General features: G+C 62.5%; 39 protein-coding genes. 29 read left to right on the top strand and 10 right to left on the bottom strand.

Features of this window, described 5'->3' with window-relative positions; translation table 11 throughout:
* The 7 genes from G473_RS0123655 to G473_RS28625 form a co-directional block, all read left to right on the top strand.
* Positions 1 to 5,463: cadherin domain-containing protein (locus tag G473_RS0123655; RefSeq protein WP_029015136.1), on the top strand; the 5,463-nt coding region annotated here is incomplete at its 5' end.
* Positions 5,464 to 5,559: 96 nt separating this feature from the next.
* Complete coding sequence (locus G473_RS0123650; protein ID WP_029015135.1) at positions 5,560 to 6,729, top strand: glycosyltransferase family 4 protein; 1,170 nt, start codon at positions 5,560 to 5,562, stop codon at positions 6,727 to 6,729.
* Between the two features lie 49 nt (positions 6,730 to 6,778).
* The gene (gene rfaD, locus G473_RS0123645) at positions 6,779 to 7,762 is read left to right on the top strand and encodes an ADP-glyceromanno-heptose 6-epimerase (protein ID WP_029015134.1); all 984 of its coding nucleotides are present in this window, start codon (positions 6,779 to 6,781) and stop codon (positions 7,760 to 7,762) included.
* Positions 7,763 to 7,766: 4 nt separating this feature from the next.
* Positions 7,767 to 9,569, top strand: a complete 1,803-nt coding sequence (locus tag G473_RS0123640; protein WP_029015133.1) for a tetratricopeptide repeat-containing glycosyltransferase family protein — start codon at positions 7,767 to 7,769, stop codon at positions 9,567 to 9,569.
* Between the two features lie 24 nt (positions 9,570 to 9,593).
* Positions 9,594 to 11,477: an O-linked N-acetylglucosamine transferase, SPINDLY family protein gene (locus G473_RS28630; RefSeq protein WP_245580319.1), complete on the top strand. Its 1,884-nt coding sequence runs from the start codon at positions 9,594 to 9,596 to the stop codon at positions 11,475 to 11,477.
* Positions 11,478 to 11,701: 224 nt separating this feature from the next.
* A complete protein-coding gene (locus G473_RS0123630; protein WP_029015132.1) occupies positions 11,702 to 13,837 on the top strand; it encodes a peptidase domain-containing ABC transporter in 2,136 nt (711 codons plus the stop codon).
* A complete protein-coding gene (locus G473_RS28625) occupies positions 13,834 to 15,255 on the top strand; it encodes an HlyD family type I secretion periplasmic adaptor subunit (protein ID WP_051330664.1) in 1,422 nt (473 codons plus the stop codon). Before G473_RS0123630 ends, G473_RS28625 begins: the two co-directional genes overlap by 4 nt.
* Before the next feature lie 117 nt (positions 15,256 to 15,372).
* Here the strand turns inward: G473_RS28625 and G473_RS0123620 are convergent, their stop codons facing one another.
* Positions 15,373 to 16,476, bottom strand: coding sequence for a phosphatidylinositol-specific phospholipase C1-like protein (locus G473_RS0123620; RefSeq protein ID WP_051330663.1), 1,104 nt, complete (start codon positions 16,474 to 16,476; stop codon positions 15,373 to 15,375).
* A 153-nt stretch (positions 16,477 to 16,629) separates the two neighbouring features.
* Here G473_RS0123620 and G473_RS29670 point away from each other — a divergent pair, with 153 nt between their 5' ends.
* The 4 genes from G473_RS29670 to G473_RS30560 are packed head-to-tail and all read left to right on the top strand — an operon-like array spanning position 16,630 to position 19,901.
* Positions 16,630 to 18,009, top strand: a complete 1,380-nt coding sequence (locus G473_RS29670; protein ID WP_051330662.1) for an RHS repeat domain-containing protein — start codon at positions 16,630 to 16,632, stop codon at positions 18,007 to 18,009.
* Complete coding sequence (locus G473_RS30565; protein ID WP_154667561.1) at positions 18,006 to 18,218, top strand: hypothetical protein; 213 nt, start codon at positions 18,006 to 18,008, stop codon at positions 18,216 to 18,218. The genes G473_RS29670 and G473_RS30565 overlap by 4 nt, the downstream gene beginning before the upstream one ends.
* 6 nt (positions 18,219 to 18,224) lie before the next feature.
* Complete coding sequence (locus G473_RS0123610) at positions 18,225 to 19,628, top strand: RHS repeat-associated core domain-containing protein (RefSeq protein WP_483814920.1); 1,404 nt, start codon at positions 18,225 to 18,227, stop codon at positions 19,626 to 19,628.
* 36 nt (positions 19,629 to 19,664) lie between these two features.
* Positions 19,665 to 19,901, top strand: a complete 237-nt coding sequence (locus tag G473_RS30560) for a hypothetical protein (protein ID WP_154667559.1) — start codon at positions 19,665 to 19,667, stop codon at positions 19,899 to 19,901.
* Between the two features lie 51 nt (positions 19,902 to 19,952).
* On the opposite strand, the gene G473_RS0123600 is transcribed toward G473_RS30560, so the two are convergent.
* Positions 19,953 to 20,774: an IS5 family transposase gene (locus G473_RS0123600; RefSeq protein ID WP_029015129.1), complete on the bottom strand. Its 822-nt coding sequence runs from the start codon at positions 20,772 to 20,774 to the stop codon at positions 19,953 to 19,955.
* A gap of 796 nt (positions 20,775 to 21,570) precedes the next feature.
* Positions 21,571 to 22,572 carry a type II secretion system F family protein gene (locus G473_RS0123595; protein ID WP_029015128.1) on the bottom strand — a complete coding sequence of 334 codons (1,002 nt, stop codon included), beginning with the start codon at positions 22,570 to 22,572 and terminating at the stop codon, positions 21,571 to 21,573.
* Positions 22,573 to 22,751: 179 nt separating this feature from the next.
* Here G473_RS0123595 and G473_RS0123590 point away from each other — a divergent pair, with 179 nt between their 5' ends.
* The 13 genes from G473_RS0123590 (at position 22,752) to G473_RS30555 (ending at position 34,506) form a co-directional block, all read left to right on the top strand.
* On the top strand, positions 22,752 to 23,414 hold the full coding sequence (locus G473_RS0123590; protein ID WP_029015127.1) for a flagellar hook assembly protein FlgD: 663 nt from the start codon (positions 22,752 to 22,754) through the stop codon (positions 23,412 to 23,414).
* Between the two features lie 32 nt (positions 23,415 to 23,446).
* Positions 23,447 to 24,721, top strand: a complete 1,275-nt coding sequence (flgE, locus tag G473_RS0123585) for a flagellar hook protein FlgE (protein WP_029015126.1) — start codon at positions 23,447 to 23,449, stop codon at positions 24,719 to 24,721.
* A gap of 5 nt (positions 24,722 to 24,726) precedes the next feature.
* A complete protein-coding gene (locus G473_RS0123580) occupies positions 24,727 to 25,014 on the top strand; it encodes a hypothetical protein (protein ID WP_029015125.1) in 288 nt (95 codons plus the stop codon).
* Between the two features lie 4 nt (positions 25,015 to 25,018).
* Positions 25,019 to 25,522, top strand: a complete 504-nt coding sequence (locus tag G473_RS0123575) for a hypothetical protein (protein WP_029015124.1) — start codon at positions 25,019 to 25,021, stop codon at positions 25,520 to 25,522.
* A gap of 12 nt (positions 25,523 to 25,534) precedes the next feature.
* Complete coding sequence (gene flgK, locus G473_RS0123570) at positions 25,535 to 27,280, top strand: flagellar hook-associated protein FlgK (RefSeq protein ID WP_029015123.1); 1,746 nt, start codon at positions 25,535 to 25,537, stop codon at positions 27,278 to 27,280.
* A 10-nt stretch (positions 27,281 to 27,290) separates the two neighbouring features.
* Positions 27,291 to 28,181 carry a flagellin gene (locus G473_RS28615; RefSeq protein WP_051330660.1) on the top strand — a complete coding sequence of 297 codons (891 nt, stop codon included), beginning with the start codon at positions 27,291 to 27,293 and terminating at the stop codon, positions 28,179 to 28,181.
* Positions 28,182 to 28,309: 128 nt separating this feature from the next.
* Positions 28,310 to 29,155 carry a flagellin gene (locus G473_RS0123560; protein WP_342665676.1) on the top strand — a complete coding sequence of 282 codons (846 nt, stop codon included), beginning with the start codon at positions 28,310 to 28,312 and terminating at the stop codon, positions 29,153 to 29,155.
* A 71-nt stretch (positions 29,156 to 29,226) separates the two neighbouring features.
* Positions 29,227 to 30,897, top strand: coding sequence for a flagellar filament capping protein FliD (gene fliD, locus G473_RS0123555; protein ID WP_035709237.1), 1,671 nt, complete (start codon positions 29,227 to 29,229; stop codon positions 30,895 to 30,897).
* A gap of 55 nt (positions 30,898 to 30,952) precedes the next feature.
* Positions 30,953 to 31,402, top strand: coding sequence for a hypothetical protein (locus G473_RS30690; RefSeq protein WP_029015120.1), 450 nt, complete (start codon positions 30,953 to 30,955; stop codon positions 31,400 to 31,402).
* Positions 31,395 to 32,057, top strand: coding sequence for a sigma-70 family RNA polymerase sigma factor (locus tag G473_RS28610; protein WP_051330659.1), 663 nt, complete (start codon positions 31,395 to 31,397; stop codon positions 32,055 to 32,057). Before G473_RS30690 ends, G473_RS28610 begins: the two co-directional genes overlap by 8 nt.
* The gene (locus G473_RS0123540) at positions 32,047 to 32,301 is read left to right on the top strand and encodes a hypothetical protein (protein ID WP_035709234.1); all 255 of its coding nucleotides are present in this window, start codon (positions 32,047 to 32,049) and stop codon (positions 32,299 to 32,301) included. Before G473_RS28610 ends, G473_RS0123540 begins: the two co-directional genes overlap by 11 nt.
* A 398-nt stretch (positions 32,302 to 32,699) precedes the next feature.
* Positions 32,700 to 34,379, top strand: a complete 1,680-nt coding sequence (locus tag G473_RS28605; protein ID WP_154667558.1) for a tetratricopeptide repeat protein — start codon at positions 32,700 to 32,702, stop codon at positions 34,377 to 34,379.
* Positions 34,351 to 34,506, top strand: a complete 156-nt coding sequence (locus tag G473_RS30555; RefSeq protein WP_154667557.1) for a hypothetical protein — start codon at positions 34,351 to 34,353, stop codon at positions 34,504 to 34,506. The genes G473_RS28605 and G473_RS30555 overlap by 29 nt, the downstream gene beginning before the upstream one ends.
* Positions 34,507 to 34,715: 209 nt before the next feature.
* Here the strand turns inward: G473_RS30555 and cmr6 are convergent, their stop codons facing one another.
* The 6 genes from cmr6 to cmr1 are packed head-to-tail and all read right to left on the bottom strand — an operon-like array spanning position 34,716 to position 41,773.
* The gene (gene cmr6 / locus G473_RS28600) at positions 34,716 to 35,849 is read right to left on the bottom strand and encodes a type III-B CRISPR module RAMP protein Cmr6 (RefSeq protein ID WP_051330658.1); all 1,134 of its coding nucleotides are present in this window, start codon (positions 35,847 to 35,849) and stop codon (positions 34,716 to 34,718) included.
* Positions 35,846 to 36,313: a type III-B CRISPR module-associated protein Cmr5 gene (gene cmr5, locus G473_RS28595; protein ID WP_051330657.1), complete on the bottom strand. Its 468-nt coding sequence runs from the start codon at positions 36,311 to 36,313 to the stop codon at positions 35,846 to 35,848. Before cmr5 ends, cmr6 begins: the two co-directional genes overlap by 4 nt.
* A gap of 3 nt (positions 36,314 to 36,316) precedes the next feature.
* Positions 36,317 to 37,219 (bottom strand): type III-B CRISPR module RAMP protein Cmr4, encoded by a 903-nt coding sequence (gene cmr4, locus G473_RS0123515; protein WP_029015117.1) that lies wholly within the window; start codon positions 37,217 to 37,219, stop codon positions 36,317 to 36,319.
* Between the two features lie 8 nt (positions 37,220 to 37,227).
* A complete protein-coding gene (locus G473_RS0123510) occupies positions 37,228 to 38,364 on the bottom strand; it encodes a type III-B CRISPR module-associated Cmr3 family protein (RefSeq protein ID WP_035709232.1) in 1,137 nt (378 codons plus the stop codon).
* A complete protein-coding gene (cas10, locus tag G473_RS0123505; protein ID WP_029015115.1) occupies positions 38,364 to 40,463 on the bottom strand; it encodes a type III-B CRISPR-associated protein Cas10/Cmr2 in 2,100 nt (699 codons plus the stop codon). The genes G473_RS0123510 and cas10 overlap by 1 nt, the downstream gene beginning before the upstream one ends.
* Positions 40,460 to 41,773, bottom strand: coding sequence for a type III-B CRISPR module RAMP protein Cmr1 (gene cmr1, locus G473_RS0123500; RefSeq protein ID WP_029015114.1), 1,314 nt, complete (start codon positions 41,771 to 41,773; stop codon positions 40,460 to 40,462). The genes cas10 and cmr1 overlap by 4 nt, the downstream gene beginning before the upstream one ends.
* A gap of 254 nt (positions 41,774 to 42,027) precedes the next feature.
* On the opposite strand from cmr1, the gene G473_RS30550 reads away from it, so the two are divergent.
* From G473_RS30550 to csb2, 5 genes are all read left to right on the top strand, one after another.
* The gene (locus G473_RS30550; protein WP_154667556.1) at positions 42,028 to 42,984 is read left to right on the top strand and encodes a hypothetical protein; all 957 of its coding nucleotides are present in this window, start codon (positions 42,028 to 42,030) and stop codon (positions 42,982 to 42,984) included.
* A 111-nt stretch (positions 42,985 to 43,095) separates the two neighbouring features.
* Positions 43,096 to 45,684, top strand: a complete 2,589-nt coding sequence (gene cas3g, locus G473_RS0123490; protein WP_161631033.1) for a type I-G CRISPR-associated helicase/endonuclease Cas3g — start codon at positions 43,096 to 43,098, stop codon at positions 45,682 to 45,684.
* The gene (cas8g2, locus tag G473_RS0123485; RefSeq protein WP_035709229.1) at positions 45,684 to 46,562 is read left to right on the top strand and encodes a type I-G CRISPR-associated protein Cas8g2; all 879 of its coding nucleotides are present in this window, start codon (positions 45,684 to 45,686) and stop codon (positions 46,560 to 46,562) included. The genes cas3g and cas8g2 overlap by 1 nt, the downstream gene beginning before the upstream one ends.
* Positions 46,559 to 47,644 (top strand): type I-G CRISPR-associated RAMP protein Csb1/Cas7g, encoded by a 1,086-nt coding sequence (gene cas7g / locus G473_RS0123480; RefSeq protein ID WP_029015110.1) that lies wholly within the window; start codon positions 46,559 to 46,561, stop codon positions 47,642 to 47,644. Before cas8g2 ends, cas7g begins: the two co-directional genes overlap by 4 nt.
* Before the next feature lie 29 nt (positions 47,645 to 47,673).
* Positions 47,674 to 49,929, top strand: a complete 2,256-nt coding sequence (gene csb2, locus G473_RS29665) for a type I-G CRISPR-associated protein Csb2 (protein ID WP_051330656.1) — start codon at positions 47,674 to 47,676, stop codon at positions 49,927 to 49,929.
* Positions 49,930 to 50,130: 201 nt separating this feature from the next.
* On the opposite strand, the gene G473_RS0123470 is transcribed toward csb2, so the two are convergent.
* Positions 50,131 to 50,613, bottom strand: coding sequence for a hypothetical protein (locus tag G473_RS0123470; RefSeq protein ID WP_154667555.1), 483 nt, complete (start codon positions 50,611 to 50,613; stop codon positions 50,131 to 50,133).
* Positions 50,614 to 51,191: the final 578 nt, after the last annotated feature.

Below are 51,191 nucleotides of genomic sequence, written 5' to 3'. Positions count from 1 at the left end.
GGCCGCTTCGCCATTGACGCCACCACCGGTGTCGTCACCGTCGCCGACGGCACCAAGCTGGATTATGAAACCGCCACCAGCCACACCATCACGGTACAGGCCAGTGACGGGACGGCCACCAGCAGCCAGACCTTCACCATCAACGTCGCCAATGTCGGACCAACCGTTCCGGTGGATAACGACGCCGCTGCCAACAGCGTTGTGGAAGGCGCGGCCAATGGTACGGCGGTCGGCATCACGGCCAGCGCCACGGATGTGAATGGCGGTACCATCACCTATAGCCTGACCGACAATGCCGGCGGACGTTTTGCCATCGATGCCACAACCGGCGTCGTCACCGTCGCGGACAGCACCAAGCTGGATTACGAGACCGCCACCAGCCACACCATCACGGTACAGGCAAGCGACGGTACCGCCAACAGCAGCCAGACCTTTACCATCAATGTCACCAATGCCGGGCCCGCCGCGCCGGTGGATAGCGACATTGCTGCGAATAATGTGGTCGAAGGGGCCAGCACCGGCACCCTGATCGGCATCACGGCCAATGCCACGGATGTGAATGGCGGCACCCTTACCTATACCCTGACCGATGATGCCGGCGGACGCTTTGCCATTGACGCCACCACCGGTGTCGTCTCCGTCGCCGACGGCAGCAAGCTGGATTACGAGACCGCCACCAGCCACACCATCACAGTGCAGGCAAGCGACGGCACTGCCACCAGCAGCCAGAGTTTCACCGTCAACGTCACCAATGCGCCTCCCAGCCAGCCCACTGACAGCGATGTGACGGACAACAGCGTGGCCGAGGGGGCAGCGAACGGCACGGCGGTCGGTATCACCGCCAGCGCGACCGATCCCAGCGGCGGCACTGTCACCTACAGCCTGACGGATGATGCCGGTGGCCGCTTCGCCATCGACGCCACAACCGGTGTTGTCACCGTTGCAGACGGCTCCAAGCTGGATTTTGAGACCGCCACCAGCCACACCATCACGGTGCAGGCAAGCGACGGCACCGCAACCAGCAGCCAGAATTTCAACATCAATGTCGCCAATGTTGCCCCGACACGGCCGATTGATAGCAATACCGCCGCCAACAGCGTCGCGGAGGGGGCGGCCGATGGCACCCCGGTTGGCATCACGGCCATCTCAGTCGACCCCAGCGGCGGCACCGTCACCTATAGCCTGACCAACGATGCCGGCGGCCGCTTTGCCATCGACGCCACCACTGGTGTCGTCACTGTCGCAGACGGCAGCAAGCTGGATTACGAGACCGCTACCAGCCACACCATCACGGTGCAGGCCACGGACGGCAACGCCATCAGCACCCAGAATTTCACCATAAACGTCACCAATGTCGCGCCGACCACGCCAACCGACAGCAACAACGCCACCAACAGCGTTGTGGAAGGCGCGGACAATGGTACGGCAGTGGGCATCACCGCCAACGCCACCGATATCAATGGCGGCGCCATCACCTACAGCCTGACCGATAATGCCGGCGGGCGCTTCGCGATCAACGCCACGACCGGTGTCGTCACCGTGGCTGATGGCAGCAAGCTGGATTATGAAACCGCCACCAGCCACACCATCACGGTGCAGGCCAGCGACGGGACGGCCACCAGCAGCCAGACCTTTACCATCAATGTCACCAATGCCGCGCCGACCCAGCCGGGTGACAGCAACAGCGCGCCCAACAGTGTCGCTGAGGGGGCCGCCAACGGCACCCTGGTTGGCATCACCGCCACCGCCCAGGATCCCGGCGGCAGCACTGTCACCTATAGCCTGACCGATAATGCCGGCGGACGGTTTGCGATTGACGCCGCCACGGGCGTTGTCACCGTCGCCGACGGCAGCAAGCTGGATTTTGAGACCGCCACCAGCCACACCATCACGGTGCAGGCAAGCGACGGCACCGCAACCAGCAGCCAGACCTTCACCATCAACGTCACAAACGTGGCGCCGACCACGCCGACCGACAGCAACGCCGCCAGCAACAGCGTGGCCGAAGGGGCGGCCAACGGTACGGCAGTCGGTATCACTGCCAGCGCCACGGATGTGAATGGCGGCACCGTCACCTACAGCCTGACGGACAGTGCCGGTGGCCGCTTTGCCATTGACGCCACCACGGGTGTTGTCACCGTCGCCGATGGCAGCAAGCTGGATTATGAAACCGCCCCCAGCCACACCATCACGGTGCAGGCAAGCGACGGTACTGCCATCAGCACCCAGAATTTCACCATCAACGTCACCAATGTCGCGCCGACCACGCCAACCGACAGCAACAACGCCACCAACAGCGTTGTGGAAGGCGCGGCCAATGGCACGGCGGTGGGCATCACCGCCACTGCCACCGATATCAATGGCGGCGCCATCACCTACAGCCTGACGGACAATGCCGGTGGCCGCTTTGCCATCGACGCCACCACCGGTGTCGTCACCGTCGCCGACGGTACCAAGCTGGATTACGAGACCGCCACCAGCCACACCATCACGGTACAGGCCAGTGACGGGACGGCCACCAGCAGCCAGACCTTCACCATCAACGTCACCAACGTGGCGCCGACCACGCCGGCGGATGCCAACAACGCCACCAATACCGTCCAGTTGGACGCAGCAGCCGGTACCGGCATCGGCATCACGGCCAATGCCACCGACGTGAACGGCACGCCCGTCACCTATAGTCTGTTGGCGGATGCTGGTGGGCTGGTGGTCATTGATGCCAATAGCGGCGTCGTCTCCATCCGGAATGGCGTTGACTGGTCCCAGGTCGGCACGGGCGCCAAGACCATCACGGTCCAGGCCAGCGACGGCCATGGCGGGCTGAGCCAGCAGGATTTCAGCTTCACCGTTCGCGCCCAGACCGGCACGCCGTCCACCCCGACGCTGGCCGCCGGCAGTGATACCGGCCTGTCGAACAGTGACGGCATCACCCGGCCGGGAACGCTGCAACTGACCGGTACGGCAGAAGCGGGCGCCACGGTAACCCTGTTCGTCAATGGCAATGCCAGTGGCCTGACGACGGTTGCCGGTGTGGACGGAACCTATGGCTTCAACTTCGACGCAAGCGCGCTGACCGGCACTGTGAACTTCAGTGCCACCGCCGTCGGCACCTCCGGCATTGTCAGCGAGGTCAGCGGCCCCCGCACCATCACCCTGGATGGCACGGCGCCGACGGTCAGCGGCGTGACGCTGGTCGGCACCCCTGATGCAGAGGCGACCAGCCTGACCTGGCGGATCAGCTTCTCCGAGGCTGTTGACGGCGTCACCGCCGGCGCCTTTAGCCTGGTGACCACCGGGACAGCCGGTGGCAGCATCGGTGGTGTCACCGTCATTGACAGCCGGACCATCGAGGTAACCGCCACCGGCCTGACCGGCAATGGCACGGTTACCCTGAATGTCGGCGGGACGGGCATTACCGATATTGCGGGCAATATTGTTACGACGCCGTCAGCCGGCACGCCCTTCGCCGTCGGCAAGGCTGGGGTCGTGGCCGGCAGCGTGACCCGCGATGTCACCTATCTGGAAGATTCCGGCACAGTCTCCCTTGCCGGCACCGTCCTGGCATCGGCCCCCGCCGGTGCCACCCTGACCGCAACCCTGACCCTGGCCAACCCGGCGCTTGGCCGGATCGTCGGGGTCGGCGGCACCTATGATGCCGCAACGGGCGTCTGGCGAGCCACCGGCACCCTGGCGCAGATCAACGCGGCCCTGGCGGCGGTCGGCTTCCTGGCAATTGCCAATAATGACCTGTCGACCAGCGTCAGCCTGCTCGTCACCGACAATGTCGCCGGCAATCTGCAGGTGAACAGCACATTCAACCTGACCGTCACGCCGGTGAATGACGCACCGGTGGTGGGTTCCGTGATCGGTAATCAGGTCGCTTCCCAGGGCAATGCCTTTGCCCTGACGGTGCCGTCATCGGCCTTCACCGATGTTGATACCGGTGATGTGCTGACCCTGTCGGCAACGCTGGCGAACGGCGCCGCCCTGCCCTCCTGGCTGCGCTTCGACCCCGCCACCGGCCAGTTCAGCGGCACGCCCGGCCTTTCGGATACGGGTGTGGTGAACATCACCGTCACGGCAAGGGACCGGGCCGGGGCCAGCGTGGGCCAGACCTTCGCGCTGACCATCGAGGATGTGCTGCGCCTGCCGGCGGCGGGCAGCACGCTCAGCGTTGATCGCTATACGACGATCATCGGCGATGTCGGCACTGACGTGATCACCTTTGCCCATATCGGCGGTGCCACGCTGGCCGTCAGCGGGCTGGAAACCCTGATCGGCAGCAATGGGCGCGATGTCGTCACCGGCATCGGCGCGCAGGGCATGACCATGACGGTGTCGATGCTGGAAAGCCTGACCGGCACACCCGGCACCGATGTGATCTATCTGGGTGGTGCCAGCAACACCATCTGGCTGCAGGGGATCGAAACCCTGGTCGGCAACAGCGCCCGGGACTATGTCCAACTGGGCGATGGCGGCAACAATGTCACCGTGTCCGCGCTGGAAACGCTGATCGGCGGGGCCGGGCTGGACCGTGTGACGCTGGCGGGTGGGGCCACCATCTCTGTTGAAGGGATCGAAAGCCTGATCGGCGGGGCCGGCACCGATTTCGTCTTTACCGGATCGGCAGGCGGTACGCTGACGGCCCAGGGCATCGACGTGCTGGTCGGTGGCAGCGGGCGGGATGTGATCCGTCTGGGCGATGGTGGCAACAGCCTGCTGGTGCGCGGCGTGGAAACCCTCCAGGGCGGCGCCGGCAATGATATTGTCACCATCGGCAATTCCGGCGCCACGATGAGCGTTTCCGGCGTCGAGACGCTGGTCGGCGGCGCGTCCAAGGAGGTGATCAGCCTGGGCAACCAGGGCAACACCATGCAGGTCAGCAACATTGAGACGCTGACCGGCGGCACGGGCGCGGATGATATTACCGTCACCGGCAACAAGGGCATCCGCTTCGAGGGCGGGGCCGGGGCCGACCGGATCACCCTTGGCACCGCCAGTGCCGCTGACCAGATCGTCTATCGCGATCCGGGTGATGGTGGCGCGGCCGGATCCAATACCGGTTTTGACAGCATCATCAATTTCCAGACCGCGACCGACACGCTGTCCCTGATCGGCAACCTGCGTTCCATGCTGGACCGCAACAGCGATGGTGTCGTCCAGGGCGCAGATCGGGGCACCGGCCAGATCAATCTCGCCACCGACGAGGTGGTGCGCCTGACAACGGCTATCGACAGTCTGGCCGATGCCAGCCTGGCTTCCATACGGGCCGCCATCGGCACGGTACAGAACCAGCAGGTTGGCAGCAGCGTATTGGTGCTGGCCGGCGACCGTGCCGACAATACCGGCGTCTATATGGTGACCAAGACCAGCAACAGCCCGGATATCGCCGCCAGCGAAATCCGACTGCTGGGCGTGGTTTCCAACGCCCGGCTGAATACCGGCAACATCACCTTCGGGTGATCGTCACCGACATTGCCGACCAAGACCGACCGGTGCCATGGTGCCGGTCGGTCACCGGCATATCATGTCGGGGATATCGGTATCGGGAGTTCCGGTTTGGCGCAAAACCTGGCTTTGACGTGGCAACTGACGGAGATGCACGGCTGGGGGCTGGTGGGCGTCCACACCGCCCTGTGCCTTGTGGACAGGAAGCAGCCGCCGCTGCTGCTGGCCAAGCCTGCCTTCATCACCATGCGTCCCTCCACGCAGGAAAAGCTGCGTGACCTGAGCCATGGTTATGAGCAGATCAGTGCCGTATCGGCCAAACATGGCGGGCGGGCGCTGCGGCTGCATGATTGCGTGGCGCTTCATGCGCTGGGCAACGGCTTTCACCATGGCCCCCCGTCCGACCTGTACCAGGGGGAAGGCAATATCGGCGTCATCGCGTTCGAGGATACGCTGTTCAACGCGGAAACCTTGAAGCGCGCCCGCCATTATGACCGGATCATCGTGCATTCCACCTATAATCACGACCTGCTGGTGGCCCAGGGCTTCACCGATGTGCGGGTAGCGTTCCAGGGCGTCGATCCGACAGAAATGCCGCTGCTGCCGCGCACGGGCCGGTTCGGCGACCGGTTCGTGGTATTTTCCGGCGGCAAGATTGAATATCGCAAGGCCCAAGATCTGGTGCTGGCCGCCTTCCGCATCTTCCAGGCCCGGCACCCGGATGCGCTGCTGGTGACCGCGTGGCACAATGCCTGGCCGCATACTTCCGCCGATATTGCCGAATCCCCGCTGATCAATCAGGCACCGGTCATTGACGCAGAGACAGGCAGGCTGCGCATCAGCGAATGGGCGGCAGCCCATGGGGTGCCGCCGGATGCCTTTATTGATCTGGGCTTCATCACCCGGCCACAGATTGCCCCCATCCTGGCGGAATGCCATGCCGCCATTTTCCCTAACCGGTGTGAGGGGGCGACCAATCTTGTGGCGATGGAGGCGATGGCCTGCGGCGTCCCGGTGATCCTGTCCGACAATACCGGCCATCGCGACCTGATCCGTGACGATCATTGCCTGGCCCTGCGCCAGCAGACACCGGTGACGGACAAGGCGGAGCGTCGCCGGGGCTGGTCCGATTCATCGGTGGATGAAATGGTTGCCCATCTGGAAAGCCTGTATGAAGATCGCAAGGCCGCGCGCGCCATGGCCGACCGGGCCAAGATCTTCATCCGGATCGACCGGAACTGGCGGAACTTCGCCGAAAGCTTCATCGAGGCCGCCCAATGAGCATGCGCGCCACCCGCTACTGGAAGGCCACCGGCCCATGATCCCTGCCCTGACCATCATCACCGGCGGGGCCGGTTTCATCGGCTCCAACATCGCTGCCGCCCTGGCCGCACGCGGGGAGGAGGTGGTGATCTGCGACCGGCTGGGCCATGACGATAAATGGCGCAATCTGGCCAAGCATCTGATCGCCGGCTTCGTCACCCCGCAAGACCTGCCGCGCTATCTGGCGGATAATGCCGCCCAGGTGAAGGCCATCCTGCATATGGGGGCCATTTCCGCCACCACGGAAACCGATGTTGACCTGATCGTCGATACCAACATCAAGCTTTCCACCCTGTTATGGAACTGGTGCGCCCATCGCGGCGTGCCCTTCCTCTATGCCTCGTCGGCGGCCACCTATGGCGATGGGGCGCAGGGCTTTTCCGATGATAATGATCCTGCCGCCCTGGCGCGCCTGCGCCCGCTGAACGCCTATGGCTGGTCGAAGCTGGCCTTCGACCGCCATGTCATCGACCAGATCAGCCGGGGCCGGCGCCACCCGCCGCAATGGGCGGGCTTGAGATTCTTCAACGCCTATGGCCCCAACGAATATCATAAGGGCGAGATGATGAGCGTGGTGGCCAAGAACCACGCCATCGCGGCAGCCGGTGGCCGGGTGCGGCTGTTCCGGTCATACCACCCCGACTATGCCGATGGCGGTCAGGTGCGCGATTTCGTCCATGTCCGCGATGCCGTGAATGTCCTGCTCTGGCTGCTGGATCATCCAGGCGTCAGCGGCATTTTCAATGTCGGTTCCGGGCAGGCCCGTTCATTCAACGACCTGATGACCGCCCTTTACCGCGCCGTCGGGCGGGAACCGGCGATTGATTATATCGAGATGCCGGAAAGCCTGCGCCCCCGATACCAGTATTTCACCCAGGCTGACCTGGGCCGCCTGCGGGCTGCCGGCTATTGCGCCCCCATGACCGGGCTGGAAGAAGGGGTTGCCGATTATGTGCAGCACTTCCTGTCCCAGCCCGATCCCTACCGGTAAGCAGATGGACGCCTACGCCCAAGCCATTGCCCATCACCGGGCCGGCCGTGCAGAGGCGGCGCTGGCCGCCGCCCGGCTGGCTGTGGCCGCCGCCACCAGCGACCCCATGGCGCATAATCTGCTGGGCGTGTGCCTGATTGGCGCGCAGCAAACCGCCGAGGGGCTTCAGGTTTTGCGAGGCGCGGTGCAGCGCTGGCCGGACGATGAAGGGCTGGTCGCCAATCTGGCCATCGGTCTGCACAATGCCGGCGACCAGAAGGCTGCGTGGCAGTATCTGCGCCATCTGGCGGTGCTGAACCCGGCCAGCGCCGCGGCCTTTGACCGGCTGGGGGCCTTGTCGCTGACCTGGCGGGGCGACCGCGACGGGGCTGCCCGGCTGGCCGACCGCGCCACCCGGCTGGCCCCACAGGATGCCGCCATCCGCATCAACCAGTCCCTGGCCTGGGCACCGCAAGATCTGGCAAGGACAATCCGCGTGCTGGATGTTGCCATCGCTTTGAGGCCGGAAGACCCCTACCCCTATGTGCAGCGGGCGGGCGCGCTGCTGCGCCGGGGGCAGGTCTATGCCGCCCTGCACCCGCTGCGCCGCGCCCTGCGGCTGAACCCGGCGCATGAGGATGCCGGCAGGCACGCCCAACGCTGCCAGCGTTATCATGCGGCAAGCCAGTCCGCCGCCGCGCATGGCCCCGGCCCCGGTGACGGGCTGCTGCTGCGCGGCCCCTTTTCCACCGCCAGCGGCTATGCCCATATGGGCCGCCGCTATATCCAGACCCTGCGCAAGCAGGGCGTGCCGATGCAGGTGGTGGGGGTCTTCGGCCATGAAACCTGGGGGGAGGAGCCGCTGGAAGCCCCGGTCGGGGCCAAGGCCGCCATCAACATCATGGTGCCGCTGGCGATGGAGCCGATCCCCAGCCTTGCCACCATCCTCTATTCCATGTTCGAAGGGCCGCGCATCTCCAGAAGCTGGGCACGGCAGAGCCAGACGGCCGATCTTGTCATCGTGCCCACCGAATCCTCCCGCATTGCCTGGGCATCGCAGGGCTTTCCGGAAGATCGCCTCCGGGTCTGTCCGCTGGGGGTGGATGCGGAACCCGCCGCCGCCAACGCCCCTGCCCTCACCCTGGTTACCGGCACGGGCCGCCGGGTGGACAGCTACCGCCACCGTTTCCTCAACGTGTCGGATGCCATCCCGCGCAAGAACCTGGACGGGGTGCTGCGCGTCTGGCTGCGGACGACGGACAAGGACGATGATGCCGTGCTGATCCTGAAGCCCGGCAAGGGCGGCAGCGAGAATGCGCGCCGCCACCTGCAAACCATCGTGCGCCAGACCCAGGCCCATGTCGGCCGCAGCTTTGCCGAGGCCGCCCCCATCGTGCTGGTGGATCAGCCCTTGAGCGAGGCGGAAATGACCGGGCTGTTCCGCACCGCCAATTATTACTGGAGCCTGTCGCATGGCGAGGGCTGGGATCTGCCACTGTCCAAGGCCGGCGCCATGGGTCTGGGGCTGATCGCGCCGGCCCATAGTTCCTATCTGGATTATCTGGATGCCCGTTTTGCCCGGATGATCCCCTGCACCACCGGCCCGGCCCACCTGCCCTATAGCGCGGAACCGTGGGAGATTTTCTACGGTCTGGACTGGTGGGAACCGGATGAAGATGCCGCCGCCGCCATCCTGTCCGATATCATCCAGGGCCGGGATACAGCGCTGCCGGATGCCTCATCACACCTGCTGGGCAACTTCACTTGGGATCAGGCTGCGCATAAGCTGCGCCATATCCTGGCGGATGCCGGGCTGCTGCGCCCGTGACCGGCGATGAAACAGGATGAGAGAGTGACCGACCTTTTCGCCGCCGCACTGGACCAGCACAGAGCAGGCAACCTGCCCCAGGCGGAAAACCTGTATCGGGCGCTGCTGGCGGAACAGCCCAATCACGCCTTTGCCAATAATAATCTGGCCATCCTGCTGCGCGCACAGCGGCGGTGGGAAGAGGCGGTTGCCTGCTACCGCCGGGCCCTGGCCAACAACCCGGAAGATGCCCAGGTCTATAACAACCTGACCTGCGTGCTCTCCGACATGGGGCAGGAAGCGCAGGCCGCCAGGGTCGGGATGCTGGCCGTCAGCCTGCGCCCGGATTATGCGGAGGCCTGGTTCAATCTCGGCAACATCTTTCGGGCCTTGGGGGATGGCGACGCGGCCAAACGGGCCTATCACCGCGCCATCCGCCTGAAGCCGGACAGGGGGGAAGCCTACAGCAATCTGGGCGATGTGCATAAATCAGCCACGGAACTGACCCAGGCGGCGGAATGCTATCGCACCGCCCTGCGCTTGCAGCCGAACCTGCCGCAGCCCTATGTCAATCTGGGCGAAGTGCTGAAGGAACAGGGCCGGGTGACGGAGGCTATCACCCTGCTGCAACAGGGGCTGGAACGGCATCCGCATCTGCCGGTGCTGCATTCCAACCTGCTGTTCGCCCTGCATTATTCGCCCCATGTCCCGCCAGAGGTGATTTTCCGCGCCCACCGGCAATGGGGGGAACGCCATGCCGCCCCCCTGGCCCCGGCGGTGCCGCCGTCCTTCACCAATGACCGCAGCCCGGACCGGCGGCTGCGCATCGGCTATGTCTCGCCGGATTTCTGCGGCCATGCCGTCTCCTGCTTCCTGGAACCGCTGTTGCGCGGCCATGATCGCAGCGCGGTGGAGATTTTCTGCTATCCCATCTCCCGCCGCAGCGATGAGACCACCGCCCGGTTCCAGTCCATCACCGGCCATTGGGTGCCGCTGACCGGGTTGACGGACGAGGAGGCAGCGGCGCGCATCCGTGCCGATGCCATTGATATCCTGGTCGATGTCGCTGGCCACACCTGCGACTGCCGCCCGCTGATCTTCGCCCGCCGGGCGGCGCCGGTGCAGGTTTCCTGGCTGGGCTATCCCGATGGCACGGGCATGGCGGCGATGGATTACCGGCTGACCGATGCCATCGCCGACCCGCCCGGCGTAACCGACCGCTGGCATGTGGAAAAGCTGGTGCGGCTGGAAAACGGCTTTCTCTGTTTCCGCCCCGCCCGGAACACAGATGTCAGCCCGGACCTGCCGGCCCGGAGAAACGGCCATGTCACCTTCGGATCGTTCAACAACAACGCCAAGATAACGGCGGAGGTGGTGGCCGTCTGGGCCGCACTGCTGCAGCGCGTGCCGGATACGCGGCTGGTGCTGAAAAGCCGTGCTTTCGGCGACCCCGCCACCCATGCCCGCTACATCGCGCTTTTCGCCGGCCACGGCATCACCGCCGACCGGATTGACCTGCGTCCCCACATCGCGGACCAGGGCGACCATCTGCGCGCCTATGACGGGATCGACATCGCCCTGGACCCCTTCCCCTATAATGGTACGACGACCAGTTGCGAGGCTTTATGGATGGGGGTGCCGGTGGTGACCCTGCAGGGCAGCCACCATGTCGCCCGCGTCACCGCCAGCATCCTGCATCATTGCGGGCTGGATGAACTGGTGGCCGTGGATACCGACAGCTATATCGGCATCGCCGCCACGCTGGCGGCCAGTATCGACCGGCTGGCGGCCTTGCGCCGGGACCTTCGGCAGCGGATGCAGGACAGTCCCCTGTGCGCCCCCTATGCCTTTGCCGCAACGGTCGAGAAAACATACCAACGGATGTGGCGTGACTGGTGCCAGACATCTTCCGCCGGAGAGGCGGGATGACGTGGTGGAAACAGACCCCAAGATCGCCAAAATCAAAAATTTTTACGGAATCTTGGTGAAATGGGGCTTATGGATGATATGGCCTTCTTACCCGCAGACGTGGGACAGCACGAATATCGGCCCAACCCGTGCTTGCCAGCGCGGGATAAAAGCTCGTGAAAAAGCGTAAGGTCCGATAATTTATCGCCCAATACTCGTTCCCTCATTTGAGAATAGGCGCCTCATTGTCCCCGCATCTGACAGCTTTGCGCTGCCTTTTTCTGATCGCGATGCACCATGGTATCCAATTGGCACCGGAAGAGTTGCCGACGGATGGTGCTGACGATACCAAAGGCTCCGTCCTGCGCGCCATGCGCACCGTCGGCCTGAAGGGCCGGATCATCGATAATTGCGACTGGGAAAAGGCCGGTGCGCTGGGGACCGCCTACCCGGCGCTGGCCATCCGCAAGGATGGATCGTGGGTGGTGCTGGCCCAGGTGGTGACCACCGCGGAGGGGGAACGCCGCGCCGCCGTGCTGGACCCGGCGACCGAGCAGGACGGCATCAAGCTGCTGACACAGGAGCAGTTTCTGGAGGAATGGAGCGGCACGCTGGTCCTGTGCAAACGGGCCTATGCGCTGACCGATGAGAACCAGCCCTTCGGCTTCCGCTGGTTCATGCCCGAGATCGTGCGCCATGCCTCCCTGTTCCGGGGGGTGGCGGTGGCGGCGCTGATGGCCAACCTTATCGGCCTGTGCATCCCGCTGCTGTTCCAGGTGTTGATCGACAAGGTGGTAGCACACCAAAGCTATCAGACCCTGTTCGCCGTGGTGCTGATCTTCGTGGTGCTGACGCTGTTTGATGGTTTCTTCGGCTATGTCCGGCAGAACCTGATGCTGCTGGCATCGAACAAGATTGATGCGCGGCTGACCTCGCGCACCTTCCGGCATCTGCTGGGCCTGCCGCTCTCCTTCTTCGAAACCGGTACGGCGGGCGTGCTGGTCCGGCACCTGCAGCAGACAGAAAAGCTGCGCCATTTCCTGACCGGCCGGCTGTTCCAGGTGTTTCTGGATGCGGCGACCCTGCCGATCCTGCTGATCCTGCTGATTTTTTATTCCGGCACGCTGACCGCCGTGGTGCTGGGCTTCTCGGCTGTGATCGCCTGCGTCATCGCGGCCATGGTGCCGAAATACCGTTCCGAGTTGAACCGGCTATATGAGACCGAAGGCGCCCGGCAGGCCCATCTGGTGGAAACCATCCATGGCATGCGGGCGGTGAAGTCGCTGGTGCTGGAACCGATCCGCCAGCGCGCCTGGGATGGCAAGGTGGCCCAGGCTGTTCACCAGCACGGGGCCGTGGGCCGCGTCAGCGCGCTGGGCACGGTCATGACCGGCGGGCTGGAAAAGCTGATGCAGATCAGCGTGCTGGCCATCGGCGCGGTGGAAGTTTTCAACGGCCATCTCAGCCTGGGCGCCTTGATCGCCTTCAACATGCTGTCCAACCGGGTGACCGGGCCGCTGGTGCAGATCGTTGCCCTGATCAACGAATATCAGGAAGCGGCCCTGTCGGTGAAGATGCTGGGCACCGTGATGAACACGCCGCAGGAACGCACCGGCCGCACCCGCTCCGCCCGCCCGATGATTACGGGGAAGATGGCGTTCGACGGGGTGACCTTCCGGTACAGCGCCGGTGCGAACCCGGCCTTGCAGCGCCTTTCCTTCACCGTGGAAGAAGGACAGGTGATCGGCGTCGTGGGCCGGTCCGGCTCCGGCAAGACAACGATCACCCGGCTGATCCAGTCCATCCATACGCCGCAGGACGGGATCATCCAGTTGAACGGGGTCGATGTACGCCATATCGACCTCAACCATCTGCGCCGGTCCATCGGCGTGGTGCTGCAGGACAATCTGCTGTTCCGCGGCACCATCCGGGACAATATCGCCGCCGCCCGCCCCGATGCGCCCTTGCCGGAGATCCTGGAAGCGGCACGCATGGCCGGTGCGGATGAGTTCATCAACCGGCTGCCCATGTCCTATGACACGTTCGTGGAAGAAAATGCCGCCAACTTCTCCGGCGGCCAGCGCCAGCGCATCGCCATCGCCCGTGCGCTGCTGACACGACCGCGGCTGCTGATCTTTGACGAGGCGACCAGCGCGCTGGACCCGGATAGCGAAGCCATCGTGCAGCAGAATCTGGCGACTATCGCCCGGGGCCGCACCATGATCATCGTGTCCCACCGCCTCTCCTCCCTGGTGACGGCAGACAAGATATTGGTGCTGGAGCAAGGCGAAATGGTGGATTTCGCCCCGCATGCCGTACTGCTTGAGCGGTGCGATATCTATCGCCATCTGTGGCAAACCCAGACGCAGCATATCCAATGAACGGTTTCTTGAAGAAAGTGCCGGACATGATCCGGCGGCGCATGCCCAAGCCTGCGACCCCAGCCGTGATCCCGGAGGCGCTGCCCTTCCAGGAAGATCTGGAAGAGATCATCGCCACGCCGCCGCCGCGCCTGCTGGGCGCGCCGCACCTGATGGTGGCGGCACTTTTCCTGGTGATCCTGGTGATTTCAGCCCTGGTGGATGTCGATGTCATTGTCGCCGGCAACGGGCGGCTGGTGCCGGACAGCCCCACCATCGTATTGCAGCCGCTGGACCGGTCGGTGATCCGGGAAATCAGCGTGCGGCCGGGCGACAAGGTCAAGCGGGGGCAGGTGCTGGCACGGCTGGACGCAACCTTCTCCCTGGCCGACCGCGCCAGCCTGAGCGCCCAGCAAAGCGCCCTGTTCGCCCAGTTGCGCCGGCTGGAGCAGGAGGCGGCAGGCAAGCCGCTGACCCAGGATATGGAGCAGGCCACCGACGGCGACCTGGCATTGCAGGCCAGTCTCTACCGCCAGCGCCGGGCGCAATATGCGTCCAGCCTGGCAGCGCTGGATGGCGAGATTGCCAGCCTGCAGGCGGGCTTGCGCACGGCGGAGGATAATCGCGCCTCGCTGAGCGAGCAGTTGGCCGTGGCAAAGGATGTGGAGCGGCTGCGCGAGGAACTGTTCCACGGTCAGACCGGTTCACGGCTCCAGCTTCTGGACGCCCGCTCCACCCGGCTGGAGGTGGAACGCAACCAGCAGAACACGATCAATAAACTATCCGAGCTGCGGTCCAGTCTGGTGGCCAAGCAGGCCGAACGCCAATCCTTCATCGATCAATGGCAGCGCCAGTTGCTGGAAGAACTGGTGAAAGCCCGCAGCGAGGCGGTGCAGGTCGATGAGGCGCTGACCAAGGCTGTGCGCATCAATGATCTAGTGGAACTGATCGCCCCCCAGGATGGCGTGGTGCTGGAAGTGGCCAAGCGGTCTACCGGATCGGTGGTGCGCGAGGCGGAAGCGCTGATCACCATGGTGCCCAGCAACGTGCCGCTGATCGCCGAGATCACCGTGCGTTCCGCCGATGTCGGCTATACCAAGCCAGGGGACGAAGTGGCCGTGAAGGTGGACGCCTTCCCGTTCCAGCGCCATGGCATGGTGGAAGGACGCCTGCTGTCGGTCAGCGAGGAATCTTTCGCCGTCAATGCCGCGCCGGAGCAGACCGACGCCGAACGCGCGCCCCGGCTGGCCGATGCCGGCGCGGTGCATCGTGGCCGTATCGAATTGCTGCCCACCCCGTTGAAGAACCTGCCGGATGATGTGGGGTTGACCCCCGGCATGACGGTGCGGGCGGAAATCAAGGTCGGCAAGCGCAGTGTCCTGTCCTACTTCCTCTACCCCATCACCCGCGGGCTGAGCGAGGCGATCCGGGAGCCTTGATCCGTGCAGGTCCGACCAACGGTCATGCAACGGGCCGTTGGTCGGGTATGGTCTGAAGCCGGGCTGGCGATCACCAGCCTCCAGTCAGCCAAGGGTTAAACCCTCGACTGACTGGTATTACTCAACCGGCCGCCCGCCACAGGCACCCGGCGCGCTGACGGGATTGCACAGGGCCACGGCCCCGCCGGGCAAGCGCACCTGATAATCGGTGAAGCGCGGATCGGGCCAGATATAGTCGGTGGAAACATACTGTGCGCCGCCGGCCAGGGCGGCATCGCGGGGGCCGGTATCGTTGTTGCGCGCTTCCACCGTATCGGCATCGGCGCGGGTGCGGACGACAAGGCCAGCAGCCACAGCCGCACGGATACGGGCGGCATCCGCCAGCGGATCATTCAGGGTGATATAGGCCGCAGCGGGTGAGTTCTCATCCGTATTGATGAACATGACCCGGCCTTCCAGCGACCGGCGCGCACCGCGATAAAGCGCCACCACCTGCGGTCCCTCATCCAGGGCGAACCAGATTTTCCCCCTCGCCTTGGCAAGGGTGGGCCAGTTGCCAGCGCGCACCGCATCGCGCAGGGTGGGATAGGCGCCCTGCACATCATCAGGCGTGATCAGCTTTTCCGGCGGCAACACGCTGCGGATTTCCCGATCCACATTATCGAACGCCGCCGCATCAAAAGGCAGCGCCCCCGTGCCGCCGGGCACTGGCGAGGCATCCTGCTTGGCGTTGATCATGATCAGCAGCGGCACATGGTCGGGATGGTCATCCGACCAGCGGCGGATTTCCGCCATACAGGCGGTGAAAGGCTGGCACAGGCTATAGGGATCAATATCGGGGATATGGAAAACCTTCAGCCCCGGCGCGCGCATCGGCCCGGCAAAGCCTTCCGGCAAGGCCCGCCCGACCAGGGCCGGCCCTTTGGGGGCGGCAAAACGCCCCCCTTCCGGATCATGATAAAAATCCAGCTCCACTTGCCGCACCCCGGCATTCAACTGCTCGGTCAGGCTGCGATGGCCATAATCAATGGACGCCGCCCCTTTGGGATTGCGGCTGGCGATCAGCGCCAGTTCCTGCGGGGAAAGGGCCTGCTTATAGCTGTTATGGGTGCCGATGGTGACGATCTGGTTCAGGCGCAGATGACTGTCCAGCCCGTCAGCCGCGAAGCTGGGGGGGGCCAGCAGCCCGCACAAGGCCAGGAAACAAAGGAAAGGGCGCATTACGTCACGTATCCGGATCCAACGGGGGGAGCCGGCATAAGACATGATTTATGTGACACTTGCGTGATGGAGTGTCAGGGGCTGATGTGTTTTCCAGTCCCCCTCGCGGGTGAAGGGGTTGGCCGGCGCACGGGGATAAACCGTGCCAATGGCGTGACCAGCGACTATTCCTATAATCAGATGAACCAGCTCAGCGGGTTCAGCCACAATCCCGCCGGCACGGAATATGACCAGACGGTCACTTTTGAGTATAACCGTGCCGGCCAGATCGTGAAGCGGTCCGCGGCGAACGAGCGCTATACACGGCCCATGCTGCAAGGCCATCTGATACAGAATTATCAGATGGATGCCCAGAACCGGATCGCGCAGATGGTGACCTTGCGCGCCTATAGCGCGCCCTCGGTGCCCTTCCTGAATTTCACGACCAGCTTCCAGTATGATGCCAATGGCAATATGACCCATGATGGCACCACCAGCTTTGCCTACGATAATGACAACCAACTGGTCAGCGCCAATGGCGCGAGCCTGAGCTATGATGCGGTGGGCCGGCTGTATGAGGTGAGCAAGAGCGGCGTGACCACGCGGTTCCTCTATGATGGCAACAGGCTGATCGGCGAGCTCAACACCAATAACGGCTATCTGCGGCGCTATGTGCATGGGACAGGGGTGGATGAGCCGCTGGTCTGGCTGGAAGGCGACAGTGTGTGGGACCGGCGCTGGCTGCTGACCGATGAACGCGGCTCGGTGATCGCCGCCACAAACCAGGCCGGCACTGTCACCGCCATCAACACCTATGACGAATATGGCAAACCCGGCAGTGGCAACCAGGGACGCTTCCAATATACCGGCCAGGTCTGGCTGGCCGAGGTCGGGCTGTATCATTACAAGGCCAGGGTCTATTCTCCCACCCTGGGACGCTTCCTTCAGCCAGACCCCATCGGTTATGCCGACGGCATGAACCTCTATGCTTATGTCGGCGGGGATCCGATTAATGCTCGTGACCCGACGGGGTTGGCGTACACTTTCAATTGTTGGACCAAAACCAACGGAACGACAGAATATTACGACGTTGAGGCGGAGGATATGCCTCATAGTAATTGTAGCCTTGTTACCGTAACGCATGGGAACGGTGGAGGAGGGGATCCATTTGGCTATCACGATCCGCTGGGCGATGATATTCAAGAATTTATGGAAAATTTATTTAATGAATTGCCGCAAAAGGACGGTTGCGCTTATCGCAACTCATCCGGACAGTGCGTCTATGTGCGAAATGACAAGGGGACACTCGACCTCGATCCAGAGTACTCTGCCCGAGCCTGCGAGGCTTACAAAGCTATGATGCAATCTAACAAAGAGGTATCGCGTTATACAGGGGCGGCTGGTCAAGCAAATGGCGCGCGTGGAATTCTTCAGAAAGGGGCAAACTGGGATTTCCTGAAAACACCACTTGCCTTTGATGTTGTGATGTATTCTTTAGGCATAACGACTTACCTATTAGGTCAATCTGAACCACCTCCGGGATGTGCTAAATGAAAATAGAAACCATCAAAAATATTCGTATTTTTCTTAATGTTCTGCTTGTCATATCTGTAGTTACCGGATTTGGGCTTTTTTTATTGTCTTTTTCGCCGGAAATGACCCCGAAACAAAGCTCATCATTAGCCTCTTTAGGAGGAATAGTTCCATCGACCGCCCTACTGATCGAAAGATTTTTTTTCTTTGTATTCAAAAAGAAGGAATAAGGTCATATTAATCCCGCCGGCACGGAATATGACCAGACGGTCACTTTTGAGTATAACCGTGCCGGCCAGATCGTGAAGCGATCTGCGGCGAACGAGCGCTATACAAGGCCCATGCCGCAGGGCCATCTGGTGCAAACCTATCAGATGGACACCCAGAACCGGATCGCGCAGATGGTGACATTGCGCGCCTATAGCGCGCCCTCGGTGCCTTTCCTGAATTTCACGACCAGCTTCCAGTATGATGCCAATGGCAATATGACCCATGATGGCACCACCAGCTTTGCCTACGATAATGACAACCAACTGATCAGCGCCAATGGCGCGAGCCTGAGCTATGATGCGGTGGGCCGGCTGTATGAGGTGAGCAAGAGCGGCGTGACCACGCGGTTCATCTATGATGGCAACAGGCTGATCGGCGAGCTCAACACCAATAACGGCTATCTGCGGCGCTATGTGCATGGGACAGGGGTGGATGAGCCGCTGGTCTGGCTGGAAGGCGATAGTGTATGGGACCGGCGCTGGCTGCTGACCGATGAACGCGGCTCGGTGATCGCCGAGGCAGATCGCCTGGGCAATGTCGTCGCCATCAACACCTATGACGAATATGGCAAACCCGGCAGCGGAAACCGCGGCCGGTTCCAATATACCGGCCAGGTCTGGCTCGCTGAGGTCGGACTGTACTATTACAAGGCCAGGGTCTATTCTCCCACCCTGGGACGCTTCCTCCAGCCCGACCCTATCGGTTATGCTGACGGCATGAACCTCTATGCTTATGTTGGGGGCGATCCGATCGGGAGGACGGATCCGACGGGGATGGTCGAAACCATTCCGGAAATTGTTGTTGTTGGCACCAGGATTTCATTCGGTTTCTCTATCGACTTTTCCTCTTGGGGATCACCAGGTAGAAGTTTAGGTGGGCCACCACGGCACAGGCAGCCTGTATCATACGAGCCCCCTGGACCAGATAAAACACCGGCGGGGCCGGAAAATAATGAAGGGCCGTGTCCGAAGCCGCCTGCGAACAGGCCCATTGGTCAACATGGGGTAGCGGGTGTTGCGCTTTCCGACCCTTTAGGTATGATTATAGCCGCTAATTTGCGAGGCCGAATTCACAATGCAACTCGCCAACGGTATGGCAGGAGCGGCACCGACGATGAATCGGATGCTTATCGGCATTTCTACGGCGCGTTCGCTTTAGGTCGACTGCTCGGTCCCTCGCGCGCGCTGGCGATCCTCAATGCAAATGAAGTACAGAACGGAGGGGGCAATACCAGTTCAATCAATATGGATACCTACAATAATTGGCTGGGTGTGACCATGTCTCAGAACGGTCGCTTCACAGGCCAATCTGTTGCAATCGCGGCCGAATATGCAATAGAAAATAGTTGCTTGCAGGTGGCTCCCCAATAATATAGATATGGTTTTTTGGAATTGGAGGTGAATTTTATGATAAAAATTCATGTAAAAATTGGTGTAATTTGTGGATTAACATCAATTCCATTATTAATCGTATTCGTTCTTGATCTGATTGTTGGCAATTGTTTTTTTGAAGAAGGTTGTGGAGAATACGAAAATTTTATGCTATTTTTAGTTTTTATTGGAACTTGCTTATTGGCGGCATGTGTTGGATGGCTAGCATCTCGTTTGGCTCGATTTGCTCTAGAAATTTACAATAAAAGTTGATCTCTTTCTTTGTCAGCCTTATAGTCTGATTCGAAATTAATCTGAACTGTATCAACGCCTTGCGATCCGTCGGACGAAGAGTTGTACGGATGCGATGAAGCACCATGCGGTTGCAGAAGCGATGGTCTGCTCGAAGTCCTTGGCCAGGCGTCTGTTTCGGTTGAGCCAAGCCAGGGTACGCTCCACGACCCAGCGTCGCGGCAAGACTTCGAAGCCTTGGGCTGTGTCGGATCGCTTGATGATGTCGATGGTCCATTTTCCGATGCGGCGCAGCGCGTCTTTGAGCTTGTCCCCAGCATAGCCGCCATCGGCGAAGACGTGCCGCAGCCACGGGAAGGGTTTAACGATTTCGGCCAGCACCAGCGGTGCCCCGTCGCGGTCCTGGATGTCGGCGGTGTGGATGAGGGCATGGACGAGATTGCCTTGGGTGTCGGTGAGGATATGGCGCTTGCGTCCTTTGATCTTCTTGCCGGCGTCATATCCCCTCGGACCGCCGGATTCCGTGGTTTTGACGCTCTGGCTGTCGATCACACCGGCGGTTGGGCTCGCCTCACGCCCTTGTTGCTCGCGCATCGCCATCGGCAGGACATGGTTGACCGTGAGCCACAGACCATTGTCGCGCCACAAGTAGAACCAGCGCCGCACCGTCGAGACCGGCGGGAAACAAGGCGGCAGCATCCGCCACGGCAGGCCGCCCCGAAGCAGATAAAGGATCGCCTCCATGATCCGGCGCAGCGGCCATTTCCGCGGGCGGCCGACAGAGGACGCAGCAGGCAGCAGCGGTTCCAACAAAGACCATTCCGCATCGGTCAAATCACTTGGCAAAGCCAGGCCGTTGCGGGCATGAAGGGCGCGGGTGGTATCAGTCCACATCGGGGATGCACGGTTGTTTTTGGCGAAACCCCTGAATCACCGATAGGGAACGCTGTCAAGCTAACCCGCTGATACCACTCAACTTAATTTCGGATCAGGCTCTTAGTCATGAGCTAGTCGGAACCAGCATGGATGATTCTGCCCTTAACCGGACACAAGCGGCATGGGCTCCTGGGGGTTTTGGCTATTCGGGCAATGTTAATATAAATCTAAGTGGCGGCGTAGCAGGTCAGCTATACGAGAGTGATTGTCCATGACGCGCAAGACAGTAGCAAAAATTCACATTGTGCTAGCCCAAGCCTCTAGCCTCATGTATTTTGGAGAGTTTCTGATACTCGGATCTTTTTGGATGTTCCCCATCAGTTTCCTGCTGATAATGTCTTTGGGGATTTACCGGTGTGCCCATTGTGGCACGCCGATATGGGATAAACGAATAGTCGGGACTTGGCTTCCAATATATCCATCCATTGTAGATCAGTGCAAAGTATGTTCAAAACCTTTCATAGATCGATGACTTTCCCACAAAATTCTGTGCTGTCCTCATGCTGTTCTGCCTCTTTAACTTACCTCATTATTAAATTGGACACCTCCGGTACCCCTGTGTGATGTCGTGGCCGGAGTGGAATTCGTGTATCGCGGGACCGTGGTCCACCCGGCACACAATCCAGGAAACAGGCCAGTTCAACACCCCCGCGCGGCAACACCCGGCCTTGGACTATAAAGTCCTGCCCCTGTTCAGAGATGCCATCTCACGGCAAGAAAACACCTCGAACATTTTCCCAACAAAGTCCACCCCTCACACCGCAATATCATTGATACTCATAATCCCCGAGATCAGCGCCGCGAAGATCACACCGATCAGCCCGCCCAGCACCAATGTCAAGCCCGGCACCAGCAGGGCCAGGAACCGTTCCAGGGCCGTGGTGCGCTCCCGTTCCAGCAGCAGGGCCAGATCCGACAGGGCACGGGGCAAGGCCGCCGTCTGTTCCGCCAAGGCCATCAGCCGGATCAGACGCTGGGGGAACAGGGGTTCTGCCGCCAGGGACCGGCTCAAGGTCACGCCCCCGCGCATACGGTCACGGGTGCGGGTGGCGGCCTGGGCCAGGGCGCTGTTGGACAGGCAGGCACCCGCCGTGCCCAACGCATCGGCAAGCGGAACCCCGCCCGTCAACAGGGCCGCCAGCGTGCGGGTATAGATCGCGACCTCCGCATCCCGGATCAACCGCCCCACCGGCCCCGTCCGGCGCAAAAGCAAGCCATCCATGGCCAGCCTCATCTCGGGCCGGCGGCGTAAACGGATCATGCCCAGGCCGGACAGCGCCGGCAGCAGCAAAAGCACGGCCCCATAATCGCCAAGAAACCGCCCGACGGCCAGAACCGCCGCCGTGCTGGCCGGCAATTTCGCTTTGCTCCCCTCAAACAGGCTTTCAAACTGGGGGATGACATAGCCGGTCAGCAGGGCCAGGGCCGCAACCGTCAGGACCGTGACCAATGCCGGATAGATCAAGGCAGAGACGAGCTTCTGCCGGAATTTTGCCCGCCCCTCCTCCAGCGCCGCCAGATGCGCGAGGCTGGCGGCAAGGCCCCCGCCCTGCTCCCCGGCGGCCACCATGCCCTGACATTCCGGCGGGAACAGCGGGCCTTGCGCAGCCATGGCGCGGGCCAGCCCCTCCCCTGCCCGCACACGGCGACGCAATTCTTCCACCAGGGCGCGCGACGGTGCCCGCTCCATCTGCTCCGCCGCCGTCAGCACAGGCGGGCGGAACAGGGTCCCGACCCAGGGGAAAAATTTGCCCACCCAGTCGGAATTTTTTGCCGGGAAATTATTTCCTAGTATTGGCAACAATGGAAAAGGGACTGCCCCTATAAAATTCCAGTATTCGAAAATATTACGAAAAAAAACGCGCCCGACTTTTTCAGGGCCGCCGTTGAACCTTGTGAGAGCGGTTATTCCGCATGCCTCCTGGGAGACGGTCGATGAGCATTTCCTCAGTCAGCAGCACGAGCAGCGCGGTCAGCACAAGCAGCAGCAGCAGTTCCAGCTCAAGCTCGGTCCTTGGCGATTTCAACAGCATGCTGACCTTGCTGCTGAAACAGTTGGAAACCCAGGACCCGACAAGTCCGATGGACACATCGACCTATACGTCCCAGCTCGTTTCCATGTCGCAGCTGGAGCAGCAGTCGAAAACCAATGATCTGCTGACGGAAATGCAGGGAAGCCTTTCCGGACTGATGAGCAGCAACGTCGCCTATGGCTATCTTGGCCAGACGGTGGAGGTGGAGGGTGACACGGCCCCCCTGCAAAACGGGACCGCCAGTTGGAAATACGACCTGCCATCGGGTGCTGACGACGTGACGGTCACCATCACCGACGCCAATGGCAACAAGGTCTATAGCGGCGAGGCCCCTGCCGATGCCGGGACCAACAGCTTCACCTGGGATGGCACCCTGGCGGATGGCAGCAAGGCGACCAGCGGCGCCTTCACCCTGTCGGTCACGGCCAGCAGTGACAATGTCAGCAGCAAGGTCGACCCGCGCGCCATCGGCAAGGTCACCAGCGTCGATAGTTCCAGCGGGACGGTTGCCCTCTCCCTCGGCACCGTCACGGCATCGATGAACGATGTCGTCAACCTCGCCTGACCCGATCAGCGTCCGCACGAAGGAACAGCATCATGAGCATCACCAGTGCGCTCAGCATCGCCACGTCGGGCCTGCAGGCCCAATCCGCGGCTTTCAGTTCAATCTCCTCCAACATCGCCAATGTCAGCACCGTCGGCTACAAGGCCAGTGCGACCAGCTTTGAAGCCCTGTTGTCCGACAGCAGCGGCCGCAGCACCGGCATTGGCGGCGTCACCGGCACCAACAGCCAGAATATCTCCGCCCATGGCGACATCGAAACGACAGGCGTTTCCACCGAGCTTGCCATTGATGGCAGCGGCTTTTTCGCGGTTACCGCCTCCAGCGACAGTACGCAGGTCTATTACACGCGCGACGGCTCATTCCATACCGACGATGAAGGTTATCTGGTCAATGATGCCGGCTACAATCTGAGCGGCTGGGCCCTGGACGAGAATGGCAATATCGCCGCCGCCAACCGCACCAGCACCCAGAGCCTGGCACCGATCAATCTCGCCGATATTTCCGGTACGCCGCAGCCGACCTCGGCCATCGACATGACGGCCACGTTGCCGGCCGATGCCGCAATCGGTGATGCGTTCGTCACCGATGCCGAAATCTATGACAGCCTGGGCACGGCGCACAGCGTGCCATTGACCTGGACCAAAACGGCGGAGAATGAATGGTCGGTACAGGCTGGCAATCCGGCATCGACCGCCGATACCAGTGTGACGACCGGGACCAGCGACGGCACGACCATCGCCATTACTTTCAACACGGATGGCAGCCTCGCCTCCATCAACCCGTCTCCGGCCCAGATCGGCTTTTCCGGCTGGACCAGTGGGGCCGCCGACAGCACCATCACCCTGGATCTGGGCACTGTCGACCGGTCCGATGGTCTGCGCCAGATCAGCACCACCGACGGCAATCCCAAAGTATCCGGCTATAAAGCCGATCAGGATGGCTGGTCGGCCGGGACCTTGAAGGATGTGACCATTAATGCCGATGGCACGGTGATGGCCAATTTCGACAATGGCCAGTCCCGCGCGGTCTACAAGATCCCCATCGTCACCTTCACCAATCCCGAGGGGCTGGACAGTGTGTCAGGCACTGTCTACAGCGCCACCGCCTATTCCGGGCAGTACCAGTTGAAGGAGGCGGGCAGCGACGGGGCCGGCGGTATCCGGGCGGAATCGCTGGAACATTCCACAGCCGATACGGCGACGGAAATGACCCGCATGATCTATGCCCAGCAGGCCTATTCCGCCGCGGCCAAGGTGGTGACGGCCGCCCAGGAGATGATGGACACCATCATCCAGGCCAAGCGGTGACCGCAATGGATGGGCTTTTCACCCAGGACCACCAGAAGCGCTATCTGGCCATGCTGGAGGCCGAGCAGCAGCGACTGGCGCGCCGGGTCGAGATGCTGCTGTCGGCCAATGTGGCGCCCGACGATCCGCTGCGTCTGGCCCTGCTGGACGACCTGCAGTGCCATATCGACCGGCTGAATACCGAACTGGCCATGGTCGGCGGCACCATGACCCGCCAGCGCGGGCGTCAGAAGGCCGTCGGCCGCTACCTGCAGGCCAACAGCTATGGCAACCAGCGCAGCTTCAAAGGATGATGCGATGATCGGCAAGATGCTGTTGCCCTTCGGTCGACAGACCCCTGTGCCCGCACAGGAAGAAGGGACCGCCCCCGTCCCCCCACCCGCCCCTGCCGGGCGCCCCGCAAGCCCGCTGGATCTGGTTCAGCAGTCCATGGCGCGGCTGGCCGCCCAGGTGGCCGCCGGCCCACACCAGCCTGACAGGCTGCGGACCATGGCGACCGCCCTGCGTGACCTGCGCGATGGTGTCTCGGTGCTGAATGTCCAACTGGCGCAGGCAAAGGCGCGGGGCGACAGCGAGGCCGTCGCCAGCTGGCAGCCGGTGGTGGCGGCGGCCCTGGCCCAGGCCCAGCAGGTGCTGCCGCTGTTGAAGGAGGAGTTGACGGCCCGGCGCGGGCGGCTGGGTGCCCTGGTCGCCGTGACGCGGCAGCGCGCCCAGGTCGAACAGGGATACAAGCCCCTGCGCGGCCACCGTGTCGGTCTGGTTGAACGTCAGGTGCGCCATTGTGTGCATCTGGTGGTCTGAGGGAGGAAACCCATGTCGACGCTGCGCACCGCCGGCCTGATCGCCCAGTCGGGCCTGACCGCCTCCCAGGCCGCCCTGACGGTCACGGCGGCCAATGTCGCCAATGCCGACACGGAAAATTACACCCGCAAGACAGCCACGCGGGAAACGGCGGCCGTCAATGGCAGCCAAAGCGCGCTTTCGGTCAATGTCACGGGTCTGTCGCGCGATGTCGATACCTTCCTGACCCGCCAGATCGTGTCAGCCACCAGCGCTTCAAGTCAGGCCACTGTCATGGCCGACTATCAGGCGCAGATCGAAGCTGTCCATGGCGGCGTTTCCAGCAACAATGACAGTGGCAGCATCGCCAGCGCCATCACAGCCGCCGGCACGGCCCTGGCCGGTCTGGCCGCCGCCGCCGGTGACAGCACCAGCGCCCGGACAAGCGTGGATGCGCTGACCGATATTGCGCAGAGCCTTCAGGACGCATCGGCCGGACTGCAATCCATCCGGCAAAGCGCCGACCAGCAACTGGCTGATACGGTGGAAGCCGCCAACAGCGCCATCCAGACCATCGCTGATCTGAATGACAGCATCGTCACCGCCAAGGCCGCCGGCCGGTCCACAGCCGATCTGGAGGATCAGCGCGACGAAGCCCTGAAATCCCTGGCTGGCGTGATGGATGTCAGTTACAGCCTGGATGGCGATGGCCGGATGCAGGTCTTTACCGGGTCGGGTGCCGCCCTGGTCACCACCCGCCCCCACCTTCTGTCCTTCACCGCCGCCAGCAGCATTGATGCCGACACCCTTTACAGTGAGGGCGATCTGTCGGGCGTCACGCTCAATGGTCGCGACATATCGGACAGCATCTCGTCAGGCTCCCTGCGTGCATTGCTGGATATCCGCGACGGCGTGACCGTGGACGAACAGGCGCGTCTGGACACCCTCGCCGCGTCGCTGATCGACACATTGAACAGCATCGCCAACCAGGGCACCTCTTATCCTGTGGCGACGACCCTGACCGGCACCACCAAGCTTGCCGCCACCGATGCGCTGACCGGCAGCGGCAGTTTTACCCTGGTGTCGGTCGGCAGCGATGACAAGGTGACCGCCAGCCTGAACATTGACCTGTCCACGCTGACCAGCGTTCAGGACCTGCTGGATACCATCAATGCCGATGGCACCTTCACAGCCAGCCTGACCAGCGATGGCATGCTGCGCCTGACCGCCGCCGACGGGTCCGGCATCGCCATCGACCAGGGCGACAGCGCCCTCACCCCCGATGGCGACGGAATCTCGGCCTTTATCGGCCTGAACGACATCCTGACCGGCACCGGGGCCGACGATATCCGCCTGAAACCGGCACTGGCCGATGATCCCGACCTGATGCCGACCGGCGCGCTGGCCAGCACAATTATCGGCAGCCGCGCCGTCTCGTCGGGCGATACCAGCACCGCCGCCGCCCTGGCCGATGCCTTTACCAACAGCCGCAAATTCCCCAGCGCCGGCGGCCTTTCCAGCCGCAGCGCCAGTTTTTCGGCCTATGCCGGCGATCTGGCCGCCACGGCGGCCCGCAGCGCCAGCAATGCCGCGACCAAGGCCGCCACGGCCACCGCCACCACCACCGATCTGCAATCCGCCTTTGCCAGCCAATCCGGGGTCAATCTTGATGAGGAAACGGCCACCATCCAGTCGCTGGAGACTGCCTATCAGGCAGCGGCGCGCGTCATGTCGGCGCTCCAGACAATGTATGACGAACTTATCAGTATGGTCCGATAGGAGGAAACCCATGCGCATTTCCACCTATGGCCAGCATCAGACGCTGGTCCAGAACATGACCAGCCTGCGGGGCCGGGTTGCCGAAGCCCAGATCCAGCAGGCCTCCGGTCTTACCAGCTCCAGCCTTTCCGGCCTGGAAGGACAGGCCAAGACCCTGCTGAACCTGGAAGGCGAACTGACGCGCAGCGCCGGCTATATCGCCAATGGCGATGCTGCCATCGCCCGGTTGAGCAGCTCCTACGCCGCCATGCAGAGCGTCAATGCCCTCGCCACCCAGGTGCGCAGCCTGACCACCAGCTACACCAATGCCACCGATCTGACCGGCTTGCAGGCCCAGGCAAAGGGATTGCTGGAGGATCTGGCCGCGACGCTGAACCAGCCCTATGCCGGCCAATACCTGTTCGCCGGCACGGCGACCAACACCAAACCCGTCGACCTTGCCCAGCTTGCGCCGGCCACCGTGCCCGCCACGGCGGACACATCCTATTATCAGGGCGATGGGGGCAGCTTGTCGGCCAAGATCGCCGACAGCCAGACGGTCTCCTATGGCGTCCGCGCCGATGATCCTTCCATCGAGGCGCTGGTCCGCGCGCTGAACATCCTGGCCACGGCCAATCCTCTGGATCAGGCCGCCCTGACGCAGGCCGGCACCCTGGGCGAACAGGCGGCCAGCGGCACGGCCACCATCCTGGAAACCCTGTCCAGCCAGAGCAGCCGCATCCAGGATGTGGTGGATGGTCAGACCGACGTTCAGCTTTATGCCGAAAGCTGGATCAGCGACATCCGGGAGGTCGATGTCGTTGCCGTGCAGACACAGCTTTCGATGCTGGAAACCTCGCTGGAAGCCACGATGCAGACCATTGCGACGTTCCAGCGGCTCAATCTGGCCGATTATCTGTAGGCGGACACGGCTTCAAAAAAACCGCGCCCGAGAATCACCAAAGCGCCGTTGAACCATTTGAGGGGAGGTAGGCCTTCCGGATTGGCCGGTCCGGCTCCCGTTCCCCCGCCCACTCCAGATGGAGGTATATGATGTCGTCGATTGTCACCAACACCGCTGCCAATTCGGCCTTGCGCTATCTCAGCAACAACAGCGCCGCGCAAAGCAGTTCGGTTTCCAAGCTGTCCAGCGGGTCGCGCATCACCAGCGCTGCCGATGATGCCTCGGGCCTGGCCGTGGGCACCAAGATCAAGTCGGACGTAACCGCCTTGAAACAGGCGGCCACCAATGCCTCCAACGGATCGTCAATCCTGCAGGCGGCCGATGGCGGCATGGCCCGTATCGGCGACATCCTGCAGCGCATGAAATCGCTGGCGACCCAGTCTATGTCCGGTACGGTCGGCGACAATGAACGCGCCTATATCGACGCAGAATATCAGCAGTTGATCGAGGAAATTGACAGCATCGCCACGGGCACCCGCTTCAATGACGATAGCCTTCTGACCAATAATGGTGCCGCCGCTGATGCCACGGACTGGCAGGGTGGCGTCACCTTCATCGTCGGTTCCAGCGTGTCCGACACCATCACCGTCACCGTCACCGCCGTGGATTCCACGGCACTGGCGCTGAACGCCACCGATGTCGGAACCGAAGCGACGGCCACAGCGGCGATCACTGCGCTGGATACGGCCATCTCGGACGTGTCAAAGGCGCGGGCCAATGTCGGCGCGCAGATTTCCCGCTTCGACTATCACGGACAGATGATCGAGACCTCTATCGAAAATCAGGAAGCCATCCAATCGTCCATCATGGATGTCGATATCGCATCGGAACAAACAAAACTCTCCAATGCTGAGGTTCTGACACAGGCGGCCATCGCCGCCCTCGGCAAGGCCAACGAAATGCCCTCGCAACTCCTCTCCCTGCTCCGCTGATGCCCGCAGGCCGCCGGGAAGGCCCCGCCCCCTGGCCTTCCCGGCGTCACTGAACATGAAGGCTGCCCGCTATGGCCATCTCCTCCACCACGTCGACCAGCAGCACGACCGCGACCAGCAGCACTGCGTCCAGCGTCACGGGCATTGATTATGATGCGCTGGTGCAGACGGTGGTTGCGGCCAAGACGCTGCCCGCCGACCGCATTGATGTGCAGGTGACCAAGAACGAGGCCATGATCCAGGCCTATCAGGAGATGCAGTCGCTGACGGCAACGCTGACCGATGCTGCCAACGCCTTGCGCATGCCGGAAGGCTATAGCAGCAGCAGCGATGATCTGTTTGACCAGCGGACCGCCTATGTCACCGGTTCCAGCACCGCGTCCTCCCTGCTGGGGGTCAGTGTTGCCAATGGCACCGATCTGGGCAGCCATTCTGTTGAAATCCTGCAACTGGCGACGGCGCAGAAGATCGCGTCCGGCAATCAGGCATCGGCCAGCACAGCTTTGGGCCTGTCCGGCAGCTTCACCATTGCCGCCGGCAGCGGCACGGCGCAGACCATCAACCTGACCGCCACCAGCACCCTGACCCAACTGGCAGCCGCCATCAATGACACCAGTGCTGCCAGCGGCGTTTCCGCCAGTGTGCTGAAGGTTTCCGACGCTGAATACCGGCTGGTGCTGACCGCCAAGGAGACTGGGCAATCAATCAGCCTGGCCGGCGATGATGACGGTATCCTGACCAGCCTGGGCCTGACCGACAGCGACGGGGCCATCGCCAATGAACTGGTCGCCGCCCGGTCGGCGATCCTGAATGTCGATGGGGTGCAGGTCACCCGCACCGACAACAGCATCACCGATATCTGGAACGGGGTGACGCTGGACCTGTATGGCGCGTCGGCAGGGACAACCCTGACGGTGGAGATCGACAGCGATCTTTCCGCCATCAAGACCGGCATTGTGGCGTTTGCCGACGCCTATAACGCCTTGCGCGATTTCGTGCTGAGCCAGCAATCCACCAGCAGCACCGATGAAAATGGCGACACGACGCAATCGGCGCTGTTTGCCGACAGTTTGATGCGACAGATCGCAACCTCGCTGGCCACGTCGCTGAACCATCAGGATGGCACCAACTCGCTGGCCACGCTCGGCATCACGCTGGACCGCAACAACAAGATGGTCATCGACGAAGACACGCTGGACAATGCCCTGCTCTCCAACCTGGATGCCATCAAGTCGCTGCTTGGCTTTTCCATGGAAAGCAGCTCGACCAGCATGATGCTGTTGCGCCGGCCAACAACGCTGGCAGCGAATGACTTTACCCTCGACATCACCGTCGATGCGACCGGCGCCATGACCAGTGTCGCGGTGGACGGCGACAGCAGCAAATTCACCATCAACGGCACCCGTATAACCGGCGCCGAAGGCACAGAATTTGCTGGGTTGGTCTTTGTGTATACTGGCAGTTCCGCCTCGGTCGATATCAAGTTGACCAGCGGCATTGCCGATCAGATCTACCAGACGGGGACGCTGGCATCCGACAGCGCCACCGGATCCTTGCAAAGCAAGATCGACGATCTGGTAGACTATAACAGCGACCTGGAAAGCCGGGCCGCCGACATCCGCACCAAGGCGGAAGCGTATGGAGAAAATCTCCGCGAATATTATGCCCGGCTTGAGGCAAAGGCCCAGACCGCGAAACTTCTGCTGAAACAGCTCGAAGCGGCAAGCAACACGGACGACTGACCCGCCTCGCCCCTTTCCGGGCAAACCAATTTCACTGATCTGATGGGGTATCGGGATGCCGAGCAATCCCTACTCAAAGGCGACCGGCGCCTATCGCAGCGCCAATCTGACCTTGCCGCCTGTACGCGGAATCGCCGCCCTGCTGGAACGCTGTCAGCAGCACGCCGCCGCCGCCAGTCGCCATGCGGGCGAGGGTTCATTTGAACCCTATGCGCGCGAGATTGGTGCCGCGATCAGCATTCTGACCGGCCTGTCGCTCTATGTCGGTGCCTATCTGCCGGCACCGGATGCGCAAAGGTGGCAACAGATGCTGTCCGGCCTGATCATGGCCTTGGGCCGATCGGCTGCCGGTCGGGATGTGGCACTGCGCGTCCGGGCCAGTCATGACCGGATCGCGTCGCTGCGTCTGCTCTGGATCAAGCTGGCCGGATTTGACCGGCAGGAGCCGCCGCCCCTGTATCCGGTCATCCGCCGCCCCTTGCCGGCGGGGGACAGGCATGGATGACCTCTCCCCTGCACCGCGCCGGGGGGCAAAGCCGACCGCGCCTGCGGCGCCGCGGCAGCCATTATCCGCGCCGGGTGCGGCCGATCTGGCGCAGGCCAGCGACGAAGACCTGATGCTGCGCGTCCAGCAGGAGGATGTGGCCGCCTACCGCGAAATCGTGCGCCGCTATCTGAAACGCATCTATGCCGTGGCAAGGCGCATCCTGCCGCATGATTGCGATGCCGAGGATATTGTGCAGGATGCGTTCCTGCGTGTCTGGAGTCATCGTGACAGTTGGGCACCGGGGGCGGCGCGATTCACCACTTGGTTGCATCGCATCGTCATCAACCGCGCCATCGACTATCGCCGCCGGCCCATCGACAGCGGGCTGGAAGAAGTTGCTGAACCGGCCGATGACCGGCAGGGCTTCGATCAGGCCATTTTTCAAAAACAACTTTATGCTGCTTTGGAATCGGCCCGTACGCGACTGCCTACTAGCCAGCAGGTAGCACTGGCTTTATATTATAATCAGGGGCTGACAGCGGCTGAAGTCGGTGCCGTCATGGGGCTGACGCAAAGTGCTGCCGAAGGGCTGTTGAAGCGGGCGCGCCAACAGCTCCGTCATGTGTTCGCCCGGTCAGCCATTCGTGCGCGAGATGCTTTTGATGACCCTTGATGAGATGTGCGGAGAGTTCGAGGGGCTGCTCTGTCGCTATGGCGGCGGCCTGAAAGACTGGCCGGAGGATATCCGGCCAGTGCTGCTCCGCTACCTAAGGCAGTCCTATGACGCCCGCCGCCGCTTGGTGGAGATGCGGCGCATGGAGGAGATGCTATGCAATGATCCGCCTGATTTGGCCCTGCCCGCCGGGCTGGAGGATCGGATCATCGGCGCCATGCTGAAGCTGAAGGCGCAGGGGTAGCAGCCACAGGTCGCACTCATGGCGATGGGGAACCGCCCGGCCCATTTTGCGGCCGGCAGGCAGACGGCTGCCCGCGCGGCGGCAGCCGGGGCGCTTGATGGTGGCGCCCAGCACTTGAAGGAAACGAGACCTGCCTGGATCGGTCACAATCCAGGCAGATTGGCATAACAGGGCCATTTCATCGCTCCACCATACCCCCTGCATCCGTCGCCCTGGACGTGTCCGGATGCCTGTTGTTGTTTGTTGCACGTACGAATGCTTACGGCCCTGTCGCAAAAAAATGCGCTGCTGCTGAAGGCGGTGATGGGGCTGGCGTATCGCCGCTCAACATCGACCGGAAACGGCGGCTTCCCGCGTTCAAGGGGGGTCTGCTTATCACCCTGACAGAGGGTTGCCCCATGAAGCATCGGCCGCTTCCGCGCCGACAGGCACCATTGCCCGCCCGGATCACCCCGCACCAGCAGGCCGATCAATTAACGCGGGAAGGACGATTGGCCGATGCCTGGAAAATCTGCCAGGCCGGCATCGCGGCAGCACCTGCCGATGCCGGCTGGCTGCCCCGGCTGGCACTGATCCTGCTGAAAAGCGGGCGCGTGGAGGAAGCGGAAACTGTTTATGCCGACGCCGTGGACCGGTTGCCGCCGGATGCCACCTTGCTGAACGGCTGGGGCATTTGCCTGAAATTGCTAGGGCATTTGCAGGCGGCAGAGCGGGCCTTCCGCTGGGGGCTTCAATTCGCGCCGGCAGATGCGGCCCTGCGCGCCAATCTGGCGGCTGTCTTACGGGCGCTGGAACGGCTGGATGAAGCCGAAACCGAACTGATCCTGGCGTTGGAGCAAAACCCCCGGCAGGTCAACGCCCATGTCAATCTCGCCGCCGTCCGTCTGGCGCGGCATGATTTTCCAGGTGCGGTGACGGCCAGCCGGCAGGCCCTGGCCCTGCAGCCCGACCAGCCGGATGCGCTCTACAGCCTGACCGGTGCCTTACAAGCACAGGGCCATATGGCTGAGGCGGCGCGGCTGATTGATGACAGCCTGACCCGCCGCCCCACGCCCCGCATGCTGTTCTGCAAATCCATGCTGGACCTGACACAAGGGGCATTATTGTCCGGCTGGGCCGCGTATGAGGCGCGTTTCCAGGCGGAACCGGCACGGTTTCCCGCGCTCCCACCCCTCCCCCGCTGGCAGGGCGAGCCCCTGGCGGGTCGGCAATTGCTGATCTGGCGCGAACAGGGCCTGGGGGACGAGCTGATGTTCGCCTCCTGCTACGCCGATGCCATCGCCCTGGCAAAGGGTGATGCGCTCTTGGCCCCCCCCTCCCCCTCCCCTTCCCCGTCCCCTTCCCGGTCGCCGGTACGCATCCAGTGTGATCCCCGGCTGACCAGCCTGTTCAGCCGGGCCTTTCCCGATGCGCAGGTTGGCGACACAAGGCCAGCGCCAGGGGAAGACGGCATCGTGCAGGTGGCAGCCGGCTCCCTGCCCGGCCTGCTGCGGCCAGGGATTGACCGGTTCGGGGCAACCGGCGGCTTCCTGTCCGCGCGTGCTGATCTGAAGGCAGTGTGGGGCCAGCGTGTCGCAGCACTTGGCCCTGGCCTGAAGGTGGGGCTGTGCTGGCGCAGCGGCCTGCGCCTGGAAGGCCGCCGTCACCTTTACACCGATCTTGTGGACTGGAAGCCGCTGCTCACCCTGCCGGGCCTGCATATCGTGCCCCTGCAATATGATGATGTCGCCGAGGAGAGTGCGGAGGCAGAGGATATGTTCGGCATTCGCCTGCATCGCTGGTCCGATCTGGACCTGAAAGATGATCTGGAATCCGTGGCGGCCCTGCTGGACACGCTCGACCTGGTCATAACTGTGCCAACCGCCATCGGCGAATTCGCTGCCGCCCTGGGCGTTGCGGTCTGGCGACTTTCTCCCCGGATTGATTTCACCTGTCTGGGCAGTCCGGTTCGCCCCTGGTTCGCCAGCATGCGCCCCTTTCCGGAGCCGGTATCCGGTGACCGGCGGGACACCATCCAGGCCATGGCCCGAACCCTGGACAGGCTGCGGCATGATCCGGCGCACGGCATCCTGGAATAATACGGAACTGTGGGCTGCCGATCAGGTGTTCCCGGCTCGGTCAGTGGAAGGGCAGATCGGCCCCTTCGCCAAATTCATCGCGAAGCGGGTGAAGCGGCGACGGGAGATGAACCTTGATGAGAGGTGAGAGATGCCGCTCGAATTTCAACACACTGAATATTTTGCTGGCAGACGGCGGCATGCGGCGTGGACTAACGCTGTCTGGCGAAACAACGCGTCTGGATCAGATTTTGTAGATTAAAAGGGAAGCTGGTGCCTATGCCAAGTGCCTGGCATAGGCACTGACATCCAACATGGGGACCGTTGCCATAAAGAGTTTTGTCAGGGACCAGTTGGTCATTTGAAATTTACCTCTTCGATCCGTACCCGCTCAATGTCGCCGCTGTCGATGAACTTCACGACATAATGGCTGCCTTCGCGGCGCAGGATTTCAACGGCTTCGCCATCAACCGTTCCGTGGCGGGGCAGGGCAGTGGTGGTTGCGGCCTGACCGGCAGTGGCTGGCTTGCCGCTGGGGCGTACACCCCTGGGCAGGCTGATATCGGGATCAGTCGGGCCGGGCGCACCCACCGCGCGGAAGCGGCCATAACCACTGGAGGTCTTGGCCCCGGCACCCAGGTCGTGCAGGGCATCGGTCAGCCATTGTTGACACCGGGCCAGGGTCGCTTCCCAACCCCCTTTCGGGACAGGCCCCGTTCCAGGCAGCAGGATGAATTGAAACCGAATATCGGACTCCACGGCCAGCAGGGGCACCGGCACCGGGCTGTGCCAGTCGGCGGGTGCATCGTCCAGGTTTTGCACCCGCTTTGCGTCCGGCTCTACCTGATTCCAGGGGCCGGTATGCGGGGTGATGATCTCGGCGGCAAGTAACACCGGTTCCACCGGCAGTGCATCCAGCACCTGCAAGGCGCCGACATGCAGTTTTTCATCCGAGGGCGGGCCAAACAGGGTGTCAATCAGGTCGGGGGTGGCATCCGCCGCTTGCCGGGCCCAACTGCGCAGCACGCCCTTCACACCGCTGCCCGCCAGGAAAGGCACGCCCAGGGTGGGGTGCCAGGCGATGCCATTTTCCACGGGATGCGGGCGGCCCGTGCCAGTCAACAGCCGGGTTTCCAGAATGAATTCCAGGCACAGCCCACCCTGGGCCCTGGCCAAGGCCTCCCGCCGTTTCGCGGTTTCGACCAAAAGATCGGGATCACCCGCGCGGACGGCGGGCTCTGTACGATCCGGCACACCATCGGCCCGACGTGGAAAGATCACGCTGTCGACCCATTGCAGCTTTGGGTTTTCCTCCGTCTTGCTGATGGCGCTGATGTCGCCAAAGCCAGAGTCCCAACGGTCACAGAATTTATCGTACCAGAGACCGGTGTTGCCGGCCCAGATGGGTCTGTCTTTGTTCCCGGTAGGCGTGAAATGCTGTGCCGCCGTTGCCATGGCACCTTGGTAAAGCGGGGCCTGCCGTGCGCTCATGGCCGGTCCCCCGCATCATCTGCCAACAGGGCTCCGGCGAATTTCTTCAACCAACCCAAGTAAAGCAGCGCCTCGGCCTGGGCGCGCAGATATTCTGGTTGGTTGGCACCATAGAGCTGCGTCAACAGGCGGGTGTTATCGCCCTTTGCAGAACGGAACACCGCCTCCGGATCGTCCCCACACAACCAATCCTGCAGGTGCAGGAAAATCTGCCGGTGTGCATGAGGTTTAACTCCCCCTTGCCCCTTGGCCGAGTCCTTGCCGCCTTGGGCCAATTCACTTGCCAGCATTTGGCCCAGCCCATTCATGACGATCGCGGCTGGAGCAGACTTGATATAGCTGGCATACGCTGAGTGGCTCTTCTTCCTTTCCTCGTCATCGCGGTACTTGGCATCACGATACGCCGTCACCGCGCCCAAGGCATGTTTCGCGCGACGTTGCGCCAGATCGGGACCATTGGTCATGGTTCACCCCTCCCCGCGCAACGGCTTTGCCAGGAACCAGCCCTGGCCCACGGTTTCATTGCCACCCATTTGCAGATAGCGGCGTTTCCCGACCATCTCGTGAAGTCCATCCACCGCCGATTTGGCATCTGAACCAGGCTTGTTCACACGCGGGACAAGCATCGTGTAAAACAGGCTGTCGGGCGGCAATGTCTCCTCATACCACAGGTTCTTGGAGGTTTTACGGTCGGGGTCCAGGTTGTTGCGGGCCTGAACATTCAAGGCGTAGCGGGCGAACCACGCGAAATCATCATCACCGACCACGGCAATCTGCCCGGCCAGCCGGGCGCGGGCCCCCTCATCATCGATCAGGGTGCCGATGGCCGCTACCAGCTCGGCAGAAACCGCGCCTGCGACCTCAAAGCTGCGTTCTTCCAGGAACAGCTTTTCCCCCGTTGCCCCGCGCGTCAGCACAGGCGGGGTATCCTTGCCCAACGGCAATGCGGGCACCGAAAGCCCCTCGGTGGGCAACCCAGCCCGTTGCAAATCACGGCGCAGCCGTTCGATCAGATGCGGACATGTGAGCCAGCGATAGGCCCCAGTCAGACTGCGCACCGGCAGCAGCAGCAGGCGACCGTCAGACACCAGGATGTTACCGGCATTTTCCGGTTTGCCGAACCAGTCGTCGACTTTCTTTTGGTGCTTCTTCTTTACTTCTTCGGCTTCTTTGTCATCTTCCGGTTCTTTGTCCTTCTGCAACTGCTGGCGGACATAATCGCGCAAGGCCCCCTTGACCGAACTGCCGGGGATCACGGGATAGGATGTGGTTTTTTCCCGCTGTACGGGCAGATCGACCGTACCGTCATCCTGGCCGCTGCCGGGATGGATGGGGGTTTCGGCCAACAGGCCCAGCACCAATGCCGACATTTACAGCCTCATTCACCAGAAAATTGAAACGTACCCAGGGCGTAATGCCCGAACCCATGCGCGTTATCCGCCGCATCACCCAGGAACGACGGCAATTTTTCTCGCACGTCCGGCGGCATGCGCAGGAACCAGCAACTGCCCGCCGGCAGAAATGCCCGCAATGGCACCGGCCCCCGATTTGGGCCGGGCCGACTATCCCAACCGCCAATGGGCAGAACATCACCCAAACAGGCCGACAGGATTTCGGCCTTGCCGTCGAACAGTGGGCCGGGCTTCAGCCATTCTGTGTCCACCCGTGCCGGTGACAACAGGGTGATGCTGACCAGTTGATTGCCTTCACTATCGTGGTTGATTTTTCCCAGTTCTGGAACCTTTGGAGCCTCTCCAGCCGGTTCCAGATGGGCAAAGCGATGCTCCCCACCCAAGGGCACGATGGAAGCAGGCTTTTTCCAGCGATCAGGCAGGTCGGAAACCGCGATCCCCAGACCAACATTGTCGCGCAAGCGCACATGCGTGGGGGCATATAGCCGCCCCCGCACCGCCGTGCGGCTTTCCGCCGACATTTCCAGGCCGATGCGCGGTTCCTTCTCCCACAACTGCGAAGAATGAACGACGTGGGTTTTGGCGAAATCATCGCCAAGCTGCTCGCCCGCCAGAACCTTGGCCAAACCATCTGCCGTCAGCCACCAATCGTGGGCGGGCCGCGCATCCTTTGCATTCTCCCAGCCCTTGGGCGGCAGCATTGGATGCAGTAGCCCAAGGTCGGTTAAGGCCGGTGTGCGGTGCGGGCTGAGAGTTGCGAATGCCAAACCGTTGCTGGCTTTACGCACCAACAGATTACGGGGAGCCGGGTACAGCGGTTGCCATTTTTCCCCCACCTGTCGCATCAATAGGAGTGCCCCGAACCGCACTGTCCCCTTTGACAGGTCCTGACCATCCCCCAGAATGTCCTTTGGCCACCCCTCACTCCCCTCCCAGCCATTGCCCATGGCGAGGGCCACTCGCAGGGCACCGGTCAGGGTGGTGGGGTGTGGGGGGAACAGGCTGGCCGCTGCCGCCAGACCATCATCGGCCTGTTCATAAGGGCGGCCATCGCGGAAAAACAGGCTGTCCTGCGGCTGCACCACATAAAAACCGTTGGCCATCATGGCTTCATCCCCGGCAATCCGTACCACCCGCCATTATCGGCCAGGAATTTGGCAATCAGCGCCGCATCCAACCGGAAGGCCCCATCTTTCGTTCGGCACAGGGCGGCCAACTGTTCCATCTCGGCCCTGGCCCGCTCCCGATCCGCCTTATCCTTGCCCCGCATCCGTTCCGCCAGCAGTAGGGAAATCAGGTCATCCCCCCCCAGCCGCCCATCTGTCCCATCACGGAACAGGTCGGCTAACCGGCTTTGCAGATTATGGATCAGGGAGGAGGAGCGCTCATCATCCTGCGCAAAGGCCACCGTCAGGTCGGTCAGCATGGGCACAACGGGATTACAGTCGCGGCACCATTTCGTCACGAACCGCGCCGCTTCCCCCGAACTTTTCAACAGGGCCAGCGCCAAGCTGTTGCGGCCATGATTGGCCTTGGCCTCGACCTCCAGCAATTCCTTGGACAGGTCCAGCACCGTGCCCAGGGGCGTGGTGTAATGGGCGAAGACCATACCGGCGGACAGAGTTGGTTCTTGGCAGTCCTGGCTGCGCATATGTTTCACAAAAACCCGGCGCAGCTCTTCCGCTGCCAGCAACGCCCGATGCAGGGGCAGCAGGGCCAGCACATCATCGCCACCGACATAAATGGGCAGGCCATAATGCTGTGACAGGATATCGCCCGCATCGGCGGTGAACAGGGTCAGCGCTGCGCTAACCTGCTTACCCCTGCCCGCTTGCAGCTCTTTCCCGATATTGTCGCCATCCATCCGCAGCAGGGCATAGAAGGGAGAGGCCTTGACCATCTTGCGCTGACGCCGCCCGCCATCCGGGGCCGTAGCCTTCTGAAGTTTGGCCAGTTCTTCTTGCAAAGCTTTGACAGCCTCACGCTCCTGCTCCGGTATTGGCCTGCTACCAGCCGGATCACGATCCCGATTGGCCTGTATTTCGGCCCTACGGCGGGCAATGCCGTCCTCGAAAAACAAGGTACCGTCCAGGTCAAGAAACTCGTCAATATCTTGAGGGCGCAAATTACGTTGGCGATTGTCGCTTTCCGATTTGATCAGCAGCCTGACGATCTCTTGCCCGTCCGCTTTATTGTATTCTTCCTGCAAGTCCAGGTCAGGAATAGGAAACTCGCTTCGTGCCGAGATAGGACCTTTGGCCATCTCCTTCACAAAATGCAGATAGTCATCCAAAGCCGCCTTCCCGCCCGGCAGATGCTCCTTGCTTTTCAACAGCCAGGGCCGGGCCGCCATGTGGGCGGTGGACGGATATTTGCGCAGCCACTTGCGAGCGGTTCCTTCATTTATCCGCTCACCCTCAACAGGTATCCAGCCAATGATGTCTTGTAAGGTTTTCAACGGCAACAGCGGAAACAGGCGTTTGACCAGGGCGATGGCGCACAAACGCTCGCTGCGGCCGAGTTCCAGCGAGCCGTTTGCTTGGTCCTTTTTGTAGATTACATGGCTGATGCTGGCCCGCACATCATCCCAGAAAGCATCCTGTTCCTTGCCGCCACCCTTCGCCCGCACATACCCGGACAATTCCTGATAATCGCCCATGATGCTGCAATGGTCGCCGCCTTCATCCGCCCGGCCAGCCTTTGGAAACCGCCAGCTTCCCCGCCCGGCAAACACAGCACCGTCACCCACTGACCAGCTAACCTGCCAGAAATGATTGATCTGCCGATCCCAGATAACGCGGGTATTCTCTCCACTACCAACGCCTTCTAGAAACGTCTTCCAGACAGCATCCGCCAGTGCTTTCCACGCCTTGGCCACGGTATCTGATACGTCATTGCCAACCTGCCCACCATCCCGGCCCTGGACGTCGACACTGAAATGGTTGGGCAGGGTGGCGACGGTCGGGCCCGCCGCCAGTGACCCGTCGGCGGTCTTATCGGTCAGGGCGGCCCACATCGCGTCCCCCGCCAACGAGGGCGATTCAATTTTCTCCTCATCGCCCGCAGCCGCCACCACCATAGCCTTACCGGACAACCAGGACAGCAGAAACGACCCCGCCCACAGGTCGCGCGTGCGCCGGGCCTGACGGATAAAGGTCTGAACCGGGCCGATTTTAACGTGAAGAATGGTGGCGTCCGTCATGACCAGACCTTGGTTTTGTTCGGGAAATAGGGCGCGCGGTTACGGCTGTCGGGTTGTTTGAATCCATCCAGCAGCCGATGCAAGACACCCCAATCGGCACTGTATCGGCGGGTATCCTTGCGGGCATTCTGTTTCACCGCAACATCCCCCTGCCCCTCCTTTTCCCCCGGCAGGAACCGGGCGGGCAGCAACAACGCCACCCCGATAGCCCAATCACTGGCCAACCGATGCGCATGCAGGAACAAGGGGCTGGCGCGGCGGTCACTGCGGTCCGCCGGTGGGGAGATGCCAAAATTCTGACCATAATTCTGCGGAAGACCAAAAACCGCGCGTTCGGGCACAAAGTTGCGATAGGTGTTGCCAAACGGGTCCTTTGACCAATCATGGTCTTTCTGGAAATTCTTCTCGCTGTCTCGGTTATTCACCTTGCCCTTATGTCCCCAGGCCCGATAACGCTGCATGCCCTGGCCCAACTCATCCAGGGCGGCAATGGCCTCAACCGCATCCGTCACCAGCACTTCAACCCTGCTATCGCGGCCAAGGGCGGTGAAGGGGGGCAAAGGGTCTGTCGCGGCGGACGACGCCTTCAGCAGCTTCTGAACCTCACTGACATAGGTCTCCACCGTGTCGGGCCGGGTGAAGGTTGCGCCATAGCCCTCCAGCGCGTGCAGAGCGATACTGCCCCAGCCGCGCCGCGCCCGGCTGCCCAATCCACCAACCAGCCCGAACAGGCGCAGCGCGCGGTCGAACAGGTCCCTCGCCAGCGCGAAATCGTCTTTATTGTATAACGGTTGTTCTTCCCGCTTTTGGCCTTGCCTTGGTGGATCAAGATCACCCGGCATGGTCAACCGAAACTGCACCTTGAAACCCTGGTCGGGTAGAATGCAGGGACGGGTCAGGATACCCGCCGTTGGCCCAAACGCCCCCATCAACCCATAGCCCAGGTAACGCGCACCGGGGCCCACAACCCGTTCCCCGCGCGCACCGGGCAATACCTGTTCTTTCTTCAATATTTTTAACGGCGTCCGCCGGGGCTCCACCCGGATGGAAAGGGCGGCCTGTCGGCTGGTGCGGCGGCTGCCGGCATGGCCGAACAGCAAGGTTTCGAGGCGGCGCAGTTTAGCCAGCCGTTCCACCTGTCCCTCCACCTTGGCAATCTCCGGATCGGCCCAGGCCAGGAAGCGCCACCAGAACCGCAGAGCCCCGCGCAGGCTGGACGCCCGGATCGCTCCCTCATCCTGCCGCGCCCCGCCCATAAAAAGCGGGGTGACAATGGCGAAGGTCGCGGTCCAGCAGACAGGATTTGCCATATTCTATTGTTCCAAAATCGAGAAGAAAATTGGCAGCAAACAATCTATATATGAATCACCTTGTCAGTTGCATCAAATTTATGCACAACTGCAGGCATTGGTTCTGCTGCCCCCCGGCACCGATGAAGGGTACCCTATTCCAACTCATCCCCGTTAAGGATGATCTTGAAAAGGCAGCCTATTTTCAATCCGCTTCAACGCGGAAAGTTATGATTCTATCATATAGGACAAATAACAAATGACATGGATAAAACATGAGCGGGCATACAAAATCAACAGGCCGCGGCAAACAGTTCATACTGCTCGTTCTCGCCCTGATGCTACCAGTATCAGCGGGCTGGGTAGCCGACTCATTGCTTGATTTGATCAAGTTAACGTCCCCATGGTGGGACAGCCATACCGGTTGGTCCGAACTCGTAACGCTGGCCCTTGGTGCATTTGCTGGCTCCGTATTGTTCATTTGTACAGCCATGTGCCTGTACAAGGAACGAAAAGAGTTCCTGACTGTCCACGCCCGCATTTTACCGGAGGCAGAACCGCAAGGACGCTCGGTTCTGATTATGGGCCTGTCGCCTAAAGGTAATAAGCCATCGGTAGCAGCGGTAGACAATGCCATGCCTGTATTGCCGATTGAGATCATCGCCCTGGATAAAGCCGGGCTGGCGACTCATCTGAAAAATGCCAAAGCTGCAACGGATAGCACTTGTTCAGGTCTCACGCTTCCGCTCTCTGTCCTGATCGAGAAATCGCATGGGTGGCAACAAAACTTCCGTGCGGTTTGGAGACATATCAAGACCGGTGATCGCATATGGCCATTGAAAGCCATTTTGGTTGTGACATCTAATGAATCTCAGAATGATTTTGAAGAATTCAAAATTTTATTGACTGAAAGATTGAAAGATGCGGTAAGGCGCGGAGAGTTTGTTGGAAAATTACCTCATATTGAAAACATATGCCAGACCAGCATTGACTTTGAAGAATACAATGATGTTGTCGATGCACTGAACAATGCGGTTGATATCGCTGTTAAGCGTTACCAGATCACGCATAATCAAATCTGCATTGATGCAACCGCTGGCTTGAAGATTTTCAGCATAGCTGCCGCCATGGTGACGCTGAACCGCAAGCTGATCTTCAGCTATGTCAACAATGATGGCCGCCCCCGCTACTATGACGCAAAGATCGACATGGGCACGTTGGGCGAAGGCTGATCGGTACCTGCTGGCAGTGAATGGCCGAATTACACACGCATAAGAATTGCGTTGTCAGCCAAACACATGGCAATAGCTGTAGGCGCAGGGTGGTGGATGGGGGTGCCGGGCATGGCGGATCGTTTTGAACAAATCTTCCGCACGCTGACCGGCCACGCCCCGCTGCGCTGGCAAACCCGGCTGCATACGCGGTTCATGACGGGCGACCTGCCGCCGGCCCTGGATCTGCCGACGGGTTTGGGCAAAACATCGGTGATGGCCGTCTGGCTGGCAGCGCGGATCATGGGGGCCAAGCTGCCCAACCGGCTGGTTTACGTGGTCGACCGGCGCACCGTGGTGGATCAGGCGACGGAGGAGGCAGAGAAACTGGCCCGCAACGCCGCCGGCCTGCTGGCGGGGGACACGCTCGCCATTTCCACCCTGCGCGGCCAGCATGTGGATAATCGCCGTTGGATGGAAGACCCGGCGGCGCCTGCCATCATTGTCGGCACCGTGGATATGATCGGGTCACGGCTGCTGTTCCAGGGCTATGGCGTTTCCACCGGCCTGCGCCCGTTTCAGGCGGGGCTGCTGGGGGCTGATACGCTGCTGGTGCTGGACGAGGCGCATTTATGCCCGCCCTTCCAGGCGCTGCTGGCCAGTGCCGCGGGTGATGCGGCTTTGCGGCCCCCGGTGCCGCTGGTGCCGCCTTTCCACCTGATGGCGCTTTCGGCCACCGGGGAAAATACAGCGAATGCCTTTGCCCTGGCAGATGAAGACAAAAGGGATGATTTTGTCAGCACCCGTCTGGCGGCGGCCAAGTCGCTGAGCTTCCTTGCCACGGATGGCAAGCTGGATGAACAATTGGCGCGGTCAGCGCAGGCTTTGGCGGAAACCCATGGCGGGCGCATCGCCATTTTCTGCACCAGCCGGGAGGTGGCGCAGAAGGTTGCGGCCCGGCTGGACGATAAAAAGGCCAAACGGCCCGAGGGGGCCGTCGTGCTGCTGGCCGGCGCGCGGCGGGTGAAGGAACGCGAGGATGCCCGCCGGGGACTGGTCGCCGCCGGGTTCCTGACCCCCGGTATGGATGATGCGGATACACCCATCCTGCCCGGCCCGACCTTCCAGGTTGCCACCGCCGCCGGGGAGGTGGGGATTGATCTGGATGCCGACCATGCGGTGATGGATTTGGTGGCGGCAGAACGCATGATCCAGCGCCTGGGCCGCGTTAACCGCAAGGGCGGCGGGGACCGCATTGCCCATATCCAGGTCATCGACGCCGCAGCGGACAAGGAACAGGCGGACGCCGCCGCCCGGCGCGATACCTGCCGCCACTTGCTGGAAAGCCTGCCCCCCTTGGCCGATGGCGGTGTGGATGCCAGCCCCCGCGCGTTGCGGGCCTTACGGGACAACCCGTTGCTGAAGGCATCCAGCACGCCCGCCCCGCTATACCCCGCGCTGGACCGCCCAACGCTGGACGCCTGGGCCATGACCAGCCTGCGCACCCATCCGGGCCGCCCCGACATTGCCCCCTGGCTGCGCGGCTGGGTGCAGGAAGATGACCCCGACGTGACGCTGGTTTGGCGGCGCTGGCCCTGGGAGGGGGAAAGGCACCGGTTGCCGGACGATAAGGCGCTGGAAACCTTCTTCGACAAGGCCCGCCCCCGGCTGGTGGAGCAATTGGAGGCCCCGCGCTCGCTGGCGACGAAGGTGCTGGCCGACCGGGCGAAGAAGGTTGATTGGAACGGCAATACCATCGTGGTGCTGGCCCTGGGGGATGGCATCGCCAAGCTGCGGCTGGACGATCTGCGCGACAAAAAGAAGCGCGATCCTTTCTTTGACAATGCCCCCGCCGGCACCCTGTTCATCATCCATCACGCGATGGGCGGGCTGGATGCGCAGGGCCTGCTGTCCAGCGATGCGGACCATCCCGCCCCCTGCCTGGATGATGGCTGGGAAGAGGCGGACCAGAGGGTCGCCGGCTTGCGCATTGTGGAGAGGGTAACCGGCGAGCCTGATCCGCCCACCGACGCGCCCGGCTGGCGGCTGGTGGAACGCATTGCCCTGACCGCCCCGGACCAACCCGACACGGAGCGGTTTCTGGCCATCGAAACATGGCGCGACGGGGATCAGGAAAGCGGCGGCGACCCCGCCATCCGTCGGCGGACGCAAGAACTGCCCGACCATCTGGTTTGGGCCAGGAAGGAGGCTGATGAACTGGCGGAAAGGCTAGGCCTTCCCCCGCCCTATCGCGCCATGCTGGCCGCTGCTGCCGCTGTTCATGACCAAGGCAAGGCGCGACCCCTGTGGCAGCGGGCCATGGGGGTGCCGCGTGGTGCCCCGCCGCTGGCCAAAACAACCGGTCGCGGCGCCAACCCAGCCCTGTTGAAGATCAATGGCGAAACCTATCGTCATGAATTTGGCAGCCTGCTGGATCTGGAGCGTGATGCCGGGCCACTGGCTGACCTGCCCGATGATCTGCGCGAGCTGGCGCTGCATCTGGTGGCCTCCCATCATGGTTATGCCCGCCCCTGGATCGCCCCGGTTGATCCAGACCCGCGCACGTCGCTGCAAAGCCATCGGGACCGTGCGGCACAGGCAGCCCTGCGCTTTGCCCGGCTGCAGGCGCACTGGGGGCCGTGGGGGTTGGCCTGGTGGGAGGCGCTGTTGCGCGCCGCCGATCAGCGCGTGTCGCGCCGGCTGGATAAGGAGGGGGCGTGATGGCCACATCATCCATTCCCGTCGATCTGCGCAACCCCGGACAGGTCTTCGCCTGTCTGGGCCTGATGGAGGCGGCAGAAATCCTGATCGGCCCGGCGAGCGGCGGCTTTGTCTGGCAGGGCCAGGAAACGCACGTGCGTTTCACCCTGACCGCCCCCGGCGGGGATGACCCGGTGCTGACCGTGCTGCAGTTTCTGGCTCAGGCAGAGGCGGTGGCTTTGGCACCGGCGGGGTCTGATTTGGCCGCCAAGGAACCGGGGGTGCGCACGCAAACCGCGCTGCCGCCCGGCACCTACCCCTGCCCCTTGCCGGAAACACCCAGCGCCCTGCCCGCCCTGCTGACCGGGCCGGGGGGTGATATCCCCCTATCATCCTGGGCCGATGGCAGCCATATCGGGCGCGATAATATGAAGTTCTGGGCCGGGGCGGGCGGTTATTCCGGCGCGGCCTTGACCCGTGACGCGCTGGATCTGGTCCGTCCGCTGGGCGGCGACGGACTGCCCGTAATAGCCGCCGACCCGTTTGCCTTTGCCCGCCCGCAAAGCAGCAGTTTCCGCTTTGACTGGCGGCGGGATTATATCCCGCTGGATGTGGGTTTCTCCCCCAATGACCATGGGGATGTGCGCATGGTGGGTTATCCGCTGGTGGAACTGCTGGCCGCCATCGGGTTGCAACATGCCCGCCCCCTGCGCCTGAACAAACTGCTGTATCGTTACGGGGCCTGGGGGGCACCGCTGCCCACCCTGTTTGCCCGCGCCATGCTGGGCCTAAGCAATCCCGGCTTTCCCATCCGCACATTCACCATGAAACTGGGTTGGCCCGGCCAGGAAGGTCAGGCCCGCTGCATCACGGACGCCCTGGAGGATACAAAGCCATGACCGATCTCTTGTCCCTGACCGACGATATCATCCATGGCTGGGCCGATGATCCGCGTGGCCCCGTGGCGCTGGCCCTGAAGCAGCGGCTGATCCCGGTGGAGGGGGAGGGCGCGGTGTTCTTCCCCCCCACCTATGCCGATACCAAGGATGGTTATGCCATCGACACCCTGTCCGACGGCACCAAGATCGTGCAGGTGGACAGCGTCGGTGCCCAGGCCAACCGGATGGAACCCCTGTTCAAGCGCGCCAAGCCCGACCAGCCGGAGAACCCGCTGGCAACCTTGGTGCCGCAGGTGGATGTGACCTATGGCAATGAGAAAACCCTCTCCATTCTGGAGGCCGGGCACCGGCTGGGCGACGCGCTGATCCGGTCGACGGAATTGAAGGAGGAGGCGCAGGCCGCCTTCCTGACCTATCTGGATAATGGCGACGCCCACCCCATCGCCAAGCTGGCCCCGACCTCGCTGGTGTTCGGCGTGTGGGACAGCCGCGATACCCAGGCCAAGCTGCCGCGCATCGTGCAATCGGCCATCCGCGCCCATGATATCGACGTGCTGCACCGGTCGGCGCAGTTCAATCCGGCCCTGGATTATGCGGCCCTGGGTGTCTTTGATGATGAAGACAAGGCCAAGGCCGAACGCGACGCCAAAAGCCCGCTTGCCCAACGCGGCTTTGTGCATGTACCCGCCGTCAACGCCCCCGGTGGGGTGATTGCACGCGGCGGCATCTGGCGTACCGTCACCATCAATCTGGTGGCCCTGCGGCAATTGGGCGGTGAAAATGCCGTGGCCCTGCGCCGGTACATCCTTGGCCTGTCGCTGGTGGCGGCGACCGAACCGCAGGATGGTTTCCTGCGCCAGGGCTGTCTGCTGACCCCGGATTTTGACGCGCCCGCCCTCTGGCATGTGGTTGCCCGCAATGGTCAACGTCAGGCCCTGGCGCTGGATGATGCCCGCGCGCTGGATTATGCCACCAAGGCGGCAAAGGCGTTCGGCGTCGGCGCGGATCGCCGGGTCAGCTTCACCAAGGAACGGGCCAAGGCGGATGTGAAGCCGGAAGAAACCAAGAAAAAGGCCAAGTAAGGCCCACGCCCGCCAAAGAAAGCTCGCCCATGCCAACCCGCGCCCTGTTGATCGAAGTGACGCTGCTGGATGCCCGCTATCATGGCGTGGGCGACTGGCCACCGGCACCCTGGCGGCTGTTTCAGGCGCTGGTGGCCGGGGCCTATGGCGGCCAATGGGCGGCGGAGGAGGCTGCGGACAAAGATACGGCCTTCACTTGGATGGAGAGGCTGTCGCCGCCCCACATCGCCACCCCATCCGGGCATCTGGGGTCGGAGGTGCTGCATTATGTGCCCAATAATGGCCTGGATGCCAAAGGCGGCGACCCGGCCCGCGTGGCGGAAATGCGGGTGCCGAAACGGGTGCGCCCCCGCCTGCTGGACAGCCAGACCCTGCTCTACGCCTGGCCCTTCGACCAGGGGGAGGAACAGGCCGCCCGCATCGCCGCCCTGGCCAGCCGCCTGCACACGCTGGGGCGCGGCATCGACCCGGCCTTTGCCAAGGCGGAAGTGCTGGATTGGGAGGCGGCAGCGGAACGGTTGCGCCAGCATGGCGGGGCCATCGCCCGGCCCATGGCGGGCGGGGGCGGGGCGAATGACCCCGGTTGCCCCACCCAAGGCTCCCTGGCCAGCCTGAAGGCACGGTTTGAGGCCGCCCGCCGCCAGTACCAGCCCGGCAAGGAGGGGCGGACCCTGACGCTGAATTTCGCCCGCCCGCCCAAGCCGCTGTTCCGCCCCGTCGCCTATGACCGCCCGCCCGCCCGCCTGCTGTGTGAATTGCGCCGCAGCGACGGTCGGTTTGCCGCCCAGCCGATGCACAAGGCGGTGGACCTGACCACGCGCATCCGTGATCGCGCCGCCGCCTTGCTGAAAACACGCCTGCCGGACCGGGCCGACATGATCGACCTTGTGCTGGTGGGGCTGGATGCCGGCCCGGCCGACAAGGATCGGCGCGTGCGCCTGATCCCCCTGCCCTCCATCGGTATGGCCCATACTGATGCCGCCATCCGCCGCCTGCTGGTGGAGGTGCCGCCCGATTGCCCCCTGCCGCGGGATGAGGTGTTGGCCGTGTTCAGCGGGCTGGACATGGCGATGGACCCGGAAACCGGGGAGATTGTGGCAGAGGGCGAGGATTTGACCCTGGTGCCCACAGGCACGGCGGATGGGATGGCCGGGCATTATGGCCTGCTGCCCCCGGACCGGGGCGGCGACGGCCACCATAAAGACCAGCGTGACTGGATCAGCATCACGCCCCTTTCCCTGCCCGCCCCCCGCCGCCGGATGGATGCCGGTCGCCTGCGCCACCCGGACGAAGCCGTGCGGCTGGCAGAGGCCAAGAACGGCACTGAACGGCTGGCAGAGGAGGCGCAGGCCCGTTCTGCCGTCCTGGATGCCTGCCGCCATGCCGGCATCGACCCGCGCCTGGTGCTGGCCATTCGGGTACAGCGCGAACCCTTCCTGGCCAAGGGGGAAGCGGCGGAGCGTTTCGCCAACCCGCCGCGTTTTTCCCGCCACAGCCTGTGGCATGTGGCGCTGACCTTCGCCAAGCCTATGTCCGGCCCCCTGCTTCTGGGCAATGGCCGCTGGCTGGGGTTGGGCCTGATGGCACCGTCCCCCGCCGTCACGCCAAGTGCAGACGCCGATGCCGTTTCCTACACCCTGTCCCCCGATTGTCGCCCGCCCGTGGCACAGCGCGCCGCCGCAACCCAGGCGGTGCGCGCCGCATTGATGAGCCTGGCGCGCGACGGGCGCGGCGGCGTGCCCACCCTGTTTTCCGGGCATGAGGACGGGCCGGAGGCCGCCCGGTCGGGCGCACACCGCCATATCTATATCGCCCTGTTGGATACCGATGGCGACGGGCTGCTGGATCAGGTGCAGGTCATCGCCCCCTGGCGGGTGGATCGCACGGTGACGGATATGACGGGCGCGGAGCGGCAAAGCTTCACCCGCGTTACCGGGCAACTGGCCCTGGTCCGCGCCGGTGCGGTGGGCCTGTTATCCCTTTCCTCAGCCCAGCCTTTGCCGCTGGCGACGGGCACAGTCTGGACCAGCCAGACCCGCTATCGCCCCACCCGCCATCCGGGGCGGGACACAGACCCGGCCTTGTTCATCGCCGCCGATATCCAGGCCGAACTGTCCCGCCGGGGCCTGCCGGCACCGGTGGATATCCAGGTCACGGATATCCTGTCCGGTCCCCGCGACGGCCTGTCCGCCCGCCTGACCCTGCGCTTTGCCAAACCGGTGACAGGCCCGATCCTGCTGGGCCGCGATGCGCATCGCGGCGGCGGGATGATGGGGCTGGGGTGATAATGCTGTTTGGCAACTTCCGGCCAAGGTCATTACGCATGGGCCGAACTGCGACATTCCTGTTCATGTTGCGGTAGGGCATGATCTCATTGAAGCGCTCGCAGTTGCCAAACGGGCAAGCGATCTGCTGTTAGCCCTGCCCTACCGCAACGCCCCCCTACCGATCTGGGCGCTATGGATATGTCCTCTACCAACGAAAAATTAGGCATTTCCAGCCCCGATGTCGGACAGCCGAAGTTGCAGAAGGGTACCTACCCCGCCCTTGACCTTGGTGATCTGCCCGCGGAGATCATCAACAGAACGCTGGGCACAGAGTTGGAACCGGGACCAGTCCACATGTCGGGCCTCGCCCACCGGCACGCGGCGGAGAAACACCCGGACGATTACCCAATCTGCCGCCAGCACATTGCCGAGGTGATCCGCGACCCGACATTCATCGGACAGGCCCCAAATCATCGAGAGAACATTGAACTGCTCCGGCGACTGCGGGAACCACCCGGTTCGGCCGTCCTTGTCGCCGTCAGCTTGGAACTGGATGAGAGCGGACGGTATCGTGTCCGATCCTGCTATCTTGTCACCGAGGATGAGATCGGGCGAAAGCGACAAAAGGGCCATATCCATTTGGCGCAAAAATAGAAAACGCCCCATTTGGGGGGCGTTTTCTGGTCCGAGCCCGGATGCCACTCCGGAATCCCTTTCACCGCAAAGCGGTTACTCTCCCTGTTGCCAGGGGTGTGGGGCGGCCGTTCCCACCTCAGCGGACATCTTTTATATAAGGCCGGCTCAGCCATTAGGCAACAGCAGACCGACATGCCCACAAACAAGGGCAATGGCAGCGACAATAGCGGACAGGGGAAAGTAACTTTCGGTGCTTTCCAGCCGTTTCCCGACGCCTGATTACGCCCCCTCCCGCTTTTGCTTGTTCCAGGCGGTGTTGATGCGGGGCCGCAAGCGGCGATGAAGCGCGGGCCTCGACACATCACTTCCTGCCCTTGCCACCGCATGGCGGGCGGAAAATGCCTGCGGCGTTAGATACTGGACAAGTGGGCGCTGCTGTTGGATGCTCCCCACCAGACAGCCCCTTTGCCGTTCTTTTTGCGAGCAGCTCAGTACCCCCCGAAAACCCGGGACCCGCTCGCAAGCCATTAAGCGGTTGAAATTGACCGGTTCTTTGACATTGTTCATCATGGAAAGAACGCTTTGGCAGCGTTCTCAGCCCCCATTCAAAGACCCGCTCGCAATCAGCCCGGATTCCGGTTATG

The organism is Niveispirillum irakense DSM 11586, from assembly GCF_000429645.1.
GTDB lineage: Bacteria > Pseudomonadota > Alphaproteobacteria > Azospirillales > Azospirillaceae > Niveispirillum > Niveispirillum irakense.
This window is presented reverse-complemented; position numbering and strand designations above follow the sequence as displayed.

Excerpts from the sequence above, each read along its gene's own strand:
- G473_RS30550 (WP_154667556.1), top strand. The coding sequence starts at position 42,028 with ATGAGCGGGCATACAAAATCAACAGGCCGCGGCAAACAGTTCATACTG.
- G473_RS0123575 (WP_029015124.1), top strand. The coding sequence starts at position 25,019 with ATGATCGGCAAGATGCTGTTGCCCTTCGGTCGACAGACCCCTGTGCCC.
- cas8g2 (WP_035709229.1), top strand. The coding sequence starts at position 45,684 with ATGGCCACATCATCCATTCCCGTCGATCTGCGCAACCCCGGACAGGTC.
- G473_RS30560 (WP_154667559.1), top strand. The coding sequence starts at position 19,665 with ATGATAAAAATTCATGTAAAAATTGGTGTAATTTGTGGATTAACATCA.
- fliD (WP_035709237.1), top strand. The coding sequence starts at position 29,227 with ATGGCCATCTCCTCCACCACGTCGACCAGCAGCACGACCGCGACCAGC.
- G473_RS30565 (WP_154667561.1), top strand. The coding sequence starts at position 18,006 with ATGAAAATAGAAACCATCAAAAATATTCGTATTTTTCTTAATGTTCTG.
- G473_RS28610 (WP_051330659.1), top strand. The coding sequence starts at position 31,395 with ATGGATGACCTCTCCCCTGCACCGCGCCGGGGGGCAAAGCCGACCGCG.
- cas10 (WP_029015115.1), bottom strand. The coding sequence starts at position 40,463 with ATGACGGACGCCACCATTCTTCACGTTAAAATCGGCCCGGTTCAGACC.
- G473_RS28615 (WP_051330660.1), top strand. The coding sequence starts at position 27,291 with ATGCGCATTTCCACCTATGGCCAGCATCAGACGCTGGTCCAGAACATG.
- cas3g (WP_161631033.1), top strand. The coding sequence starts at position 43,096 with ATGGCGGATCGTTTTGAACAAATCTTCCGCACGCTGACCGGCCACGCC.
- G473_RS0123600 (WP_029015129.1), bottom strand. The coding sequence starts at position 20,774 with ATGTGGACTGATACCACCCGCGCCCTTCATGCCCGCAACGGCCTGGCT.
- cmr5 (WP_051330657.1), bottom strand. The coding sequence starts at position 36,313 with ATGACCAATGGTCCCGATCTGGCGCAACGTCGCGCGAAACATGCCTTG.
- G473_RS0123640 (WP_029015133.1), top strand. The coding sequence starts at position 7,767 with ATGGACGCCTACGCCCAAGCCATTGCCCATCACCGGGCCGGCCGTGCA.
- csb2 (WP_051330656.1), top strand. The coding sequence starts at position 47,674 with ATGCCAACCCGCGCCCTGTTGATCGAAGTGACGCTGCTGGATGCCCGC.
- G473_RS0123620 (WP_051330663.1), bottom strand. The coding sequence starts at position 16,476 with ATGCGCCCTTTCCTTTGTTTCCTGGCCTTGTGCGGGCTGCTGGCCCCC.
- cmr4 (WP_029015117.1), bottom strand. The coding sequence starts at position 37,219 with ATGTCGGCATTGGTGCTGGGCCTGTTGGCCGAAACCCCCATCCATCCC.
- G473_RS28625 (WP_051330664.1), top strand. The coding sequence starts at position 13,834 with ATGAACGGTTTCTTGAAGAAAGTGCCGGACATGATCCGGCGGCGCATG.
- flgK (WP_029015123.1), top strand. The coding sequence starts at position 25,535 with ATGTCGACGCTGCGCACCGCCGGCCTGATCGCCCAGTCGGGCCTGACC.
- G473_RS0123560 (WP_342665676.1), top strand. The coding sequence starts at position 28,310 with ATGATGTCGTCGATTGTCACCAACACCGCTGCCAATTCGGCCTTGCGC.
- cmr1 (WP_029015114.1), bottom strand. The coding sequence starts at position 41,773 with ATGGCAAATCCTGTCTGCTGGACCGCGACCTTCGCCATTGTCACCCCG.
- G473_RS0123510 (WP_035709232.1), bottom strand. The coding sequence starts at position 38,364 with ATGGCCAACGGTTTTTATGTGGTGCAGCCGCAGGACAGCCTGTTTTTC.
- G473_RS30690 (WP_029015120.1), top strand. The coding sequence starts at position 30,953 with ATGCCGAGCAATCCCTACTCAAAGGCGACCGGCGCCTATCGCAGCGCC.
- flgE (WP_029015126.1), top strand. The coding sequence starts at position 23,447 with ATGAGCATCACCAGTGCGCTCAGCATCGCCACGTCGGGCCTGCAGGCC.
- G473_RS0123580 (WP_029015125.1), top strand. The coding sequence starts at position 24,727 with ATGGATGGGCTTTTCACCCAGGACCACCAGAAGCGCTATCTGGCCATG.
- cmr6 (WP_051330658.1), bottom strand. The coding sequence starts at position 35,849 with ATGAGCGCACGGCAGGCCCCGCTTTACCAAGGTGCCATGGCAACGGCG.
- G473_RS0123540 (WP_035709234.1), top strand. The coding sequence starts at position 32,047 with ATGACCCTTGATGAGATGTGCGGAGAGTTCGAGGGGCTGCTCTGTCGC.
- G473_RS30555 (WP_154667557.1), top strand. The coding sequence starts at position 34,351 with ATGATCCGGCGCACGGCATCCTGGAATAATACGGAACTGTGGGCTGCC.
- G473_RS0123590 (WP_029015127.1), top strand. The coding sequence starts at position 22,752 with ATGAGCATTTCCTCAGTCAGCAGCACGAGCAGCGCGGTCAGCACAAGC.
- G473_RS28605 (WP_154667558.1), top strand. The coding sequence starts at position 32,700 with ATGAAGCATCGGCCGCTTCCGCGCCGACAGGCACCATTGCCCGCCCGG.
- cas7g (WP_029015110.1), top strand. The coding sequence starts at position 46,559 with ATGACCGATCTCTTGTCCCTGACCGACGATATCATCCATGGCTGGGCC.